56 protein-coding genes (2 of these 56 cut by a window edge) are annotated in these 55,520 nt (G+C 60.3%); 22 read left to right on the plus strand and 34 right to left on the minus strand.

The window, feature by feature from the left end; translation table 11 throughout:
* A protein-coding gene (locus ELQ88_RS10520; RefSeq protein WP_138964941.1) for a TatD family hydrolase crosses the window boundary here: on the minus strand, positions 1-559 show its 5' portion. Its footprint begins 248 nt before the window's first position; 559 of the gene's 807 nt are visible here — the first part of the coding sequence; its start codon is at positions 557-559; its stop codon lies beyond the left edge, outside the window.
* A 229-nt stretch (positions 560-788) separates the two neighbouring features.
* Between ELQ88_RS10520 and ELQ88_RS10525 the strand changes: the two genes are divergently transcribed.
* The 3 genes from ELQ88_RS10525 to ELQ88_RS10540 all read left to right on the plus strand — a co-directional run bounded on the left by ELQ88_RS10525 (position 789) and on the right by ELQ88_RS10540 (position 3,839).
* Entirely contained in the window at positions 789-2,210 is a 1,422-nt protein-coding gene (locus ELQ88_RS10525) for a transglycosylase SLT domain-containing protein (RefSeq protein ID WP_128871795.1), read from the plus strand.
* A 106-nt stretch (positions 2,211-2,316) separates the two neighbouring features.
* Entirely contained in the window at positions 2,317-2,751 is a 435-nt protein-coding gene (locus tag ELQ88_RS10530; protein ID WP_128871796.1) for a DoxX family protein, read from the plus strand.
* A 779-nt stretch (positions 2,752-3,530) separates the two neighbouring features.
* Positions 3,531-3,839 carry a class I SAM-dependent methyltransferase gene (locus ELQ88_RS10540; protein WP_128871797.1) on the plus strand — a complete coding sequence of 103 codons (309 nt, stop codon included), beginning with the start codon at positions 3,531-3,533 and terminating at the stop codon, positions 3,837-3,839.
* 18 nt (positions 3,840-3,857) lie between these two features.
* Here ELQ88_RS10540 and greB read toward each other — a convergent pair whose 3' ends face one another.
* The 3 genes from greB to ELQ88_RS10555 are packed head-to-tail and all read right to left on the minus strand — an operon-like array spanning position 3,858 to position 7,577.
* On the minus strand, positions 3,858-4,355 hold the full coding sequence (gene greB / locus ELQ88_RS10545; protein ID WP_064676581.1) for a transcription elongation factor GreB: 498 nt from the start codon (positions 4,353-4,355) through the stop codon (positions 3,858-3,860).
* 34 nt (positions 4,356-4,389) lie between these two features.
* Positions 4,390-6,894, minus strand: coding sequence for an ABC transporter permease (locus ELQ88_RS10550; protein WP_138964943.1), 2,505 nt, complete (start codon positions 6,892-6,894; stop codon positions 4,390-4,392).
* Entirely contained in the window at positions 6,894-7,577 is a 684-nt protein-coding gene (locus ELQ88_RS10555; protein ID WP_128871799.1) for an ABC transporter ATP-binding protein, read from the minus strand. The genes ELQ88_RS10550 and ELQ88_RS10555 overlap by 1 nt, the downstream gene beginning before the upstream one ends.
* 10 nt (positions 7,578-7,587) lie before the next feature.
* On the opposite strand from ELQ88_RS10555, the gene ELQ88_RS10560 reads away from it, so the two are divergent.
* The 3 genes from ELQ88_RS10560 (at position 7,588) to ELQ88_RS10570 (ending at position 9,757) form a co-directional block, all read left to right on the plus strand.
* Entirely contained in the window at positions 7,588-8,193 is a 606-nt protein-coding gene (locus ELQ88_RS10560) for an arylesterase (protein ID WP_138964945.1), read from the plus strand.
* A gap of 56 nt (positions 8,194-8,249) precedes the next feature.
* A complete protein-coding gene (locus ELQ88_RS10565) occupies positions 8,250-8,543 on the plus strand; it encodes a hypothetical protein (RefSeq protein WP_003226812.1) in 294 nt (97 codons plus the stop codon).
* 242 nt (positions 8,544-8,785) lie between these two features.
* Positions 8,786-9,757: a L,D-transpeptidase family protein gene (locus ELQ88_RS10570; RefSeq protein ID WP_128871801.1), complete on the plus strand. Its 972-nt coding sequence runs from the start codon at positions 8,786-8,788 to the stop codon at positions 9,755-9,757.
* 120 nt (positions 9,758-9,877) lie between these two features.
* Here ELQ88_RS10570 and oprI read toward each other — a convergent pair whose 3' ends face one another.
* Complete coding sequence (gene oprI / locus ELQ88_RS10575; RefSeq protein WP_003172710.1) at positions 9,878-10,129, minus strand: outer membrane lipoprotei OprI; 252 nt, start codon at positions 10,127-10,129, stop codon at positions 9,878-9,880.
* Between the two features lie 636 nt (positions 10,130-10,765).
* Here oprI and ELQ88_RS10580 point away from each other — a divergent pair.
* Entirely contained in the window at positions 10,766-11,053 is a 288-nt protein-coding gene (locus tag ELQ88_RS10580; RefSeq protein WP_008057026.1) for a GNAT family N-acetyltransferase, read from the plus strand.
* Positions 11,054-11,137: 84 nt separating this feature from the next.
* Here the strand turns inward: ELQ88_RS10580 and ELQ88_RS10585 are convergent, their stop codons facing one another.
* Together ELQ88_RS10585 and ELQ88_RS10590 are read right to left on the minus strand one after the other, a co-directional pair.
* Positions 11,138-12,214, minus strand: coding sequence for a 3-deoxy-7-phosphoheptulonate synthase (locus ELQ88_RS10585; protein ID WP_128871802.1), 1,077 nt, complete (start codon positions 12,212-12,214; stop codon positions 11,138-11,140).
* A gap of 169 nt (positions 12,215-12,383) precedes the next feature.
* A complete protein-coding gene (locus ELQ88_RS10590) occupies positions 12,384-12,827 on the minus strand; it encodes a PilZ domain-containing protein (protein WP_128871803.1) in 444 nt (147 codons plus the stop codon).
* Between ELQ88_RS10590 and ELQ88_RS10595 the strand changes: the two genes are divergently transcribed.
* From ELQ88_RS10595 to cysB, 4 genes are all read left to right on the plus strand, one after another.
* On the plus strand, positions 12,826-13,212 hold the full coding sequence (locus ELQ88_RS10595; RefSeq protein WP_128871804.1) for a thioredoxin family protein: 387 nt from the start codon (positions 12,826-12,828) through the stop codon (positions 13,210-13,212). The genes ELQ88_RS10590 and ELQ88_RS10595 overlap by 2 nt on opposite strands.
* A gap of 93 nt (positions 13,213-13,305) precedes the next feature.
* Complete coding sequence (locus ELQ88_RS10600; RefSeq protein WP_128871805.1) at positions 13,306-14,211, plus strand: 5'-nucleotidase; 906 nt, start codon at positions 13,306-13,308, stop codon at positions 14,209-14,211.
* A gap of 94 nt (positions 14,212-14,305) precedes the next feature.
* Positions 14,306-14,809, plus strand: a complete 504-nt coding sequence (locus ELQ88_RS10605) for a universal stress protein (protein WP_128871806.1) — start codon at positions 14,306-14,308, stop codon at positions 14,807-14,809.
* A 113-nt stretch (positions 14,810-14,922) separates the two neighbouring features.
* Positions 14,923-15,897 carry an HTH-type transcriptional regulator CysB gene (gene cysB, locus ELQ88_RS10610; protein WP_128871807.1) on the plus strand — a complete coding sequence of 325 codons (975 nt, stop codon included), beginning with the start codon at positions 14,923-14,925 and terminating at the stop codon, positions 15,895-15,897.
* A gap of 6 nt (positions 15,898-15,903) precedes the next feature.
* Here cysB and ELQ88_RS10615 read toward each other — a convergent pair whose 3' ends face one another.
* Both ELQ88_RS10615 and ELQ88_RS10620 read right to left on the minus strand, forming a co-directional pair.
* The gene (locus ELQ88_RS10615) at positions 15,904-16,386 is read right to left on the minus strand and encodes a GreA/GreB family elongation factor (RefSeq protein WP_128871808.1); all 483 of its coding nucleotides are present in this window, start codon (positions 16,384-16,386) and stop codon (positions 15,904-15,906) included.
* Positions 16,387-16,400: 14 nt separating this feature from the next.
* On the minus strand, positions 16,401-16,811 hold the full coding sequence (locus ELQ88_RS10620; protein ID WP_138964947.1) for a hypothetical protein: 411 nt from the start codon (positions 16,809-16,811) through the stop codon (positions 16,401-16,403).
* Between the two features lie 124 nt (positions 16,812-16,935).
* Between ELQ88_RS10620 and earP the strand changes: the two genes are divergently transcribed.
* On the plus strand, positions 16,936-18,078 hold the full coding sequence (earP, locus tag ELQ88_RS10625) for an elongation factor P maturation arginine rhamnosyltransferase EarP (protein ID WP_138964949.1): 1,143 nt from the start codon (positions 16,936-16,938) through the stop codon (positions 18,076-18,078).
* A gap of 48 nt (positions 18,079-18,126) precedes the next feature.
* Positions 18,127-18,696 carry an elongation factor P gene (locus ELQ88_RS10630; protein WP_007943632.1) on the plus strand — a complete coding sequence of 190 codons (570 nt, stop codon included), beginning with the start codon at positions 18,127-18,129 and terminating at the stop codon, positions 18,694-18,696.
* A gap of 105 nt (positions 18,697-18,801) precedes the next feature.
* On the opposite strand, the gene ELQ88_RS10635 is transcribed toward ELQ88_RS10630, so the two are convergent.
* Positions 18,802-19,758 carry a LysR family transcriptional regulator gene (locus tag ELQ88_RS10635; protein WP_138964951.1) on the minus strand — a complete coding sequence of 319 codons (957 nt, stop codon included), beginning with the start codon at positions 19,756-19,758 and terminating at the stop codon, positions 18,802-18,804.
* Positions 19,759-19,868: 110 nt separating this feature from the next.
* On the opposite strand from ELQ88_RS10635, the gene ELQ88_RS10640 reads away from it, so the two are divergent.
* Positions 19,869-20,618 carry a sulfite exporter TauE/SafE family protein gene (locus tag ELQ88_RS10640; RefSeq protein WP_128871812.1) on the plus strand — a complete coding sequence of 250 codons (750 nt, stop codon included), beginning with the start codon at positions 19,869-19,871 and terminating at the stop codon, positions 20,616-20,618.
* Here ELQ88_RS10640 and ELQ88_RS10645 read toward each other — a convergent pair.
* On the minus strand, positions 20,608-21,462 hold the full coding sequence (locus ELQ88_RS10645; protein WP_138964953.1) for a LysR substrate-binding domain-containing protein: 855 nt from the start codon (positions 21,460-21,462) through the stop codon (positions 20,608-20,610). The two genes, ELQ88_RS10640 and ELQ88_RS10645, sit on opposite strands and share 11 nt — an antisense overlap.
* A 95-nt stretch (positions 21,463-21,557) precedes the next feature.
* Here ELQ88_RS10645 and ELQ88_RS10650 point away from each other — a divergent pair, with 95 nt between their 5' ends.
* From ELQ88_RS10650 to ELQ88_RS10660, 3 genes are all read left to right on the plus strand, one after another.
* Positions 21,558-21,779, plus strand: a complete 222-nt coding sequence (locus ELQ88_RS10650) for a DUF1127 domain-containing protein (protein WP_128871814.1) — start codon at positions 21,558-21,560, stop codon at positions 21,777-21,779.
* 161 nt (positions 21,780-21,940) lie between these two features.
* Entirely contained in the window at positions 21,941-22,180 is a 240-nt protein-coding gene (locus ELQ88_RS10655; RefSeq protein ID WP_128871815.1) for a DUF1127 domain-containing protein, read from the plus strand.
* Positions 22,181-22,247: 67 nt separating this feature from the next.
* Positions 22,248-23,477: a winged helix-turn-helix domain-containing protein gene (locus ELQ88_RS10660; protein WP_138964955.1), complete on the plus strand. Its 1,230-nt coding sequence runs from the start codon at positions 22,248-22,250 to the stop codon at positions 23,475-23,477.
* Between the two features lie 172 nt (positions 23,478-23,649).
* On the opposite strand, the gene ELQ88_RS10665 is transcribed toward ELQ88_RS10660, so the two are convergent.
* Positions 23,650-24,996 carry a 3-deoxy-7-phosphoheptulonate synthase class II gene (locus ELQ88_RS10665; RefSeq protein ID WP_128871817.1) on the minus strand — a complete coding sequence of 449 codons (1,347 nt, stop codon included), beginning with the start codon at positions 24,994-24,996 and terminating at the stop codon, positions 23,650-23,652.
* Positions 24,997-25,144: 148 nt separating this feature from the next.
* Here ELQ88_RS10665 and ELQ88_RS10670 point away from each other — a divergent pair, with 148 nt between their 5' ends.
* Positions 25,145-25,900 carry a spermidine synthase gene (locus ELQ88_RS10670; RefSeq protein WP_128871818.1) on the plus strand — a complete coding sequence of 252 codons (756 nt, stop codon included), beginning with the start codon at positions 25,145-25,147 and terminating at the stop codon, positions 25,898-25,900.
* 136 nt (positions 25,901-26,036) lie between these two features.
* Here the strand turns inward: ELQ88_RS10670 and ELQ88_RS10675 are convergent, their stop codons facing one another.
* Positions 26,037-26,828 (minus strand): crotonase/enoyl-CoA hydratase family protein, encoded by a 792-nt coding sequence (locus ELQ88_RS10675; RefSeq protein WP_128871819.1) that lies wholly within the window; start codon positions 26,826-26,828, stop codon positions 26,037-26,039.
* A 422-nt stretch (positions 26,829-27,250) separates the two neighbouring features.
* Between ELQ88_RS10675 and ELQ88_RS10685 the strand changes: the two genes are divergently transcribed.
* Positions 27,251-28,924 (plus strand): DEAD/DEAH box helicase, encoded by a 1,674-nt coding sequence (locus tag ELQ88_RS10685; RefSeq protein ID WP_128871820.1) that lies wholly within the window; start codon positions 27,251-27,253, stop codon positions 28,922-28,924.
* Between the two features lie 76 nt (positions 28,925-29,000).
* On the opposite strand, the gene ELQ88_RS10690 is transcribed toward ELQ88_RS10685, so the two are convergent.
* The 8 genes from ELQ88_RS10690 to minC form a co-directional block, all read right to left on the minus strand.
* A complete protein-coding gene (locus tag ELQ88_RS10690; protein ID WP_138964957.1) occupies positions 29,001-30,338 on the minus strand; it encodes an amidohydrolase in 1,338 nt (445 codons plus the stop codon).
* 199 nt (positions 30,339-30,537) lie between these two features.
* Positions 30,538-32,694 (minus strand): mechanosensitive ion channel domain-containing protein, encoded by a 2,157-nt coding sequence (locus ELQ88_RS10695; protein ID WP_138964959.1) that lies wholly within the window; start codon positions 32,692-32,694, stop codon positions 30,538-30,540.
* A 77-nt stretch (positions 32,695-32,771) separates the two neighbouring features.
* The gene (locus ELQ88_RS34285; protein WP_178084680.1) at positions 32,772-32,948 is read right to left on the minus strand and encodes a hypothetical protein; all 177 of its coding nucleotides are present in this window, start codon (positions 32,946-32,948) and stop codon (positions 32,772-32,774) included.
* A gap of 180 nt (positions 32,949-33,128) precedes the next feature.
* Positions 33,129-34,418 (minus strand): M18 family aminopeptidase, encoded by a 1,290-nt coding sequence (locus ELQ88_RS10700; protein WP_128871823.1) that lies wholly within the window; start codon positions 34,416-34,418, stop codon positions 33,129-33,131.
* A gap of 197 nt (positions 34,419-34,615) precedes the next feature.
* Positions 34,616-35,251 (minus strand): RluA family pseudouridine synthase, encoded by a 636-nt coding sequence (locus tag ELQ88_RS10710; protein ID WP_128871824.1) that lies wholly within the window; start codon positions 35,249-35,251, stop codon positions 34,616-34,618.
* 178 nt (positions 35,252-35,429) lie between these two features.
* Positions 35,430-35,684 (minus strand): cell division topological specificity factor MinE, encoded by a 255-nt coding sequence (minE, locus tag ELQ88_RS10715; RefSeq protein WP_007944431.1) that lies wholly within the window; start codon positions 35,682-35,684, stop codon positions 35,430-35,432.
* Entirely contained in the window at positions 35,684-36,496 is an 813-nt protein-coding gene (gene minD, locus ELQ88_RS10720) for a septum site-determining protein MinD (protein ID WP_128871825.1), read from the minus strand. The genes minE and minD overlap by 1 nt, the downstream gene beginning before the upstream one ends.
* A 201-nt stretch (positions 36,497-36,697) precedes the next feature.
* Positions 36,698-37,435 carry a septum site-determining protein MinC gene (gene minC, locus ELQ88_RS10725; RefSeq protein ID WP_128871826.1) on the minus strand — a complete coding sequence of 246 codons (738 nt, stop codon included), beginning with the start codon at positions 37,433-37,435 and terminating at the stop codon, positions 36,698-36,700.
* A gap of 117 nt (positions 37,436-37,552) precedes the next feature.
* On the opposite strand from minC, the gene ELQ88_RS10730 reads away from it, so the two are divergent.
* Entirely contained in the window at positions 37,553-38,485 is a 933-nt protein-coding gene (locus ELQ88_RS10730) for a lipid A biosynthesis lauroyl acyltransferase (protein ID WP_128871827.1), read from the plus strand.
* Positions 38,486-38,644: 159 nt separating this feature from the next.
* Positions 38,645-39,817 carry a patatin-like phospholipase family protein gene (locus ELQ88_RS10735; protein WP_138964961.1) on the plus strand — a complete coding sequence of 391 codons (1,173 nt, stop codon included), beginning with the start codon at positions 38,645-38,647 and terminating at the stop codon, positions 39,815-39,817.
* 141 nt (positions 39,818-39,958) lie between these two features.
* On the opposite strand, the gene ELQ88_RS10740 is transcribed toward ELQ88_RS10735, so the two are convergent.
* From ELQ88_RS10740 to puuE, 9 genes are all read right to left on the minus strand, one after another.
* Positions 39,959-40,744: an outer membrane protein OmpK gene (locus ELQ88_RS10740; RefSeq protein ID WP_128871828.1), complete on the minus strand. Its 786-nt coding sequence runs from the start codon at positions 40,742-40,744 to the stop codon at positions 39,959-39,961.
* Positions 40,741-41,118: a hypothetical protein gene (locus ELQ88_RS10745; RefSeq protein WP_138964962.1), complete on the minus strand. Its 378-nt coding sequence runs from the start codon at positions 41,116-41,118 to the stop codon at positions 40,741-40,743. Before ELQ88_RS10745 ends, ELQ88_RS10740 begins: the two co-directional genes overlap by 4 nt.
* 1 nt (position 41,119) lies before the next feature.
* On the minus strand, positions 41,120-41,905 hold the full coding sequence (locus ELQ88_RS10750) for an outer membrane protein OmpK (protein WP_138964964.1): 786 nt from the start codon (positions 41,903-41,905) through the stop codon (positions 41,120-41,122).
* 178 nt (positions 41,906-42,083) lie between these two features.
* Positions 42,084-43,442, minus strand: a complete 1,359-nt coding sequence (locus ELQ88_RS10755; RefSeq protein ID WP_128871831.1) for a nucleobase:cation symporter-2 family protein — start codon at positions 43,440-43,442, stop codon at positions 42,084-42,086.
* 166 nt (positions 43,443-43,608) lie between these two features.
* Positions 43,609-44,913 carry a urate hydroxylase PuuD gene (locus tag ELQ88_RS10760; RefSeq protein ID WP_128871832.1) on the minus strand — a complete coding sequence of 435 codons (1,305 nt, stop codon included), beginning with the start codon at positions 44,911-44,913 and terminating at the stop codon, positions 43,609-43,611.
* 50 nt (positions 44,914-44,963) lie between these two features.
* A complete protein-coding gene (locus tag ELQ88_RS10765; RefSeq protein WP_128871833.1) occupies positions 44,964-45,467 on the minus strand; it encodes an ureidoglycolate lyase in 504 nt (167 codons plus the stop codon).
* Positions 45,468-45,599: 132 nt separating this feature from the next.
* On the minus strand, positions 45,600-46,595 hold the full coding sequence (gene alc / locus ELQ88_RS10775; protein ID WP_128871834.1) for an allantoicase: 996 nt from the start codon (positions 46,593-46,595) through the stop codon (positions 45,600-45,602).
* 88 nt (positions 46,596-46,683) lie between these two features.
* Positions 46,684-47,199 (minus strand): 2-oxo-4-hydroxy-4-carboxy-5-ureidoimidazoline decarboxylase, encoded by a 516-nt coding sequence (gene uraD, locus ELQ88_RS10780; protein WP_128871835.1) that lies wholly within the window; start codon positions 47,197-47,199, stop codon positions 46,684-46,686.
* Positions 47,196-48,122, minus strand: a complete 927-nt coding sequence (gene puuE / locus ELQ88_RS10785; RefSeq protein ID WP_128871836.1) for an allantoinase PuuE — start codon at positions 48,120-48,122, stop codon at positions 47,196-47,198. Before puuE ends, uraD begins: the two co-directional genes overlap by 4 nt.
* Before the next feature lie 430 nt (positions 48,123-48,552).
* Here puuE and uraH point away from each other — a divergent pair, with 430 nt between their 5' ends.
* Entirely contained in the window at positions 48,553-48,906 is a 354-nt protein-coding gene (gene uraH / locus ELQ88_RS10790) for a hydroxyisourate hydrolase (RefSeq protein ID WP_138964966.1), read from the plus strand.
* 243 nt (positions 48,907-49,149) lie between these two features.
* Here the strand turns inward: uraH and ELQ88_RS10795 are convergent, their stop codons facing one another.
* The 4 genes from ELQ88_RS10795 to ELQ88_RS10810 form a co-directional block, all read right to left on the minus strand.
* On the minus strand, positions 49,150-50,721 hold the full coding sequence (locus ELQ88_RS10795) for a hypothetical protein (protein WP_138964968.1): 1,572 nt from the start codon (positions 50,719-50,721) through the stop codon (positions 49,150-49,152).
* A gap of 162 nt (positions 50,722-50,883) precedes the next feature.
* Positions 50,884-53,202, minus strand: a complete 2,319-nt coding sequence (locus ELQ88_RS10800) for a hypothetical protein (protein WP_138964969.1) — start codon at positions 53,200-53,202, stop codon at positions 50,884-50,886.
* 372 nt (positions 53,203-53,574) lie between these two features.
* Positions 53,575-54,204: a LysE family translocator gene (locus ELQ88_RS10805; RefSeq protein ID WP_128871840.1), complete on the minus strand. Its 630-nt coding sequence runs from the start codon at positions 54,202-54,204 to the stop codon at positions 53,575-53,577.
* Between the two features lie 65 nt (positions 54,205-54,269).
* A protein-coding gene (locus ELQ88_RS10810) for an NCS2 family permease (protein WP_138964970.1) crosses the window boundary here: on the minus strand, positions 54,270-55,520 show its 3' portion. Its footprint extends 99 nt past the window's final position; only the last 1,251 of its 1,350 coding nucleotides appear in the window; the start codon falls outside the window, past its right edge — the gene reads right to left on this strand; its stop codon occupies positions 54,270-54,272.

Below are 55,520 nucleotides of genomic sequence, written 5' to 3' on the forward strand. Positions count from 1 at the left end.
GCTCGTCGCAAATCCAGCCGGTGATGCCGATGTGCAAATCCAGATCCAGGTAGCTGAACAGGGCCTTTTTTTCGCCGGTGAAGCAATGCACCACCGCGGCGGGCAACTGATCCCGGTAATCACGCAGGATCTCCAGCAAACGCTGACTGGCATCGCGCTCATGGAGGAATACCGGCATCTGTAGCTCGACCGCCATCGCCAAGTGCTCTTCGAGAACTTTTTCCTGCTGCGGACGCGGCGAGAAATCGCGATTGAAATCCAGTCCGCATTCACCCACGGCCACCACATTCGGCTCCTTGAGCAAGCTACGCAGTTGCCGGTCGCTGTCGGCATTCCAGTCACTGGCCGAGTGCGGATGAATACCGGCGGTGGCGAACAGGCGTTGTGCCGTGTCATCCAGCTGGCGACACAGCTCCAACGCCTGTTCGCTGCCCTCGACACTGGTCCCGGTGAGCACCAACTGGCAGACGCCGGCCGCGTAGGCACGGTCGAGTACCGCCTGGTGCTTGTCGGCAAAACTGGGGTTGGTCAGGTTGACGCCGATATCGATGAGTTGCATGGTGCTACCTCGGACCAAAGGCCGGAAAGCATATCAGAGCTGCAGATTTATAAGAAAAACCAAGAACTACAACGGGTTATTGCTGTCTCTTGAGGCCGAGAGACAGGTCCGGTTGGTCAATATGCCATCGCTGTGCCAGTTTTCGGCACCTTGTCAGCGCTCAGAGCGCTCTGTTTCTGTCGTTCGATCTCATGAAAACGATCGACCCGGTATTCTTTGCGGAGAGCGGATGATTCGTCCCTCGGTGTTGCTACTGCTGTGTTGTTCGTTGCTGCTGCCGATGCCCGCGGTTGCGCGCCTGGCCGGGCCGCTGCAAGCCGTGCCGGCAGCCAAGGTCCGCGATCTGGCGGACATCCGCAGCAGCCGGGTGCTGAGGGTGCTGGTCAATCAGAGCCGCAACAGCTCGGGCGAGGTCCAGGGCCAGTCCATTGGCGTCGAATACCATCGCCTGCGCGCCTTCGAGCAATACCTCAACGGTCACGCCCGAGACGGTCAGGAAATCACCCTCAAGATCATTCCCAAGGCCAAGGATCAATTGCTCGGTGCGCTGCAGCGCGGCGAGGGGGATCTGGTGGCGCCCGGGGAACTGCTCGATCTGCGGCCCGGCTTTGCGGTCAGCACCAGTGCTCCGGTGTCGAGCAACGTACCCTTGCTGCTGGTCGGTATCAAGGGCGAGCGACGCTACACCCGTCTTGAACAACTCTCGGGCAAAACCCTGGCGCTCCCCACCGGCAGTGCCGCTGGCGATGCGGTCAGTCAGATCAATCAGAAGCTGGCGCTGCGCAAGCTGGCGCCGGTGAAGATCGAGTGGGTCGACCCCAGCCTGGCGGTCGAGGATGTGCTGGAGATGGTCCAGGGCGGGATTTTCCACCTGACCATCGTCGAACAACCGATTGCCGAGCGCTGGGGCAAGATCCTGCCCAAGTTGCGTTTTGATCGGCAGGTGCTCATCAGCGAGCCGGGCGAGGAGTACTGGTTCGTGCGCCGCGATGCTTCGATGTTGCGCGCGAGCATCGATCGCTTCCTGACCGGGTACAAAAAACCATCGGATCAGGACGTCGCGTTCCTGCGGACCTATCGACGCTTGTATCGCGTGCACTATCCCTTGGCCAAGGCTGATCGACAGCGCCTGGAAAAACTGCGACCGGTGCTGCAGAAACACGCTGATGCCCAAGGCATGGACTGGCTGAACCTGGCGGCACTGGCGTTCAAGGAGTCGTCCCTGCAACCCAATGCCCGCAGCGGCAGCGGCCCCACCGGCCTGATGCAGATCACCCCCTCCGCGGCCCAGCGGGTGGGGGTCAACAATATCCAGAACCTCGATGCCAATGTGCAGGCGGGGGCCAAGTACCTGGCAATGATCCGTCGCAAATTCTTTTCCAGCCCCAAACTCAACGAACGCGAGCGCATGGCGTTTGTGCTGGCGGCCTACAACATGGGGCCGGAGCGGGTGCAAGGCATGCGTGCCGAGGCGCGTCGCCGGGGCTTGAATCCCAATCAGTGGTTCTTCCAGGTGGAACGCATCGCCATGGAGCAGGTGGGAATGGGCGCCGTCAGCTATGTTAATAGCGTGAACAAGTATTACCTGGCGTTCGATCGGGAGCGGGAGTCGTTGGAGCCCGGGGGGCAGAAGGTTGTCTCGCGTAAATGATCGAATAAACTGATTGTTATGGCGGATATATTGCGCTTTTAACATGATATTTACTGATTAATATAGCGGCCAACCGAAACCTTAACTCCAGAATGGATGACACAGCATGAGCACACTGATCAACAAGGTACTGTTTACCCGCGCCGGCTATGGCCTGACTGTCCTGCGGATTTTCGTCGGCATCATCTTCGCCGCCCACGGTTCGCAGAAACTGTTCGGTGCGTTTGGTGGTTATGGATTGGCAGGCACGGCGCAGTACATGGAGAGCATCGGTCTGACGCCAGGCTATGTGATGGCGACGCTGGCGGGCGGTACCGAGTTCTTTGGCGGCCTGGCATTGATCATCGGCCTGCTGGCGCGCCCGGCTGCCTTGGGTCTGACCTTTCTCTCGCTGGTGGCGATTTTCACGGTGCATATTGGCAATGGGCTGTTCATGGCCAATAACGGGTATGAGTTCGCTTTGGCCTTGTTGGGCGGCAGCATTGCGGTGTTGATTGAGGGGGCGGGCAAGCTGTCGGTTGATCGGGCCATCGCGGGGTGATGGAAGGCGGCCTTCGGGCCGACCTGTGTCTCGTTGAGTGAGTACATATCCGTTGCTGCGGTATTGGCCGCTGACGGCCCCTCGCTCCGGTATCCATCCGGGGACACTGCCCTCCGGTCTGCTTCGCGACGACCTACATGCAGCGTGTTCGACTGCGTCGAACGGCGCTACGCGCCACTCCCCGGATGAACACCTCCACTCAGCCTCCCGACGGGGCGGGTGGATCAAGATCAAGCGCTGCAGGCGAGCTAACGCTCGGCCTGATGAGTGGTGAAGGGCGCAGGTGTACGCCAATACAAATAATGAAATGGCTACCCCCGCCGCACAGCAGCGAAGGCGGCCTAATAGCCAACCTTATTCTGCGGATGTACCTGGACCCTGTAGGAGCTGGCTTGCCAGCGAAGGCGGCCTAATAGCCGACCTGTTTCTGCGGATGTACCCGATCCAACTGTGGGAGATAGCTTGCTCGCGAAGGCGGACTGACATTCGGCACCGATGTCGACTGATCCGCCGTCTTCGCTGCGGTGCGGCGATCCGACAAGCCAACAACTTTCCCCATTGCGCAGCCGTTTTTTGTTGCGCGTCATTCTTGACACCCTCCGGTCAGCTTCTCTAGGATGCTGCTCATGCGCCGATTTAAACAGCTACTTGCGGGGCGCCAGGTGACTCGATCAGTTGCCGACAGAAGCTTGAAACAGGCTTCGAAATACCGCTAAAGCGCTGGTTCGGTGTTGCCTCTCACCTGCCATGCAGACTTTTTGAGGCAGAGACATCACACGATGAATGCATTAAGCCCCGTTATACGCCCCGCGCCGATCACGGCCCATCTGACCCAGCGCAACCCAAAAATCCTGCTGGGCGGCAAACATCAGCCGACGCTCCTGCGCTATCTCGATGGCTGGCCACGTCGCACCGGCGGGCCTGCAGCCTTCCTGATCCAGTTTGTCGAAGACGGCGAGTCCCTGGCCCGATTTGCCAGCGACAGCTTTGATCTGGCGGTGATTCAATCACCCAGCATCGAAGACGCCCCCGAAGTGATCAGGCAACTGACCCGCGTTGCCCGACAAGGGCTGATTACCCGCCGCTGAGGTTCAGCGCACTGCGACTCAGGGATAGTCGATCGCCACGATATACACACACTGCTCGCCGGTAGGCGTCTGGACCCGCACTTCGGCGTCCAGGGCCTTGCCGATCAGCGCGCGGGCCAGCGGTGAGTCGATGCTGATCAGCCCCAACTTCAAATCAAGCTCGTCCGGCCCGACGATGCGATAGCGCGATTCTTTGCCAGCCTCGTCTTCAATGGTGACCCAGGCGCCAAAATAGACCTTGTTCGGGTCGCTCGGCTTCTCGCTGACCACCTTGAGCGCTTCCAGCCGTTTGGTGAGAAAGCGCACGCGGCTGTCGATTTCGCGCAGCATTTTCTTGCCGTAGGTGTACTCGGCGTTCTCCGAGCGATCGCCCTGGGCCGCGGCTTCGCTGACCGACTGCGTGACCTGCGGGCGGCGCACATGCCAGAGCTCATGGAACTCGGCCCGCATCCGCGCTTCACCCTCGGGGGTGATCAGCGCGGTGCCGGCAGTGCGGGGAGGGCGATAACGGCTCATGGCAACTTCTTGTGGTGGAGAAGGCTTGAGTCTATCAACCCTCGCGCAAGACTGTCAGGGGGCTGGCATTCAAGGCGCGACGAGTACCGAAGACACCGGCGCCACCGATCAGCACGGCGCCGATCAGCGGCAGCACCAGCAGCCACGGATGCGGGTGCCAGGGCAGGTCGAAGGCGTAGCGGTAAAGCACCAGGCTCACCAGTTCCGAGCCCAGCGCCGCCAACAAGCCGCTGACTGCGCCAAGCAGACCGAACTCGATGCGTCGGGCCTTGACCAGCAACTGCCGCTCGGCCCCCAGCGCCCGCAACAAGGCACCTTGGCGAATGCGCTCGTCCAGCGTCGCTTGCAGGCCGGAGAACAACACCGCCATGCCCGCCGCCAACACGAACAACAGCACGTACTCCACTGCCAGGGTGACTTGGGCGAGGATGCTGCGCAACTGCGCGAGCAAGGCTTCGACTTGCAGAATCGTCACCGCCGGGAAGGACCGGGACAGGTCGACGATCTGCTGATCATGACCGGCCGCCAGGTAGAAACTGGTCAGGTAGGTCGCCGGCAAGTCTTTGAGGGTGCCGGGCTGGAAGATCATGAAGAAGTTCGGCTGGAAGTTGTCCCAGTTGATGTCTCGCAGGCTGGTGACTTTCGCTTCGCGATTCATCCCGCCGACGCTAAACACCATGTGATCGCCGAGCTTGAGCTTGAGGCTTTCGGCGACCTTGCCTTCCACCGATACGCCGGGAATTTCATCCGGCGCTTGTCCGGCCCACCAGTTGCCGGCGGTGAGTGTGTTGCCCGTCGGCAGGTCCGCCGCCCAGGTCAGGCTCAGGTCGCGCTGGATCGCCCGGTCACCGGCCGAATCCTTGCTGACGATGTCCTGCACCGGCTCGCCATTGATGCTGATCAGTCGCCCCGGCACCACCGGGTACAAGGGTGCCGACTGTGCCGACAGTTCGATCAATCGATCGGTGAAGGCCTGCTTGTCCGCCGGCAGAATATTCAGCGCGAAATAGTTCGGCGCGTTTTTTGGCAACTGGTTCTGCCAGGTGTCCAGCAATTCGCCGCGCAACAGGGCGATCAATGCCATGGACAGCAGAATCAGACCGAAGGCCAGGGCTTGACCCGCGGCGGCCAGCGGATGGCGCAGCAACTGGCCCAACCCGAGGCGCCACGGCAAGGATGCACGCGCGAGCATACGGCGCAGGCTCTTGAGCAGCAGCAACAGCAAACCGCCCAGCACCAGCGCGGCGATCACGCCGCCGCCGAGCAGGGCAAAGGTCAGCAGCAGGTCCAGGCTCAGGCGCCACATGATCAGGCCAAGGGCGCCCAAGGCCGCGCCATAGACCATCCAGGTGCTGGTGGGAATCGGCAGCATGTCCCGCCGCAATACCCGCAAGGGTGGCACCCGACCCAGCGCCGCCAGCGGCGGCAAGGCAAAACCGGCCAGCGCCACCAGCCCGGTGCCGATCCCGGCGATGCCCGGAAACAGGCCGCCCGGCGGCACATCGGTCGGCACCAGGTCATGCAGCAAGGCGAACAGCCCGAGCTGCGCCAGCCAGCCGATAACGGCGCCGCTGAGACTGGCGAGCAGCCCGAGCACCGTCAGCTGCAAACTGAACAGCACCATGGTTTCCCGACGGGACAGCCCCAGGCAGCGCAACAAGGCGCTGGCATCGAATCGCCGCGTAGCGAAGCGCGTCGCCGACAACGCCACCGCCACCCCGGCCAGCAGCACCGCCACCAGGCTGGCCATGTTCAGGTAGCGTTCGGCCTTGCCCAGGGCGCCGCCGATCTGCCGGTTGCCGTCGCGGGCATCCTGTACGCGCTGGTTGGCGGCCAGCCCGGGCTTGATCAGTTGCCGATAGGTTTCCAGCGCCTCGGCGTTGCCGCGCCAGAGTTCGCGGTAGCTGACCCGGCTGCCGGGTTGCACCACGCCGGTCGCCGCGAGGTCGTCGAGGTTGATCAGCACCCGTGGCGTGAGGCTGTAGAAATTGCCGGCGCGGTCGGGTTCGTAGGTCAGTACGCGCGCCAGTTTCAGGGTTTTCATGCCGACGTCGATGCTGTCACCGATTTTCAGGTCCAGCGCGGTCAGCAGGCGTCCTTCGACCCAGGCTTCGCCGGGTTTCGGGCCGCCACCGGCTTCTTCCGCGGCAAAGGGCGCGGGGGTGCTTTTCAATTCGCCGCGCAGCGGGTAGACGGCGTCGGCGGCTTTGATGCTGGAGAGCTGGATGCCGTTGTCGGTGGCGATGACGCTGGAAAACTCCACCACCTGCGCGTGTTCCAGACCCAGCTCCACGCCGCTCCGGATCTGTTCGGGGCGCGCCGGCGAGCTGCCTTCGAGCAGCAGGTCGGCGCCGAGGAATTCGGTGGCGCGCAGCATCATGGCGCCATTCAGGCGGGCACCGAAATAGCCGATGGCGGTACTCGACGCCACTGCCACCAGCAGGGCGAAGAACAATACCCGCAGTTCACCGGCGCGGGCGTCGCGCAGCAGTTGGCGGAGGGCGAGGCTGAACAGGCGCAGCAGCGGCAGGCGTGCCATCAAGGCTCCAGAGGGGCGACCAGCAGGCCGGCTTCAAGGCGGATCAGGCGCCGGCAGCGATGTGCCAGGCGTTCGTCGTGGGTCACCAGCACCAGGGTCGTGCCCCTTTCCTGGTTGAGTTCGAACAGCAGGTCGCTGATGCGTTCGCCGGTGTGGCTGTCGAGATTGCCGGTGGGTTCGTCGGCGAACAACACATCCGGTTCTGCGGCGAAGGCGCGGGCGATGGCCACGCGCTGCTGTTCACCACCGGAGAGTTGGCGGGGCGAGTGGCTCAGGCGTTGGCCAAGGCCGACCCGTTGCAGCAGTTCGGTGGCGCGCTCTCGGGCGTCTTTGCGACCGTCGAGTTCCAGCGGCAGCATGACGTTTTCCAGGGCGTTGAGACTGTCGAGCAACTGGAAGGATTGAAAGACAAAACCGACATGTTCGGCACGGATGCGGGCGCGCTGGTCTTCATCGAGTTGGCTCAGGCCCTGCCCGGCCAGGGTGACTTCGCCGCTGCTCGGCAGGTCGAGGCCGGCCAGCAGGCCGAGGAGGGTGGATTTGCCTGAACCGGAGGCGCCGACGATGGCCAGGCTGTCGCCCTTGTTCAGTTCCAGGCTGAGTTCGTGCAGGATAGTCAGTTCACCTTCCGCGCTGGAAACCACTTTGCTGAGGTTCTTCGCGGTGAGAATGCTTGCGCCCATGGAGAATCCGATGCGAGTGTGGTTTTTGAGTGCTGGCCTGGCCTTGATGTGCATGGCCCAGAACGCAGCGGCGGGTACAGTCCTGATCGTTGGCGATAGTATCAGCGCCGGTTTCGGCCTGGATACCCGCTTGGGGTGGGTGTCGCTGCTCGAGCAACGGCTCAAGCGCGAAGGTTTCGACGATAAGGTGATCAACGCGTCCATCAGCGGCGACACCAGTGCCGGAGGCCAGGCGCGCCTGCCTGCGCTGCTTGCAGAGCATAAGCCGGAGCTGGTGGTCCTCGAGTTGGGTGGCAATGACGGGCTGCGCGGAATGCTGCCAACGCAATTGCAACAAAACCTTGCGGCGATGATCGACAGCTCCCGCGCCAGTGGTGCCAAGGTGCTGTTGCTCGGCATGCAATTGCCACCCAACTATGGCGAGCGTTACACCAAGGCCTTCGCCGAGGTTTACACCAAAGTGGCCGATGAGAAAAAAATCCCGCTGGTACCGTTTTTTCTCGACGGCGTGGGCGGTCATCCTGACTTGATGCAGGCCGACGGCTTGCACCCGGCCGCGGGGGCGCAGGACAAGTTGCTGGAAAATGTCTGGCCGGCACTGAAACCGCTGCTTTGACGCTTTTCTAGCGGTCGCGTTTCGGCTAAGGTGGCGCCCCCGATTTGGAGCCCCCGATGCCGCGTCCCGCCTGGTCACTTTTTGCCTATCAACTGATCGAGCCTGACGAACAGCTGGATCTGTTTGCCTGCCAGGAAGTGCGGGTGCATCTGGTGACCCGTCAACTGGAATTGGGCGGCTCGGCGGACCGCACCCTGTGCGGCAGCTTGCTGCCGGCGCAGCCCCGCTGGTCGAGCGTCGACCGCCGGGTGTTCCAGGACCAGCGCCTGTGCTCGCTGTGCCGGGCCATCCTGGAATCGCAGAAACGCGGCACCTCGCCGATCTGGCCTGAGCTGCGCTTCGAACTCTAGATCGCTTTCGCCGGCAAGCCGGTCTCGCTCTCATCCTCATCTTAGTTCCTGCGCAAGACACAAGCGGGCTTGCTCGCGAAGACGGCATTCCAGGCGCCATGGATGTTTGAGGCAGAACCTTTCACGAACAAGCCCGTCCCATGCCTTGCATCACCTGTAACAGTCGCGCCTCCCCGAAATAACGGGCGCCAGTGTACAATCCCGTTTTTATACCCTTGTCGATCATGCGAAGGATTTTCCGGATGTTGCCGCGTTTTCCTGCCGTCACCCGCAGCCTGACCCTTGCCGCCCTGTGCGTCGCGGGTCCGGTTGCCGCATTGGAGCTGCCCCTGCCACCGCCCGGTGAAGACATCGTCGGCCAGGTGCAAGTGATCAAGGCCAAGTACGAAGACACCTTCGCCGACCTTGGTACCACCTACGATCTGGGCTATTCGGAAATGGTCGCGGCCAACCCCGGGGTCGATCCATGGTTGCCGGGCGCCGGCACCGAGATCGTGCTGCCGACGCGCTTCATCCTGCCCCCGGGCCCGCGTGAAGGCATCGTCATCAACCTGGCCGAGTACCGCCTGTATTACTACCCGAAAGACCGGAATGTGGTCTACACCTTCCCGCTGGGTATCGGCCGTGAAGGCTGGGGGTCACCGATCGCCCACACCAGCATCATCGCCAAGACGCCGAACCCGACCTGGACACCGCCAGCGTCGATCAAGGCCGAGCATGCCGCCGACGGCGATCCCTTGCCGAACGTGGTGCCGGCAGGCCCGGACAATCCACTGGGGCCGTTCAAGTTCACCCTGGGTACACCGGGCTACCTGATCCATGGTTCGAACAAGAAGTTCGGCATCGGTATGCGGACCAGCCACGGTTGCTTCCGCATGTTCAACAACAACGTGCTGGAAATGGCCGGCATGGTGCCGGTCGGCACGTCGGTGCGCATCCTCAGCGATCCTTACAAGTTCGGCGTCAGTGGCGGCAAGGTGTATCTGGAAGCGCACACGCCGCTGGACGACGCGGGCAACCCGTCGGTGGTGGACAAGCACACTGCCGTGATCAACGCGATGCTCAAGCGTGAGGACATCACCAATAACCTGCGGATGAACTGGGATGTGGTCCGCGACGTGGTGGCTGCCGAAGATGGCCTGCCGGTGGAAATCGGCGTACCGGACGCCTCGGCGCCCATGGTGACGACTTCGCCGATCGATCCACTGCAGTAACGCTTGAAGACAACCCGCCGATGCTGACCGCGTCGGCGGTTTTTTTTGCCTGTACGAAACGGCGGGCAAAAAAAAGCCGACCCATGAATGAGTCGGCTTGATAACAATCCCGAAGGACTATTACTTGCGGCTAGCTTTTTCCAGCATGCGCAGAGCACGCTCGTTAGCTTCGTCAGCAGTCTGTTGTGCTTTTTGAGCAGCAGCCAGAGCTTCATCAGCTTTACGGTAAGCTTCGTCTGCACGAGCCTGGGAGCGAGCAGCTGCGTCTTCGGTAGCAGTCAGACGTGCTTCGGTTTCTTTCGATACACTGCTGCAACCGGTAGCCAGAACTGCGGCCAGCGCCAGAGCAGAGAATTTCAGAACGTTGTTCATCGTGTTCCCCTTCAAGGACTTTCTAGTAAGTAGCTGTCTCCTCAGAGTGAGGAAATGGCCGGCGTACATACTACCCATTACTTCTAGTAAGTAAACTGACGTGAAGCAAGAAGCAAAAAAAATTGTAGGCGTTGATTCTTTTTCGAGCAACTTTTAACTGCACTGTTTAAAAAATATCCAGCTGCGGAAGCCCGAGTTGAGCGAGCCCGGGGGAAAAAGTACCCCGTGCCCGCAGCTGTTTTACCGGTCTTGGCCAAAGTCTGTCTATATGGATTCGTCTACACTTTTGTTCAGCATGTGTGCGGCACCTCTCATATCTTTCTCCTAGTTGAGGTGACTTTAACGAGGGGCGTTCGTCTTAAGTCTCAATATCCGGCAATGTTCGGGCTCCGACCGGGTGAAAGACCCGGTCGAGCCGTCCCTGCGCGACCCGGAGCGGCACCTGCCAACCTGCACGATGACGAGCGTACCTTGAGCATTTTTGCCAATGGTGCCTACTATTTGTTCGTGCCCGGTTGCGCGAGATCGTGCAGCTTTTCTCGGTGTCCATTCAGGCACGGGGTGGCGTAGATGTTCCTTCGCCGGAAAAACATCGGTAAGGTAGGGGTCAGAATCCAAGACCCGCGAGGAGTAGTGATGAGCGAGGCGTTGTCCATCCACCATGACCAGGCTGGTCATCAGTTCGAGACCAATGTGGACGGTCATCGTGCCTACCTGACCTATATGGATCTGGGGAAACAGACCCTGGATATCTATCGCACCTTTGTGCCCAATGCATTGCGTGGTCGAGGCATTGCGGCCGCCTTGACCGAAAAGGCGCTGGAGTACGCCGAGGAGATGGGCTACACCGTCATTCCCTCGTGCTCGTACGTGGAGCGCTACATGGAACGTCATCAGCGGCATGCGGCCAAGCTGAGCCAGTAAAACCAACGCATAAAAAAAACGCCGGGCTCAGCCCGGCGTTTTTTTGTGGCGGTTTTTGTCTGGCGCTTTTTTCTGAAGCAGCGATCAGGTGCGATCGCGTTTGGGCAGCACATCCTTGAGCTTGGCATGCATGCTGCGCAAGGTGGTTTCGGTGGCGGTCCAGTCAATGCAGGCATCGGTGATCGACACGCCGTATTGCAGGTCGGCGAGGTCTTTAGGGATCGCCTGGCAGCCCCAGTTCAGATGACTCTCGACCATCAGCCCGATGATCGACTGGTTGCCTTCGAGGATCTGGTTGGCGACGTTCTCCATTACCAGCGGTTGCAGGGCCGGGTCCTTGTTGGAGTTGGCGTGGCTGCAGTCGACCATGATGTTGGGCTTGATCTTCGCCTTGTTCAGCGCTTGCTCGCACAGCGCGACACTGACCGAATCGTAGTTCGGCTTGCCGTTACCGCCACGCAGCACCACATGCCCGTAGGCATTGCCCTTGGTGGTGACGATCGACACGCCACCTTCCTGGTTGATGCCCAGGAAACGGTGCGGGCTGGAAACCGACTGCAGCGCGTTGATCGCGACCGTCAGCCCGCCATCGGTACCGTTCTTGAAACCGACCGCCGAAGACAGGCCGGATGCCATTTCACGGTGAGTCTGGGACTCGGTGGTGCGTGCGCCGATGGCGGACCAGCTGATCAGGTCCTGCAGGTACTGCGGGGAGATCGGGTCGAGGGCTTCGGTGGCGGTCGGCAGGCCCATTTCGGCCAGGTCCATCAGCAACTGCCGGCCGATGTGCAAGCCGTCCTGGATCTTGAAGGAGTCGTCCAGGTACGGATCGTTGATCAAGCCTTTCCAGCCGACGGTGGTGCGTGGCTTCTCGAAATACACGCGCATGACCAGATACAGGGTATCGGACACTTCCGCCGCGAGTGCCTTCAGGCGCTCGGCGTATTCGTGGGCCGCCTTGATGTCGTGGATCGAGCAGGGCCCGATGACGACAAACAGGCGATGGTCGGTGCCATCAAGAATGTTGCGAATGACTTCGCGACCCTTGGTGACGGTGCGCAGGGCAGAGTCGCTCAGAGGGATATCACGCTTGAGCTGATCAGGAGTGATCAGCGTCTCGTTGGAGGCGACGTTTAGGTCGTTGATCGGTAAATCAGCCATCGTTTACTCGTCAGGTCACAGGTGCCGGCCGCCAGCGAACCCGCGCGGCGGAGCACAGCAAATTAAGCGCGTCGGGGAGCGGAACCTTAGCGCGTTACACCGTGGCTCGACAATGGGCAGACGCCGGTTTGCGGCGACAATGCGGCAGGAAACCGAGCGAAAAGGCTGCCTAATCCAGCACCGGTTGCGAAAAAGCCCGGCGAACCGTGTCATGGGAGAACTCGTCGGCGTGCTCCTGGACCCATTCCAGCGCCAGCGCCTGGTTATCGTGCAAGTCGCTGTGGGTGTCATGCATGCGGCAATAACGTTCGATCTGGCACACCTGTTCGCCCATCCGCGCGGTGAACAGGGTCTGCTCGTCAACGAAGGCAATGCCCACCAGATAGCCACGCTTTCGTCGCAGGCACCAGGCCACATAACCCAGGTAGCGCAAGTCCGGGTTCACGGTCGGCATGCGCACTTGCAGCGCCGTCCCGTGGCGCCACGCACGGTGGTAATTGCAAGCCATGCCCCCGAGGCTGATAGAGTGCAGCTGTTGCCGCGAAATGCACTCGGGCGTGAGCAACGTCAACTCTACGGGTACATCGTCAGGATGAGGAAGAAAACGTCCCATGAGCACGGACTCCATGTGTCGGCCATCTGACATCGTTCCCACCAGTATAGTGGTCGAATCTGAACTGACGGATTTCGACGCCGACCAACGGCTGCTGGCGATGAGCGGTGTCTCGCTGCTGATTTTCACCAGTGTCGGTTGCGCCGGTTGCCGTTTTGCCCGTGAGCGGGTTCCGCAATTCGACCTGAATGTCGATCGGTTGTGCTGGATCGATGCCGGGAACAATGGCGGGCTGGTCGAGCGTTATCAGGTTTTTCATTTGCCGGCGCTGTTTGTCGTGCGCGACGGCGAGTTTTTCGGGGGCCTTGAATCGCGACTGACGGCTACCGAGCTGAATGAAGCGCTGGATCAGGCGCTGAGTCGAATTGCAGAGGAGTTGCCATGATGGAGGCAGTTGCCAGGCCGCTCGCCTTGTATCGCAGTTTGAGTTTTATCGATCGACGTAACGCTTGAGTCGATCAACCAAAGGGGAAGGGGCATGGCCAAGACTATCGATGACAAACTGGTGCTGGCGATTTCCTCGCGGGCGCTGTTCGACCTGAGCGAAAGCCACAAGATCTATCTGTCGAGCGGCGTTGAAGCCTATCGCCAGTATCAGATCGAACATGAAGACGAAATCCTCGAGCCGGGCGATGCATTCCCGTTGGTGCAAAAACTCCTCAACCTCAATACCCACCTGGGCCGCGCCCGGGTCGAGGTGATCCTGGTTTCGCGCAACAGTGCCGACACCGGCCTGCGGGTGTTCAATTCGATCCACCACTATGGCCTGGCGATTTCCCGGGCGGCATTTGTCGGCGGGCGCAGTCCTTATCCTTACCTCAAGGCCTTTGGCTGCGACCTGTTTCTCTCGACCCATGCCGAAGACGTGCGCAGTGCGCTGGAGGCCGGGTTCGCCGCGGCGACCATTTTGTCGGGCGGCGCCAGTCGTGCGGCCAGCGATGAATTGCGGATTGCCTTCGACGGTGACGCGGTGCTGTTTTCCGACGAATCGGAGCGCGTCTATCAGGCCGGTGGCCTGGAAGCCTTTCAGGCCAGCGAGCGTGAAGCGGCCCGCCAGCCTTTGCGCGGCGGCCCCTTCAAAGGCTTCCTGGCCGCCCTCAACCTGTTGCAGCGCGAGTTCCCCGACGACGCTTGTCCGATTCGTACGGCCCTGGTGACGGCGCGTTCGGCGCCGGCCCATGAACGGGTGATCCGCACCTTGCGCGAATGGGATATCCGTCTGGATGAGTCGTTGTTCCTCGGCGGCCTGACCAAGTCGGCGTTTCTCGAAGCCTTTGCCGCCGACGTGTTTTTCGACGATCAGGCCGGTCACTGCGAGTTGGCCCGGGAGGTGGTCGCCACCGGTCATGTGCCTCACGGCATAAGCAACGAACAAAAGGTTTAAGCCCGTGCTTCAAGGTGTTGCACGGCACGTCGTACTCGCCAAGGCACTGCTAAGCTGAATCAATCTGCGCCATGTTGGCACTCGAGGAGGTCATATGATTCATTCGATGCTATATGCCACTGACCTCGGCCTATACGCGCCTTTGGTGATGCAGCATGCCTTGGCGCTGGCGAAGACATTCAACGCCGACCTCTACGTGGTACACGCTGTGGAGCCGATGGGGTTGTTCGCCGAGTCGGTGCTCCAGAGCTACCTCGATGAACAGGCGCTGAACGAGTTTCACAGCCAGGGCTTGAATACGGTGATTGCCAATATCGAGCGGCGGGTGCTCGACAGCTTTCGTGAAGAACTGGGGGAAGACGGCGAGCAGGACCTGAAACGGATCAAGGCGGTGCGGGTGCTGCAGGGCGATCCGTCGCAGGTGATTCTCGACCAGGCGCAGAAACTCTCCGTGGATTTGTTGATCGTAGGTAGTCATAGCCATGGAGCTGGCGCGGAAACGCCTCTGGGCAGGACCGCGGCGCGGGTCCTGCAATTGTCTCGGGTACCGGTCTATCTGGTGCCCCGGGTGGAGCGTCGGCGCCAAGGGGATCGCTAGAACGCGAATAATGGCCATTTGACAAAAAAGTTCTAGATTTATTCTTCAAACCATTAATATAGTTATATACCGTCGCTGATGCCCGTGGCGTCTACCTGCTTTGAGGGATTGATATGAAGCTTCAACAACTGCGCTACATCTGGGAAGTGGCGCACCACGACCTCAACGTTTCCGCTACAGCCCAAAGTCTCTACACCTCGCAGCCGGGCATCAGCAAGCAGATCCGTCTATTGGAAGATGAGTTGGGCGTCGAGGTTTTCGCCCGCAGCGGCAAACACCTGACCCGCGTCACACCGGCCGGCGAGCGCATCATCACCACCGCTGGCGAGATCCTGCGCAAGGTAGAAAGCATCAAGCAGATCGCCCAGGAATTCTCCAACGAGAAGAAGGGCACCCTGTCGATCGCCACCACCCACACCCAGGCACGTTATGCATTGCCGCCGGTGATCAGCAATTTCATCAAGCAATACCCGGACGTGGCCCTGCACATGCACCAGGGTTCGCCGATGCAGATCGCCGAAATGGCCGCTGACGGCACCGTGGATTTTGCCATCGCCACCGAAGCGCTCGAGCTGTTCGGCGACCTGGTGATGATGCCGTGCTATCGCTGGAACCGCTGCGTGGTCGTGCCGCACGGTCACCCGCTGACCAAGCTGTCGAAGCTGACCCTCGAAGCGTTGGCCGAATACCCGATCGTGACTTACGTGTTCGGGTTCACCGGTCGATCCAAGCTCGACGAAGCCTTCAGCCATCGCGGCCTGACGCCGAAAGTGGTGTTCACCGCGGCCGACGCCGACGTGATCAAGACCTACGTGCGCCTGGGCCTGGGCGTGGGCATCGTGGCGAAAATGGCGGTCGATGCCAAACTCGACAGTGACCTGGTGGTGCTCGACGCCAGCGAACTGTTCGAATCCAGCGTCACCAAGATCGGTTTCCGTCGCGGCACCTTCCTGCGTGGCTTCATGTGCGACTTCATCGAGAAGTTCGCCCCGCACCTGACCCGCGAAGTCATGGCCAAGGCCATCCAGTGCCATAACAAGCAGGAACTGGAAGAACTGTTCGACGGGGTCGAACTGCCGGTCCATTGATGTCCTTCAGATCACCTCGGTGACAGTAAATTGTTGCCGGGTGCCCGCCACCAGAATCTCCACCTCGTCCCCGTCGAACTTGCCCAGCAGGCTTTTGCCCAGTGGCGAGCGCGGGGTGATGACGGTGATCGGCTGGCCCACCAGATCGATCTTCAAGCCGGCCGCGTCGGGGGCCAGGAACAGCCATTGCTCGCGACCCTTCTCGTCCTCCAGGCCGAGCAGGGCGCCGACTTCGATGCCGCGCTGGTTGTCGTACGGGCGCAGCATCAGGTTCTGACACAGCGTCAGTGACTGCCTGATTTCCTCTACCCGTTTAGCCTGTCCGGCCGCCAGGTAAGACGCCTCCAGGCCCAGGGTGTCGTACTTGTTTTCGGCGATGTTCTCTTCATGGGTCGCGGTTTCGTAAGCGGTTTGCGCGGCTCGCTCGGCAATGTCGAGATCGATTCGCAGCTTGTCGAGAATCAGTTGGTGGACGGTCGGCTTGTGCATGGAAAGATTCTTGGTCAGTCGCAAAATTGCATGACATTGGCCCGGCTTTTTTCGCTGGGTGCGGTGCGGTCCTGTTGCAGCCAGAACTGGCATTTCGGATTGGCCAGGTTGCGCTGGCTGCTGCGGGCCTGATCCAGTCGTTGCTGCTGCTCGTTTCGGCGCAGGTTCTCTTCGTATTGGTCGAACAGCGGACTCTGAGGTGGACTATCCGGCACCGGTTGCGCCACCACCGGCGGTGTGGCCAGGTGCTCGATCGCTGCCGCGACGGGCGCCAGTTGCTCGCTGAACAACAGGCGAGCGACGAGCCAGGCGGTAAGCGCGATGGCCATGAATCCCAGCCACAGGCCGAAGGCGATGCTGGCGCTCAGTTGCACGGCATTGAGCGGGGTCGGCAATGGCCGGCGCGGGTCGGGACGGTAGGGCATGGCGGCCTCCTGGCGGGTGATCGCGGGCAAGGGGCGATTGTCGCATGAAGATTAATCGCCGGCGGGTCTTCTGTACGGGGTAATTTATGCGGACAATCGGCGCCTTTGCCAACGGGAGCCTGGAATGCCTGAACTGAACGCCCGCTGGGATATCTTTTGCACCGTGGTCGACAACTTTGGCGACATCGGTGTGACCTGGCGCCTGGCCCGACAGCTGGTGGCCGAACATTCGGTGACGGTTCGTTTGTGGATTGACGATCTGCGGGCCTTCGAGCGCTTGTGTCCGGACATCGACATTAACGCTTCGCAGCAGTGGCAGCAGGGCGTCGAGGTGTGCCGGTGGGGGGCTGACTGGCAACCCACCGAAGCCGCCGATGTGGTGATTGCCGCGTTCGCCTGTCAGTTGCCGAGTGCTTACATGGACGCCATGGCCGAGCGGGAACAGCCGCCGCTCTGGATGAATCTCGACTACCTGAGTGCCGAGAGCTGGGTCGTCGGCTGCCATGGCCTGCCGTCGGTGAAGTACAAGCATGTGCAGAAGTACTTTTTCTTCCCCGGGTTCCAGTCGGGCACCGGTGGCTTGCTGCGTGAAAAAGGCTTGCTGGAGCGGCGGCGGCAGTTTCAGCAAAGTCCCCAGGCACAGCGGGAATTCCTGCAAGGCCTGGGGGTCGATCGTGCAGAAGGCGCGCTGCTGATCTCGCTGTTTGCCTATGAAAATAAAGGCCTGGCGAGCTGGCTCGAGACGCTGGCCAATGACTCGACACCCACGCATCTGCTGGTGCCCGAAGGGCGGATTCTCGCGGATCTCGAACGCTGGCTGGGTGTGGACGGGTTGTCGGCGGGCGCCGTGCAGGTGCGCGACGCCTTGACCGTGCAAGTCCTGCCGTTCGTCCGGCAGGACCAGTATGACCTGCTGCTGTGGAGTTGCGATTTCAACGCCGTGCGCGGCGAAGATTCCTTTGTCCGTGCCCAATGGGCTGCGCGGCCACTGCTCTGGCACATCTATCAGCAGGAAGAAGATGTCCACCTGGAGAAGCTCGAAGCTTTCCTTGAACGCTACGTGCAAGGCCTTTCGCCAGCCGCCAGCGAGGCGATCAGCGGTCTCTGGCGGGCGTGGAACGCCGGTGAGACAATGGGCGATCACTGGCAATCGACCCGCAAACACTGGCCCGAACTGCAAAAACATGCCGACGCGTGGTGTCTGGAACAGGCCTTGCAGGCTGATCTTGCCGCGGCGCTGGTACAGTTTTATGTAAATTGGATATGATACGCGGCCTAGATTTATGTAAATCCCATCCAAATTCGGATATTCGCAATGAAAACTGGTAAAGAACTGAAACCCGGTACCGTGATCCGTCTCGAAAACGATCCTTGGCTGGTTCAGAAAGCTGAATTCACCAAGTCCGGTCGTAACAGCGCGATCATGAAGACCAAGCTGAAAAACCTGCTGACCGGTTACAAGACCGAGATCGTTTACAGCGCTGACGACAAACTGGACGACGTAATCCTCGACCGCAAAGAAGCGACCCTGTCCTTCATCAGCGGCGACACCTACACGTTCATGGACACCACCGACTACACCATGTACGAGCTGAACGCTGAAGACATCGAAGCCGTTCTGCCTTTCGTTGAAGAAGGCATGACCGATGTTTGCGAAGCGATCTTCTTCGAAGAGCGCCTGGTTTCCGTAGAACTGCCGACCACCATCGTGCGTCAGGTCGACTACACCGAAGGCTCCGCTCGCGGCGACACTTCCGGCAAGGTGATGAAGCCTGCCAAACTGAAGAACGGTACCGAACTGTCGGTTGCCGACTTCATCGAAATCGGCGACATGATCGAGATCGATACCCGCGAAGGCGGTTCCTACAAAGGCCGTGCCAAATAAGCACCGCTTCAGGAATGAAAAAGCCCGACCATTGAGTCGGGCTTTTTTGTGCGCGTAGATTCAGGTCCAGCGATGAACCCCCTTGTGGAGCGAGACCGGCTTGCATCAGTGGCGGCTGAAGTTATTTTGCAGTGCCAGGTCCCACGGCGGCACCGGGCTGAAACGAGCCTTCAGGTATTCCAGCAACAAGCGACTGCGGGAGTTGGGTTGCTGCGCCAGGCGCAAGGCGTAAATGCCGGTCGTTTCCGGTTGGGGCAGGCCGCTTTCGCAGAACAGCGGCAGCAGTTCGCCACGCAACAGGTATTCGCTGGTCAGCCAGGTCGGCAAATGCGCGACACCCAGCCCGGCCAATGCGCCTTCGAGCAGCGCCTCGGCGTTATTGGCGCTCATGCGGATGCGCCCTGGGCGGTGCAGGTGCAGGTGCCCGTCGCGTGCGAAGCGCCAGGCAAAGAGCGGAGCCAGGCCATCCCAGTCGAGACCGTCATGTTCCGCCAGCTGCGCCGGATCGGTGGGTACGCCACGGCGCTGCAAATAGTCGGGGCTGGCGCAGGCGATCCGTACCATGCTCGCCAGCGGCGTGGCCACCAGCCGGGTATCGGCCATTTGCCCGGCGCGCAGCACCAGATCGACTTTGCCCAGGTTCAGGCCCTGCATGTCGACAAAACTTTCGATCAGATGAAGTTGCACATCGAGGCCGGGGTACAGCCGCAGAAAATCGGCAATCACCGGCGCCAAGTGCAGCCGGCCGAACGCTGCCGGCGCATCAATCCGGATCAGGCCTTCCGGCGCACTGCTCAGGGACACCGCTTCCGCCCGGGCCAACTGCAATTCCGCGACAATCCGCCGGGCGCGCTCGGCAAAGGCCAGTCCTGCCGGCGTTGCGCGCACCGCGTGGGTGCTGCGGATGAACAATTGGCTGCCGACCGCCTTTTCCAGGCTGTCGATCCGCCGCGCTACGGCTGAAGGGGTCAGCGGATGACGGCGGGACGCGGCGGAAAAACTGCCGGTTTCCAGAACGTCGAGAAACAGGCCCAACTGCCCGGTCAATTGATTGGGATTCATGCGTGGTCTGCGCTTGTGCGAATTTGGCATAGCCATTGTGCGTTGCTGTGCGTTTCCCTGCCAGAGGCGACTGCGTAGGATGAGCGTACTGACGTGAGGGGAATGGGCAAGTGATCGAGTTTTTGATGTACCTGGTGTTTGGCGCTGCCTTGGGGACCCTCGGTGGATTGTTCGGCATCGGCGGCGGTTTGATCGCGATTCCGCTGCTGGGCGTGCTGTTCGGCCTCGATCAGCAGATCGCCCAAGGCACCGCGCTGGTGATGGTCGTGCCGAATGTCATGCTGGCGCTGTGGCGTTATCACCAGCGCAATCGTATCGAGATGCGCCATGCCTTGCCGCTGGCCTCGATGGGCTTCTGTTTTGCCTGGATCGGTTCGATCTGGGCCGTGGGCATTGATGCGCAAACCATGCGTCTCGCTTTTGTCGCCTTTCTGGTCGCCCTGACGGTTTACAACCTGGTGCGAATGTTCACGACCCACTCGCCGCCTTCTGCGCAGATGAACCATTCGCCACGGTGGCTGGGTGTCCTCGGTGCCGCGTCGGGCAGCATGGGCGGGTTGTTTGGCGTGGGCGCGGCGGTGGTGGCGACGCCGGTGCTGACCAGCGTCTTCGGCACCAGCCAGGTGGTGGCGCAGGGGCTGTCACTGGCGCTGGCATTGCCCAGTACCAGCGTCACCCTGGTGACTTATGCGGTGCACCACGAAGTGGACTGGACGATCGGCGTGCCCTTGGCGATCGGCGGACTGATGAGCATCAGTTGGGGGGTTAAGGTCGCCCACGCGTTGCCGGAGCGGCTGTTGCGCGGGCTGTTCTGCGGGTTCCTGGTGCTGTGCGCGGTGATGCTCGCCTTTAAAGTTTGAAGCCTTCGACAATGTGCTCGGCCAGGCACTCGGTGATCGGCGACGGGTTGTGCAGGTTGCGCACCAGCATGATGCTCGCCTCCGGCAGGACCGGAAGGTCCTCGGTCTCCCCCAGGATGCGCATGTCGGGGGTGATCAGGCTTTCCAGTTGCGCGGTGATGGCCAGGCCGGCGCTGACCACTGCCATGATCGCCGACAGGCTGGAGCTGTTGTAGGCGACGCGGTAGTCGCGGCCCATGGCGTCCAGCGCATTGCAGGCCCACAGCCTGCAGAAACAGTCGCTGTTGAACATCGCCAGGGGCAACGGCGTCTGCTCGTGAACGCTGTAGCACTGCGCTTCGGCCCAGACGAAACGCTCCTTGCGCAACAACTGGCCGATCTCGTTGCCCGGTTCCCGGGTGACGATGGACAGGTCCAGGTCCTGGCGCAGCAGCAGTTGTTTTGATGGTTCGCAGTGCACTTCGATCTGGATCAGCGGATAGGACTGGGCAAATCGCCGCAGGATCCCCGGTAGAAACCGCATGACGTAATCGTCCGGCGTGCCGATGCGCACCATGCCGACCATGTGCGGCTCGCGCAAGGTATTGAACACCTCGCTGTGCAGCTTGAGGATGCGCCGGGCATAACCCAGCAGCACCTGGCCTTCAGCGGTCAGCCGCACCTGCCGTCCATCGCGCTGGAATAATTGGCGCTGCAACACGTCCTCTTCCAGTCGCTTCATCTGCATGCTCACGGCGGACTGGGTGCGGTTGACCTGTTCGCCGGCGCGGGTAAAGCCGCCCTGGTCGGCGATGGCGACAAAGGTGCGCAGCACTTCGGTATCGATACTCGGGTAGGCGGACATTCATCAATCTCCGAGATGTGTTGCATCAGAAACATTCGTTGGATTGATCTTAGCCCTGGCGCGACACTTGAGCCATCCAAACGGAGGGCAACACGATGAAAGGTCAAAAAGGTTTTATCACCGTTGAAAAACACTCCATCCACCTGGTGACCGACCTGCTGCACAAGATCAATCGCTGGTACGAACTGCACCGCGAGCGTGAAATGTTGGCGGGCATGAGCGATGAAGCGCTGAAGGATATCGGCCTGACCCGTGCAGATGTCGCGCAGGAAGCTGAACGGCACTTCTGGCAAGACCCCATGAGCAATGGAAAATAAGCTGAACGCTCTGCGGGAAATTCCCGGTCACAACCCCATGATTGCGGCGCAAGCGCATGAAATGGGGTTCGTGGCGACCTGAAACAGACGGTCATAGACATTCGCTGGAGCCTGCCCGACACCTGGCCAAGACTGCCGCCTCGACGCTGAGGAGCATCATCATGGAACGATCGTTTATTGCACGGAGCAACAGGTTACAGGCATTCAGCCACGGCTTGGCCAAGGTCGGCCTGCCGCTATCCAGGGCCACGGCGCAACTGATGCGCTGGCGACAACTGAGCAGGGATCGCGCCGTACTGGCGCGCTTGAGTGATGACTGTCTGCGCGATATCGGCTTGAGTCGGGCGGACGTCATGCTGGAGTCGTCCCGGCCGTTCTGGGACGATCCGCACAAGCGATGAAGCGGTGTCGCTGGCGTTTTATGCGCAGGTCGCTAAGGTGGGAAGAGACCTCGCCATGAGCCGTTGAATGTCCACTTCCTCGAGTTTTTCCTTGAAACAGGCCAGACGTCTGGCGCTGACCGCCCAAGGCTTCACCGGGCGTCAGCCGCCAGCGCCGGTCAAATCGGCCCGGATCAATCGATTGATCGAGCGCCTGGGGTCGGTGCAGATCGACTCGGTCAATGCGTTGGTGCGTTCGCACTACCTGCCCCTGTTCTCCCGTCTCGGCCATTACGCTCATGATTTGCTCGACCAGGCCGCCTGGGGTCGGGGCCGGCAACGCACGTTGTTCGAGTACTGGGGGCATGAAGCCTCCCTGCTGCCGTTGTCGATGTACCCGCTGATGCGCTGGCGCATGCTGCGCGCGAGCCGTGGCGAGGACATCTATCAGCAACTGGCGCGTTTCGGTCGTGAGCAGCAGGACACGGTACGCCGGGTGCTGGACTCGGTTCAGGCACTTGGCGCGCTGGGGGCAGGGAGCCTGTCGACCCGTCAGGAGCGGGCAGGACCCTGGTGGGACTGGAGCGCGGAAAAGCATGCACTGGAATGGTTGTTCGCCGCCGGTGAAGTGACCGTGGCCGGGCGGCGCGGGTTCGAGCGGCTGTACGATTTACCGGAGCGGGTGATTCCTTCGGCGATTCTCCAGCAGCCTCTGCTGTCGGAAGCCGAGGCGCAGCGGGGGTTGTTGCTGCACGCCGCCACCGCTTTGGGGGTCGGTACGGAAAAAGACCTGCGCGACTATTTTCGCCTGGGGCCGGCAGACAGTCGACCGCGGCTGGCGGAGTTGGTCGAGTCCGGTGCCTTGCTGACCTGTGAGGTTCAGGGTTGGCGACAGCCGGCGTACTGCCTGCCCGAGCCGAAGGTGCAGCGCAAGGTCGAGACCAGCGCGCTGCTGTCACCCTTCGACTCGCTGATCTGGGAGCGTAGCCGCACCGAGCGGTTGTTCGATTTTCGCTACCGACTGGAGATTTACACCCCTCAGAGCAAGCGGGTCTATGGCTATTACGTGTTGCCGTTCTTGCACAATGAGCGGATTGCCGCGCGGGTGGACCTGCGCGCCGAGCGAGCGCTGGGCAGGCTGGCGGTGCACGCCGTGCATGAGGAAGAGCCGGGGCTGGACGAGGAGGGGATGCTGGCGTTGGCGGTCAATCTGCGGCGGATGGCGCAGTGGCTGGGGTTGGAGCGGGTTCAATTGAATTGTCCGCGGGCGAGTGCGGCGCGGTTGCGAGTGGCATTGGCCAGCATTGGCAGTGATTAAGCTGGCGCCGAACTCAACCCCCCTGTAGGAGCTGGCTTGCCAGCGAAGGCGATCTAACAGACAACAATGATGTTGAATGTGAAGACCTCTTCGCTGGCAAGCCAGCTCCTATAGGGTTTTGCATCCAGCTTGCCCGCGATGGCGCCCTGTCAGGTGCGAATGACTTGCTGACTCAGCGCCGAACTTGCTTCAGGGTTTCAGCAATAAGGAACGCCAACTCCAGCGATTGATCGGCATTCATCCGCGGGTCGCAATGGGTGTGATACCGATCCGACAACCCATCTTCGGTAATCGGCCGAGCCCCACCGATGCACTCGGTCACATTCTGCCCGGTCATCTCGATGTGGATACCGCCGGCATAACTGCCTTGCGCTTCGTGAACCTGGAAGAACTGCTTCACTTCGCCGAGGATCTGCGCGAAATCTCGGGTCTTGTAGCCGCTGCTGGCCTTGATGGTATTGCCGTGCATCGGGTCGCAACTCCAGAGCACCTGCTTGCCTTCACGCTGCACCGCGCCGATCAACTGCGGCAAGTGATCGCCGACCTTGTTCGCGCCCATCCGCGCGATCAGGTTCAGGCGCCCCGGATCGTTGTCCGGGTTGAGCACGTCGATCAGGCGGATCAGGTCGTCGGGGTTCATGCTGGGGCCGACCTTGACCCCAATCGGATTGTTCACTCCGCGCAGGAATTCGACATGGGCGCCATCGAGCTGACGGGTGCGATCGCCGATCCACAGCATGTGCGCCGAGCAATCGTAGTAATCGTTGGTCAGGCTGTCGCGACGGACGAAGGCTTCTTCGTAGTTCAGCAGCAGCGCTTCGTGGGCCGTGAAGAAACTGGTTTCGCGCAATTGCGGCGAACTGTCCATGCCACAGGCACGCATGAATGCCAGGGTTTCATCGATGCGATCGGCCAGGTGACTGTACTTTTCAGCCAGTGCCGAGTTGGCGATGAAGTCCAGGTTCCACTTGTGCACCTGATGCAGGTCGGCAAAACCGCCCTGGGCAAAGGCGCGCAACAGGTTCAGGGTCGCGGTGGACTGGTGATAGGACTGCAGCAGGCGCTCCGGGTCCGGCACGCGGCTTTTTTCGTCGAAACCGATGCCGTTGACGATGTCGCCCCGATAGGCCGGCAGGGTCACGCCATCGATGGTTTCGTCATTGGCCGACCGCGGTTTGGCGAACTGCCCGGCCATGCGCCCGACCTTGACCACCGGGCAACCGGCAGCAAAGGTCATGACGATCGCCATTTGCAGCAGCACTTTAAAGGTGTCGCGGATTTTCGCGGCGGAGAACTCGGCGAAGCTTTCGGCGCAGTCGCCACCTTGCAACAGAAACGCGCGACCCTGGGTCACTTCGGCAAACTGACGGCGCAACTCCCGGGCTTCACCGGCAAAGACCAGCGGCGGATAGCTGGCCAGGGTCTGCTCGACGTGCTGCAAATGTGCGGCGTCGGGGTAACGGGGTTGTTGCTGGATCGGCAGGGCGCGCCAGCTGTCAGGACTCCAGGGTTGGCTCATCGCGGTCTCTAGTGTTTTACGCTCGGACTGTCATGTTATCAGCAATTAGTGCGTGACCTGTTCCCGTCGCTTCGCGGACAATCGCGCCTTTGCCGCGCCACGCCGCGGTTTCAATGTGTTGCCTGCCGGGCGACGACCAGGAGACAAGATGACTGAGGAGCGCGTCGAGCATCTGCTCGCCGAGGTACAGGATGAGTTCGGCGTGATTCGCGTGCTGGAAGTGGCCGATTACCGTTTTCTCGAGTTCGGTGATGCCATCGAGCAAAGCTGCGTGTTCACCGCGGACCCCAGCTGGCTCGAATACGATTACACCCGCGCGATGCTGATCGGCGCGCTGTGCCACGAACAGCCGGAAAACGCGCTGTTCCTCGGGCTGGGGGCCGGTACCTTGACCCAGGCTTGCCTCAAGTTCCTGCCGCTGGAAGACGTCGAAGCCATCGAACTGCGCCCCGACGTGCCGCGCCTGGCCATCGAATACCTTGGGCTGGATGACGATCCGCGCCTGTATATCCGTGTCGGCGATGCGCTGGAGCTGCTGGATACGGCGGAACCGGCGGACCTGATTTTCGTCGACCTCTACACCGATGTCGGCCCGGGTGTCGGGCATCTGGCGTGGAGCTTCCTGGAGAACTGTCAGAAACGCCTGAACCCGGGGGGCTGGCTGGTGATCAACCAGTGGGCGACCGATGACGGCAAGCCGTTGGGCGCAGCGTTGTTGCGCGGGCTTTATCACCGGCATTACTGGGAGCTGCCGGTGAAGGAGGGCAATGTGATTCTGCTGGTGCCTGCGGAGCTGGATCAGGAACTGGACATGGACGGCTTGATCGCCCGGGCCGAAGGGCTGGCGCCGCGGTTGGGGTATTCGTTGCAGTCGCTGATCAAGGCCATCCGCCCGGCAACCTAATGGGGGGGCTGTCAGGGCCTCTTCGCGGGCAAGCCTCGCTCCTGCAAATTGACGTCGTTCGCCGGAAATGTGAACGACACCAAACCTGCAGGAGCGAGGCTTGCCCGCGAAAGCAATATCCGCATCGCCACAAACCTCAAAGCCCTTTGAACACCCCAGGCCGCTTCTCGACCATCGACCGCACACCTTCCTTGGCATCCTCACTGGCCAGCAACTTCTTCACCAGCGCCGGCAACGCCTGGGCCGCCGCCGTTTCCCCTTCATAACGCGCCTGCCGGGCCGACATCAAGGTCGCCTGCACCCCAAGCGGCGCCTGCCGGGCGATCCGCTCCGCCAGCTCGAGCGCTCGCGGCAGCAAATCCTCACTGGCCATGACTTCCTGCACCAACCCCAGGTGCAAGGCGTCATGGGCGTCGAATTCATCGCCGGTCAGCAGCCAGCGCATGGCATTGCCCCAGCCCGCGACTTGATGCAGGCGCAACGTCGCGCCGCCGAACGGGAATATGCCGCGCTGCACTTCCTTCTGGGCGAAGCGAGTGTTGCTCGCGCACAGGTTGATATCAGCGGCCAGCATCAGCTCGATACCGATGGTCAGGCAATAGCCTTGCGCGGCGACGATCACCGGTTTGCTCACCCTGGGCCCGGCAAACACCCCCCACGGATCACAGCCGCCTGGCGGTGCCTGCCAGCCTTCGGCCAGGGCCGCGCTGGCGTTGATCAGATCGAGCCCGGCGGTGAAATGCTCGCCATGGCCAAACACCACCGCCACCCGCGCCTCGCTGTCGGCCTCGAATTCGCCATAGGCCAGGCTCAACTCATTGAGCAGGTCGAGATCGAAGGCATTGCGCTTGGCCACCCGATCCAGACCGAGCAACAGGACATGACCGCGACGTTCACGGGTTACACGACTGCGGCCGGGCTGATTCATGGGGCATTTCCTCGGGCGGGAAGGGATTGTCGGACTGGCGGCCTGGGCTGCCTCGATGAACCGTTTTAGCGCGATCGCCAGCAGGGCCGGGGCCTTTGAAAAATAGACCGTTGCACGATTATCCGCAAAGCCTGTGACATAACGGTGTATACGTCAGTTTTCCGACAAATAATGCTCCCTTTTTGGCCGATTTCCGGTATAGTGCGCGCCGGCCTTTAACCGGGCCGCGTTTAGGTAGCGCAATTCCCCGAAGCCAGCTTCGGCTGCACGTTCGCACAGCGAACTCTTCCTTGACGAATCTTTTTCATTCATTCGTTTTCGCAAATCCCCGCCGACAAAGCAGCCAGGGCGACTCTTGAGTCTTACACGGCATGCGCAGCTTTGGAGCATGGGTCTTTGCGGATGCACTTAGAGGCAGACCCATGACCCAGGAAACCGGCGGCTTCGCCGCTTTTAATCTTAATCCGAATATTCTTGCAGCCGTCATTGCGACTGGCTACGAAGAGCCTTCGGCTATTCAGCAGCAATCGATCCCGATCATCATGGCCGGCCACGACATGATTGGCCAGGCGCAAACCGGTACCGGTAAAACCGCCGCGTTCGCCCTGCCAATCCTGCATCGCATCGATCCTGCCAAGCGCGAGCCGCAAGCCCTGATCCTGGCGCCAACCCGTGAGTTGGCGCTGCAAGTAGCAACCGCTTTCGAAACCTACGCCAAGCAAATGCCGGGCGTTACCGTTGTGGCCGTTTACGGCGGCGCCCCTATGGGTCCACAACTGAAAGCAATCCGTAATGGCGCACAGATCGTTGTCGCCACGCCGGGCCGTCTGTGCGACCACCTGCGTCGCGACGAAAAAGTCCTGTCGACCGTGAACCACCTGGTTCTCGACGAAGCGGACGAAATGCTCAAACTGGGTTTCATGGACGACCTCGAAGTTATCTTCAAGTCTCTGCCGCCAACCCGTCAGACCGTATTGTTCTCGGCGACCCTGCCGCAGTCGATCCGTGCCATTGCCGAGCGTCACCTGCGTGATCCGCAGCACGTGAAGATCCAGACCAAGACTCAGACCGTTACCGCGATCGAACAGGCTCACCTGTTGGTTCACGCTGACCAGAAGACCTCGGCTGTATTGAGCCTGCTGGAAGTCGAAGACTTCGACGCCCTGATCATGTTCGTGCGCACCAAGCAAGCGACCCTGGACCTGGCCAGTGCCCTGGAAGCCAAAGGCTACAAAGCCGCCGCGCTGAACGGTGACATTGCCCAGAACCAACGTGAACGCGTGATCGAATCCCTCAAGGATGGCCGTCTGGACATCGTTGTGGCGACCGACGTTGCCGCCCGTGGCCTGGACGTTCCGCGCATCACTCACGTGTTCAACGTTGACATGCCGTACGACCCAGAGTCCTACGTGCACCGTATCGGCCGTACCGGCCGTGCCGGTCGCGAAGGTCGTGCACTGCTGCTGGTAACTCCGCGTGAGCGCCGCATGCTGCAAGTGATCGAGCGTGTAACCGGTCAGAAAGTGGCCGAAGTTCGCCTGCCGGACGCTCAAGCTGTTCTTGATGCCCGCATCAAGAAGTTGACTAACAGCCTGTCGCCGCTGGTGGCTGATGCCGAATCGACTCACGGTGAGTTGCTGGACCGCCTGACTGCCGACATCGGTTGCACCCCGCGTGCCCTGGCCGCTGCGCTGCTGCGCAAGGCCACCAACGCTCAGGCGCTGACCCTGGCTGCAATCGAGAAAGAACGCCCACTGGTGCCGAACAACGCACCGCGTGGCGATCGTCCTGAGCGTACCGGTGATCGTCCGGACCGTGGTGATCGCGAGCGTCGTGCTCCGGTTCCATTGGCCGAAGGTCGTGCCCGTTGCCGTACCGCGCTGGGCGCGCGTGACGGTATCGCGGCGAAGAACCTGCTGGGCGCTATCCTCAATGAGGGTGGTCTGGCTCGCGAAGCAATCGGTCGCATCCAGGTGCGTGACAGCTTCAGCCTCGTCGAGCTGCCGGAAGATGGTCTGGAGAAGCTGCTGAGCAAGCTGAAGGACACTCGCGTTGCCGGTAAGCAGTTGAAGCTGCGTCGCTATCGCGAAGATTGATCCGCTCTCGGGCTGATTGATCGAACATAAAAAATCCCCGACTGGTTCGGGGATTTTTTTATGCCCGGGTTTTGCCTCAGGGTTTGGCGTTGGCGTAGAGATAGTCCGTGGCCAATGACGCCAGCGTCCGCACGCCGACCACCAGCGCCGCCTCATCGACAAAGAACCCCGGATTATGATTCGGCGCCGCCTTGCTCATGTCCTGGTCTTTGGGCGTGACCCCCAGGAATACAAACAACCCCGGCGCTTCCTTGGCGTAGAAGGAAAAGTCTTCGGCGCCACCCACCAACGGCCCCTGCACCACATCGTCCTTGGCTGCCCAGCGCAAGGTCGGCAGCATTTTCTCGGTCAGCGCCGGGTTGTTGATCGTCGGGTCATACTTCTCGATGATCGTCACTTCAGCCTTGGCGCCGCCGCTTTCGGCGATTTTCTCCACGGTCTGGCGTACGTCGGCGTGCAGCTTCTGGCGGATGGCATAGTCGTAGGAGCGGATGGTGCCGCTCATGTCCACGGACTCGGGAATGATGTTGTAGCGGGTGCCGCCGTTGATCGTGCCAATGCTGACCACCGACGGATAGGACGAAATGTCGGTACGGCGGCTGACCACGGTTTGCAGGCCGACGATGGTTTGCGCACCGACGGTGATCGGGTCGATGCCGTCCCACGGGCGCCCGGCATGGGTCTGCTTGCCGAGAATCTTGATGCGCAGGTCATCGGAGCTGGCCAGGGTCGGGCCAGGGCGATAGGCGATCCGGCCGGCGGGGACACCCGCCCAGACGTGCAGGCCAAACACCGCGTCCGGTTTCGGCGATTCCATCACGCCTTCTTCAATCATCATTTTCGCGCCCCAGGTGTTTTTGCCGTCGGGGATAAAATCGCTCGGGCCTTCTTCTGCCGGCTGGAAATAGAACACTACCGTGCCGGGCAGGGTGTCGCGCATGCCGGTGAGGATTTTCGCCGTGCTCAGCAGGATGGCGGTGTGCGCGTCGTGGCCGCAAGCGTGCATCACGTCGACCTCTTTGCCGAGGTAGGTGCCTTTGGCTTTCGAGGCGAAAGGCAGGTCCGAGACTTCCTTGACCGGCAGCGCATCCATGTCGGCGCGCAACGCGACGGTCGGTCCGGGCAGGGCGCCTTTGAGGATGGCCACCACGCCGGTGCGGGCGACGCCGGTTTTCACCTCAAGGCCCATGGCCCGCAGTTGTTTGGCGACCAATTGCGAGGTGCGTTGTTCGGTGTTGCCCAGTTCCGGGTGGGCGTGGATATCGCGGCGGGTTTCCAGTAGCTCGGGCTCCAGGGCCTTGGCCTGTTCGGCAATGTGCGTGCGCGCGCCTTCGAGTGTGTCGGCGCTGGCGTGACCGGCCAGTGCGCCGAACAGGGTCAGCAAACAGGTTTGTGCGATGCGGGTCAGCTGCATTGGTAATCTCCATGATTGTTGTTTTTTTTGCTTCAGTGCCAACACGGTCCCCTGTAGGAGCTGGCTTGCCAGCGAAAGCGGTGTGTCAGTCGACACATGTATTAACTGACCCTCCGCCTTCGCTGGCAAGCCAGCTCCTACAAGGGTGGCGGTGTCGGGGGGGAATCGATGAAGGTCACCCGAGTGCTGGCGTTAAGTGCTATTCCTGAACCTGGCCGCCACCGGCCGTGATCACTTGCACACTCATGCGTGGCGTCGCCAGATCGAAGCCGGCCTCATCCAGATGGCGCTTGAGTGACAGGTTGAACGCCCGTGACACCTCCCACTGCTTGATCGGCGCGGTCTTGAAACGGGCGCGCAGGATCGCATTGCCCGACTCGAAACTCTCGACCCCCTGGATCTCCAGTGGCGACCAGATATTGCGCCGTTGCAGCGGATCGGTGCGGATCTTCTGCCCGACTTCGCGCATCAGTTTGATCGCGTTATCGATGTCCATGTTCGAAGGCACTGCCACCCGGAAGATGGCGTAGCCGAATTCCCGCGAGTAGTTCTTGATGCTTTTGATTTCGCTGAACGGAATGGTGTGGACGATGCCGTCGATGTCCCGCAGGCGCACGGTGCGGATGGTCAGGCCTTCGACGGTGCCCAGGTGGCCGCCGACGTCCACGTAGTCGTCGATGGCCAGGGAGTCTTCGATGATGATGAACAACCCGGTGATCAGGTCGGCGACCAGCGACTGGGCACCGAAACCGATGGCCAGGCCGATCACCCCGGCGCCGGCCAGCAGCGGCGTGACGTTCATGCCCATGTTGGCCAGGGCGACGATCAGCGCGATGATGAAAATGGCCACGAACAGCACGTTGCGGATCAGCGGCATCATCGTCTGCGCGCGGGCGTTGGCCAGGCCTTTGCGCGAGCGGGTGAGGGCGTGGTGCACGGCGGTGTCGCTGAGAATCCAGATCAGCCAGGCAAAAATCAGCGTGCCGCCGAGGCTGAACAGTTTGACGCTGATTTCATGGCCTTCGCCTTCAGTGAAGGCGATCAGCGACAGGCCCCAGACCCGCAGGCCGAGCTCGATGAATGCCAGCCACACCAGCAGATGGGCGAGGGTGTAGAAGAAGCTTTTCAGGCGATCGGAGTACAGCGCATGCCGCTTCACGCCTCGCTGCGGTTTGAGCGAGTGGCGGCGCACCAGCCCGTTGATGACCATGCACAGCACCAGCAGCACGGTGCAGATCAGCGACTGGCGCAGCGCCGTGCTGGTGTCGCCGGCTGAAACAAAAGTGGCGAACAGCGAAATACCCACCAGCACCAGGGCAGGTATGTACCAGAAGGTCCCGAGGATATCGATGGTGTCGCTGAGCGCGCGGCGGGTCAGGCGTCGGGACAGTGGCTGGTTGCGGATCAGGTGAGCGATAGGGCGCCGGAAGCGCAGAATGAACAGTCCGGTGGACAGCGCGGCCAGGACATTGGCAATCGTTGCCGCGGTGTGCGCCAGGTGCGTGCCGAGGCTTTCGACCAGGCGCGGATCACTCAAGGCTTCACCGAACGCGGCGAAGCTGCCGATCAGCCACAACGGCCGAAAGGCCTGGTGGCGCAGGATATACAGGGCGCGGTGGCGGTGCGGTCCGTCGAGTACGGAAAAAGCGATGACGCAGATCGCGGAGAAACAGGTACCGACCACCAGCGCATACGCCAATACCATGGCCAGGCTTTTACCCAATGACGAGGGCAGGGCGTAGCTCATGTAGACCGTCATCACCAGCGCAATCAGCCACGGCCCGAGTTTGCGCAAGGCGAAGCGCAGCATGTCCAGGGCGCTGGGATGTTGCGGCAACTCTTCGGTCAGGCCGAAGCGCATGCGCACACGGTGGCTGAGCCAGATAAGCACGGCGGCGAGCAAGCTCCAGACCATCAGAATCATGGCAAAGGCAAAGATGATCGGCAGCCATTCATTGGCCGGCACGATCAAGGCGTTCAGTTCGTCCTTGGCGAGATCGTACTCTTCGGACCAGCGCGTGAGCGGGCTGTCTGCACCGGAAAACTGCTTCTCCAGACTGGCAAGCGTTCCACCGATCAGCCCGAGCACACCCTGTTCGGTGGCGGGTTGGGCCTTTTTGGTGGCATCGCGCAGCTTTTTCAGGTCGGTCAGCAACTTGGATCGTTGCTGATCGTTCTCCAGCGACTTGATGACTTCGTCCAGGGACTGCCCCAGGGGTTCTTGCGCCTCTGGCTGGGACTTCGCCGAACCGCCGAGCATGCCCGGCAAGCCGACTGCCTGGGCAGGGGCCAACGGCAGCAGCGTCATGAGGCAGACGAGGAGGAGGGATGGCAGGGCAAAAAGACGAGCGAACACTAGGCGGTCAACCTCGGATGAGCGGATCGAGCGAGTGTACGAGCCTGTCAAAACCAATGCGAGCCGGGGTAGAGGATTTATTCGTTGAGTTTGGCGAGGATCTTGAACACCACGGTGGCGAGAATCGTCAGCATGCCGATCCACATCGCGAACACGCCCAGGTTCTTGTCGCGAAAATTGAAGCCGATCGCCAGTAAGATCATCCCGGCGAGGATCGGGATCAGCATGGCGTGGAACGAAGACATCGTGATCATGAGCGACTGCCTTGTCGAAGGGGATGATTGAAGTCTAGGTGGCTTTTGCGCAACCGGAGGTGATGTCTGTAGGAACGAGCTTGCTCGCGATGGGCTTGAACGATAACGCTTGAAACCTGACAGCCCGGGGCGCTCTCAGGTTCTTCGCGAGCAAGCTCGCTCCTACAGGGTAATGCGGGGCTACGGCAACTCGCGGCAGGCGTAGAACGCGCTCAGCACCTTGACCAGGTGCGCCAGGTCATGGCTGCCGCACAGCTCGCGGATCGAGTGCATGGCGAACGTCGGCAAGCCGATGTCGACGGTGCGCACGCCCAGGTGGCTGGCGGTGATCGGGCCGATGGTCGAGCCGCAGCCCATGTCGCTGCGCACCACGAAGCTCTGCACCGGGACTTCTTCGGCCATGCACAGATGGCGGAAGAACCCGGCGGTTTCGCTGTTGGTGGCGTAGCGCTGGTTGCTGTTGACCTTGATCACCGGGCCGGCATTGAGTTTCGGGCCGTGGTTGGCGTCGTGCTTGTCGGCGTAGTTGGGGTGCACGCCGTGGGCATTGTCGGCCGAGACCAGCAGGGATCGCTGAATGGTCCTTACGAATTCATCACCTTCAGGCAGCAGGCGGCGCAGGGTTTGCTCGAGCATCGGGCCATCGGCACCGCAGGCGGAGCTGGAGCCGACTTCTTCGTGGTCATTGCAGACCAGCACGCAGGTTTCGTCGGTCTCGGTCGTCAGCAAGGCTTGCAGGCCGGCGTAGCACGACAGCAGGTTGTCCAGGCGCGCACCGGCGATGAAGTCGCCATGCAGGCCAATGATCGCAGCGCTTTGGGTGTCGTAGAAGCTCAGCTCGTAATCCAGCACCACGTCGGCGTTCAGCCCATGCTCCAGGGCGAGCTGGTTGGTGAGCACGGCGCGGAAGTCGACCCGTTCGTCACCGGCAAATTGCGCGAGTATCGGTGGCAGCTCGGTCTGGGCGTTGATGGCCCAACCCATATTGGCTTCGCGATTGAGGTGAATGGCCAGGTTCGGGATCGTGGCGATCGGTGCCTTGAAGTCGACCAGCTGACTCTCGACCTTGCCGTCACGGCGGAAGGTCACGCGGCCGGCCAGCGACAGGTCACGATCGAACCACGGCGCCAGCAGCGCGCCGCCATAGACTTCCACGCCCAGTTGCCAGAAGCCCTGGCGTTGCAGTTCCGGCTGGGGCTTGACCCGCAGGCAGGGGCTGTCGGTGTGGGCGCCGACCAGGCGAATCCCGCCGTGCAGCGGCGAATGACGGCCCATCTTGATGGCGACGATCGAAGAGTCGTTACGGGTGACGTAGTAGCGACCATGGGTTTCGGTGGTCCATGGCTCGCGCTCGTCGAGGCGTTGATAGCCCGCCGCTTCCAGGCGCTGTACCAGGCTGGCGGTGGCATGAAACGGGGTAGGGGAGGCCTTGAGGAAGTCGATCAGGCCTTGGTTCAACTCTTCGCGCATAAGTAGCTCCAGACAGCAATGGCGCCAGTTTAACGTATTGGTCACAGAATTGGCGGTGGGCTGACGGTGTTGCGTCTGCAGGTGATCCCTGTGGGAGCGGGCTTGCCCGCGAAAGCTGACTCAAGTTCAACAATGATGTTGCCTGTGCCGCCGCCTTCGCGGGCAAGCCCGCTCCTGCAGGTTGGTGTGTGTTCCGCCTAGAACGGTGCCGGGCATTCGAATCGCAAGCGTTCGCCGGTTTGCGGATGGGTGAAGCTGAGCATGCTGGCGTGCAGGCACAGGCGCGGCCAGGCGGCCAGGGCCTGTTCGTGTGCATAGAGCCCGTCACCCAGCAGCGGATGACCGATGGACAGCATGTGCACGCGCAGTTGATGGGAGCGGCCGGTGATCGGCGTCAGCTCGACGCGGCACCAGTCGCTGCAACGTTCCAGCACGCGCCAGAAGGTCAGGGCATGCTTGCCGAATTCATGGTCCACCACGTGGCGTGGTTTGGTCGGCGGGTCGTAGCGCAGGGGGAGGTCGATGCTGCCACTGTCGAGTTCCGGTTGACCCCAGCACAGTGCGGTGTAGGCTTTTTCGGTTTCACGGTCGTGAAATTGCCGAGACAGCTCGCGATGGGTGTCCGGATCACGGGCCAGCAGAATGATGCCGGACGTTTCCCAATCCAGTCGATGGACGATTCGCGCTTCCGGGTAGCCGTTTTCTTGCAGGCGGGTAATCAGGCAGTCCTTGTTGTCGTCAGCCCGGCCGGGGACGGAGAGCAACAGGGTCGGCTTATCCACCACCAGTACGGCGGCGTCCTGATGGATGATGCGGATGTTGGACAACGGCATTAAAACAGCCTCGTAACAAACGCCAACGGCGGCTCAGGCCTCCAACGCCCTTTGTAGGAGCGAGCTTGCTCGCGAAGGTGTGTCAGCTACATTGATGTCGACTGATACACCATCGCGAGCAAGCTCGCTCCCACAAAGGCCCGAAGAGCCTGAGCCGCCGTGGCTCCTTTCTGATCGACTAGCGGTCAGGCAGGGTGATATTGAGTTCCAGAATCGAGCAGCTGCCCTGGTTTTCCAGAGCGACGTGCACGTCATCGGACCCGATATTGACGTACTTGCGGATCACTTCCACCAGTTCCTTCTGCAAGGCTGGCAAGTAGTCCGGCGTACTGCGCTGGCCGCGTTCATGCGCCACGATGATCTGTAGACGCTCTTTCGCTACCGAGGCGGTACTTGGCTTCTTGTTGGCACGAAAGAAGTCAAAAATGTTCATTACCTACCTCCAAACAGGCGCTCGAAGAATCCCTTCTTCGTGACATCGAGGAAGCGATGTTCCACGGTTTTACCCAACAGACGATCGACCGCATCGCTATACGCCTGGCCGGCGTCGCTCTGATCGTCGAGGATTACCGGCACGCCGGAGTTGGATGCCTTGAGAACCGCCTGGGATTCCGGAATGACACCCAGCAGGGTGACCGCCAGGATTTCCTTGACGTCTTCGACGCCGAGCATTTCGCCGTCACTGACCCGTTGTGGGTTGTAACGGGTCAGCAGCAAATGTTCCTTGATCGGATCTTCGCCCTTTTCAGCGCGGCGCGACTTGCTGGCCAGCAGGCCGAGCATGCGGTCCGAGTCACGTACCGAAGACACTTCCGGGTTGGTCACGATGATCGCTTCATCGGCGAAGTACATCGCCAGGTGAGCACCTTTCTCGATACCGGCCGGGGAGTCGCAGACAACGAATTCAAAGTCTGCCTTGAGCGCCATCAGGACTTTTTCCACGCCTTCGACAGTCAGCGCGTCTTTGTCGCGGGTCTGACTGGCGGCCAGTACGTAGAGGTTTTCCAGGCGTTTGTCTTTGATCAACGCTTGCTGCAGGTTGGCTTCGCCGTTCACGACATTGACGAAGTCATACACCACGCGACGTTCGCAACCCATGATCAGGTCGAGGTTACGCAAGCCGACGTCGAAGTCGACGATGACTGTTTTGTGACCACGCAGAGCGAGGCCGGTACCGATAGCGGCGCTGGTGGTGGTCTTACCCACACCACCCTTGCCGGATGTAACCACGAGAATCTTGGCCAAGGTGTTTCACCCCTAAGGAAAAAGGACTTTTAGCCCCTGAAAAACATCTCTTGAAAAACTACTGCAGTCGGACAGCCTTGGCTGGAATCCGGTTCAGAGCGGCACTTACTTACGGTAAACACTGCTTGTAGCCTTTTTCCTACTTCGTTTGAGCCGTTTTCGCTACGTTTTAGAGATGCTTGGAAAATGCGGCAGTATCCGTTAAAGCCGAATGATGTTCAACACATCGCCCGACAGGCTGACCTGCACGCCCGAGCCCCACAAAGGGTCGCGACGCAGGTCCTCCGACACCTTGTAATGGCCTGCAATGGAGACTAGTTCAGCGCTCATCTGCTGACAGAAAATCCTGGCTTTGGTGTCGCCTTTGACCCCGGCCAGCACACGACCGCGCATCGGGCCGTATACATGGATGTTCCCATCGGCGAGAAGTTCCGCCCCGGGACTGACCGACGAGACCACCACCAGATCGCAACCCTGGGCATAAATCTGCTGGCCACCGCGTACCGGCGACGTGATGATCTTGGTCGGCTTGATCGTCGGCTCCGGCGGTTTCTCCGGTTTTTTCTTCACCTCGCCTTCGTTTGGGTCCAGCGCGCGTTCCCGGGCGCCGGACGGTGGCAGCACCGGCAGGTCGACCGCGATGGCGGCGGCGATGTCCTCGATGCGGCTGGCACGGATCGCCAGGGTGCGCAGGCCGTGCTGGCGGCAAATGCGCATCAGGCCGGGCAGATCGACGGCGCCTTCGTGGGGCGGCAGTTTGTCCAGGGCCAGCACCAACGGCGCGTTGCTGAAGAAGTTAGGCGCCTGGGCCACCTTGGCGGCCAGTTGCCGATCGAGGTTCTCGAGGTCGTTACGGGCCAGTTCCAGCACCGTGATGGCAAGCATGCTGCCCTTCAACTGGAACACGGGATCTTGGTCTAGCGGATCGATTTTGCTCATGTCGGCATACAACGGCTTGTCACTAAAAGTGCCGAGACTTATAACGAGAACGCCCGCGGGCCGCAAGCCGGGTCGAACGATGTAGAATGCCCGGCCACTGTCTTGACGGAAGCTTTAATGGATCGCCCGCGTTTTCGAACAGCATTTATTTCTCCGCGTTTCTGGCCGCTGTGGTGCGGGCTGGGGCTGTTGTGGCTGATTATCCAGTTGCCGTATCCGGCATTGCTGAGTATCGGTCGCGCCCTGGGTGCATTGATGTATCGAGTGGCCGGCGACCGACGGCGCATAGCCAAGCGCAATCTCGAGCTGTGTTTCCCTGAAAAAACCGCTGCCGAGCGCAAGCGCCTGCTCAAGGAAAACTTCGCCTCCACCGGCATCGCCTTCTTCGAGATGGCCATGAGCTGGTGGTGGTCGCGCGAGCGCCTGGCGAAACTGGCGCATGTCGAAGGGCTGGAGCATTTGCAAAAGGCGCAACGCGAAGGCAAGGGCGTGATCCTGATGGCCGTGCATTTCACCACGCTGGAAATCGGCGCGGCGCTGCTCGGCCAGCAACACACCATCGATGGCATGTACCGCGAGCACAAGAATCCGTTGTTCGACTACATCCAGCGCCGCGGTCGCGAGCGGCACAACCTCGACTCGCTGGCGGTGGAGCGCGACGATGTGCGTGGCATGCTCAAGCTGCTGCGGGCCGGCCGGGCCATCTGGTACGCACCGGACCAGGACTACGGCGCCAAGCAAAGTATCTTCGTGCCGCTGTTCGGCATTCAGGCCGCGACCGTCACGGCCACCAGCAAGTTTGCCCGGCTGGGCAAGGCGCTGGTGGTGCCGTTCACCCAGCAGCGCCTGGCGGATGGCAGCGGGTATCGACTGGTGATCCATGCGCCGCTCGAAGGTTTCCCCGGCGAGTCCGAAGAGGCCGATTGCATTCGCATCAATCAGTGGGTCGAAGGCGTGTTGCGCGACTGTCCGCAGCAATACCTGTGGGCCCATCGCCGCTTCAAGAGCCGTCCGCCGGGCGAGCCCAAACTGTACGCAAAACGCGATTGATCGATCCCTGTAGGAGCTGGCTTGCCAGCGAAGTCGATTTTTCATCCAACATCTTCATTGGCTGATACACCGCTTTCGCTGGCAAGCCAGCTCCTACAGGTATTGTATTAGACAGGGTTGGAGCAATGACAATCCGATCCAGCAGCCTGGAGTGTTGCCATGAGTCCTGTTAAACCGGTCACAGGCTTGATTCTTTCCGGTGGCGGGGCCCGGGCGGCCTATCAGGTCGGTGTGCTGGCAGCGATTGCCGAACTGCTGCCGGTGGGGGCAAGCAATCCGTTTCCAGTGATCGTCGGCACGTCGGCCGGGGCGATCAACGCGGTCAGCCTGGCCAGTGGGGCGATGGATTTTCGCGGCGCCATCGAAGCGCTTACCGCGTTCTGGCAGGGCTTTCGCAGTCACCTGGTACTGCGCAGCGACTGGCCCGGGGTGATCCATCAGGCCAGCCGTTTTGTCAGTCACAACCTGATGGGCATCGGCGCCCAGGTTCCAGTGGCCCTGCTCAACAGTTCGCCGCTGCGCGGACTGCTCAACGACAAACTGCACATGACCGGGATTGACGAAGCCATCGCGCAGAAGCAGCTGCAGGCAGTGGCGGTGACCGCGTTCGGTTACGAGTCCGGCCAGGCAGTGACCTTTTATCAGGGCGGCGGCACCATCGACGCCTGGTTGCGCCATCGACGAATCGGCGTGCCGACTCAGTTGACGGTCGAACATTTGCTGGCGAGTTCCGCCATTCCCTTGCTCTTTGCCCCGGTGAAAATCGGCGAAGAATATTTCGGCGATGGCGCGGTACGCCAATCGGCACCGATCAGCCCGGCCCTGCACCTGGGCGCCAGCCGCGTCCTGGTGGTGGGTGTCAGCGGCAACCCCCGCGGCGTCGACCCGCAGCAGCCGCTGCAACGGGCCTACACCGGCCAGCAGCCGACCCTGGCGCAGATCGGCGGGCACATGCTCAACAGCACGTTCATTGACAGCCTGGAAAGCGACATCGAGTTGCTGCAGCGTCTGAATCAGTTCAGTCATCTGCTGCCCGACGGCACCCCGACCCGCGCGCTCGGCGTGGCGCCGGTAGAGGTGTTGGTGATATCGCCGAGCCAGCCGATCGACGAAATCGCCGCGCGCCACCGCCAGGAATTACCGGCGGCGCTGCGCCTGTTCCTGCGCGGGCCGGGGGCGACCAAGACCAGCGGGGCGGGGGTGTTGAGTTATCTGCTGTTCGAGGCGGGGTATTGCAGCGAGTTGATTGACCTGGGGCGGCGGGATGCGTTGGCCAAGCGGGGTGAGTTATCCCGGTTTCTCGGGTTGGCGGAGCCTGTGGTTACAGCTTGAGATCGGCGGCGTGGCCATCGCGGGCAAGCCACGCTCCCACAGGGTTTTTGTGTCGTCCACCTGACTGGCGTACGACACCAAACCCTGTGGGAGCGGGCTTGCCCGCGAAGGCGTCCTCACAGACGCCACGCCAGGCAATGATCAGAAGTGCAACTTCACCAGGAAGCTGGTAGTGCTCTGATCGGTCTTGAACACCTGGCTATCCTTGATCCCGTACTTATCCGACCAATAGTCGTACTCGACCCCAACATACAACTGCTTCTCACCAAAATTCAGCGCTTTACCCAGGTCATATTTAACCTGTGGGTTGAAGTGCAAGTTGGCGTGGTAATCGCCTTTGGCGTTGGAGTCGTTGTCCACCACCCAGTCCATGAAACCATCGATCAGGATGTTCGAGTTGCCCACGGGAATGGTGTAGGACCACACCGGCGTGATCTGCCAGACGTTGTCGCCCGCACGGCTGCCCTCGGTGTGGCGCTGATAGAAGTTCAGCTGGAAGTAGTCGAAACCCGGGATCGCCAGGTCGAAACCCGGGCCGATCAGGTAGGACTCGGTATCGCCTTCACCGAACTCGTAGGTCATGGCCAGCAGGACGTCTTTGATCGGGCCGAATTCGATTTTCTGGTCGAGGACCTTGCCCAGGGAAATACGCGGCTGGAACTCACCGTAATAGGTGTTCGGGCCGGCATTGAAGTCTTTTTCGCCGTTGTAGAAGATCTTGTCGACGAAGAAAAAGTTATCCCCATAGGTCCAGGCGTCGGCATGTTCGAAGGTGACGGTCTGCTGAATGCGCGGGTTGACCTGGAAGTCCTTGCCATACAGATAGGTCAGGCTGTTGTTCTGCCATTGCAGCAAGTCGCCGGCCATGGCCTGGCCACCGGCCAGCAAAGATCCCGCGAGCATCAGGCTAGTGCACGTACGTTTCATTCGGTTGCTCCCAAAAAGTTGGTGTTCCACGTTATTTTTCTAAGGTCGGCGCTCTGGTCTGGCACCTTTTTCTCAAGCTGTAAAAATTCGTCCAATCGGTCAGCTTTATCGCTGTTGGCAAGCGCTGCGCCAAGGCTTTCGCAACGCACAAAAACTCCCGCTCGGCTGCTCGAAAACAGTCGATTGAGAGGAGTTTTGGATGGCCTTGATACCGTCCAGAGCCGGGATAAGTTGGCTTTCTGGTCAGGAATTAAATCCGGGCTTTTTTTTAAAGCGGATTCGGGCGGCCGCGGAGAATACTGACTCCTTGGCCTGGTCTCAAGTGCCCCGCAACAGCGCACCGACCGCAGGCTGGGGGTACGGTTGCGGGCCATGTTAGAAATGCACCTTCACCAGCAGGCTGGCAGTGCTTTCATTAGTGTCCAGGTTCGAACTGTTTTCGACCCCGTACTTGTTTTTCCAGTAGCTGTATTCGGTGCCGACATAGAACTGCTTCTGGCCCCAACCCAGGGCTTTGCCGAGGTCATATTTGATCTGCGGGTTGATGTGCAGGTTGGCGTGGTAGGTGCCGCGCGAGTTCTGATCGTTGTCCACCACCCAGTCCAGATAACCATCGATCAACAGGTCCGATTTGCCCAGTGGAATGCTGTAGGACCAAGCGGGTGTGATCTGCCAGACACCGTCGCCGGGGCGCGGGCCTTCGGTCTGGCGGTGATAGAAATTGAGGGTGAAATAGTTGAAGCCCGGCACAGCGAGGTCGAAGCCGGGGCCGATCAGGTAGGCCTCGCTTTCGCCTTCGCCATACTCGTAAGTCATGGCCAGCAACACATCCTTGATCGGGCCGTATTCGAAGCGGCGGTCGAGGATCTTGCCCAAGGACAGACGCGGGCTGAACTCGCCGTAAAAGGCGTGGCGGCCTTTGCTGCGGTCTTGTTCGCCGTTGTAGAAGACCTTGTCGACGAACAGGAAGTTGTCGCCATATTTCCATCTGTCGGCATGTTCGAACGTCACCGTCTGCTGGATCGCCGGGTTGATCGCGAAGTGCTTGCCGTACAGGTAGCTCAGGCTGTTGGTCTGCCACAGCAGCAGATCGCCGGCCATGGCCTGGCTGGCGGCCAAAAGACCACCGCTCAACAGTACGCTTGTGTGTGTCCGGATCATCTGTTGCTCCCTCTTGTTGTTATTGTTCGAGGCACAGGCAGCCACTGACCTCTGGCTGGTGGGGCTGGCTTTTTTTGTAGGAGCTGGCTTGCCAGCGAAGAGGCCGGCAAATCCGCCATCAATGTCGTCTGACACACCGCTTTCGCCAGCAAGCCGGCTCCTACAGGGGGTTGTGGTGTCAGTGTGGGGGAGCGTGGCAGTCGTTGATGGCCGCGCGTTCGGCGCCACCGAGGATGTTGAACAGCAGGTTCAGCGACAGCGCACTCAGCGTGGCCATCGCAATGCCGCTGTGGGTGATCGGGCTCATCCACAGCGGCAGGTGGGCGAAAAATTCCGGACGCACCACCGGGATCAACCCCATGCCGATGCTGACGGCCACCAGCAACTGATTGCGACGGTCACCGATGTCGGCTTCCTGGAGAATCTTGATGCCGGTGGCGGCGACCATGCCGAACATGGCAATGGCCGCACCGCCCAATACCGCCGGTGGAATCGACGCCACCAGGAATGCCGCTTTCGGCAGCAGGCTCAGCACCACCAGCAAACCGCCGGCGACAATCGTCACCGAGCGGCAGCGCACGCCGGTCATCTGCACCAGGCCGATGTTCTGCGCGAACGAGGAGTGGGTGAAGGTGTTGAAGAACCCGGCGAAAAACGAGGCGCCGGCATCACAGAGCAGACCGCGACGCAGCATCCGCGGGCAGACTTCCTGGCCGGTGATCTTGCCCAGCGCGAGGAACATCCCGGTGGACTCGACAAAGATGATCACCACCACCAGGCACATCGAAAGGATCGGCGCGAGCTCAAACTTCGGCATGCCGAAATGCAACGGGGTGACGATTTGCAGCCACGGCGCCTGGGCCATGCCGCTGAGGTCGACCATGCCGATCAAGCCGCAGATCACGTAGCCCAGGCACATGCCGATCAGCACGGAAATGTTGACCCAGAAACCGCGCATGAAGCGATGAACCAGCAGAATGGTGGCCAGTACCAGGGCCGCGATGGCCAGGTAAATCGGCGAGCCGAATTGTGCGGCGCCAGCACCGCCACCGGCCCAGTTCACCGCCACGGGAAACAGCGACAAACCGATCGAGGTGATGACCGTGCCGGTGACCAGCGGCGGGAAGAAACGCACGACTTTGGACATGAACGGCGCGATGAGCATGCCGAAGAACCCGGCGGCGATGGTCGCGCCGAAGATTCCCTGCATGCCGATGCCCGGCATGCCGGCCATCGCCACCATGCTGCCGACTGCCGCGAAACTGGCGCCCATCATCACCGGCATGCGGATGCCCATCGGGCCGATGCCCAGCGATTGCACGATGGTGGCGATCCCGGCGACCAGCAGGTCGGCGTTGATCAGGAAGGCGATTTCTTCACGGCTCAGACCAGCGGCCTGACCGATGATCAGCGGCACGGCGATGGCTCCGCCGTACATCAGCAAAACGTGTTGCAGGCCGACCAGGATCAGTTGCAACAGGGGCAAACGTTGAATGGCGGGTGCGTCGGGGATGCGCGCTTCGGATAGCTCGGACATGCAACACCTCGGATCTTTTTTATTCTTGTGATTGACAGCCGCAGTGCTGCTGGCAGCTGTTTTTTGAATCAGGTGGACCGCAGCGCGGCCAATCGCCGGCAAGCCAGCTCCTACAGGGTTTTGCATGACCTGTAGGAGCTGGCTTGCCGGCGAAGCTTTTCAACGATTATTGGGTAGGAGCACCCTGCACAATCCACGCACCGATCAGGTCACGTTCCTGCTGGGTCATCTGGGTGATGTTGCCCAGTGGCATGATCTGGCTGGTGACGGCTTGCGCCTGGATCCGCGCGGCGTTCTGGCGGATCTGCTCGGGGGTGTCGAACATCACGCCAGCCGGTGCGGCGCTGAACAGCGGGCTGGTCGGCTTGGCCGAATGGCAGACCGTGCAGCGTTCCTGGATCACGTTATGCACCTTGTCAAAGCCAGGACCTGCGTTGGACGCTTGCGCCGGTGCGGCGGCAGGCGCTTCGGCCGGTTTTGCGTCAGCCGGTTTCAAACCACCGCCCACTGCTGTTTCCGGCAGAGGCTGGTATTCGATCTTCGCCGGGGCGTTGGCCACTTCAGGGGCGCTGGACATCGGCTTCGGACCGGACACGTAGGCCAGGCAAATCATGCCCACCGCTGCCACGGGCAGGGTCCAGGCATATTTGTGGCTGTCGTGACGGGTGTTGAAGTAGTGACGCACCAACACCGCCAGTACCGCGATCCCGGCCAGGATCAGCCAGTTGTACTGGCTACCGTAGGTGCTCGGGAAGTGGTTGCTGATCATGATGAACAGCACTGGCAAGGTGAAGTAGTTGTTGTGACGCGAACGCAGCAGGCCTTTGGCCGGCAGCGCCGGATCGGGCGTGCGGTTCTCGGCGATCGCCGCCACCAGTGCCCGTTGCGCGGGCATGATGATGCGGAACACGTTGCCGACCATGATGGTGCCGATGATCGCGCCGACGTGCAGGTACGCGCCACGACCGCTGAACACCTTGCTGAAGCCGTAGGCGGCGCCGATGATCAGCACGAACAGGATGAAACCCAGCAGGGCAGGGCGCTTGCCCAGGGCCGAGTCGCAGAGGAAGGAGTAGATGAACCAGCCGATGAACAACGAGCCAAGACCGATGGCCACGCCTTCGGGACCGCTCAGGGTGCTGCCCGGTGCCAGCAGGTACAGCGTCGGGTTGGAATAGAACACCACGCACAGCAGCGCGATCCCCGACAACCAGGTGAAGTAGGCTTCCCATTTGAACCAGTGCAGGTTGTCCGGCATGGTCGGTGGGGCCAGTTTGTATTTTTCCAGGTGATAGATGCCGCCGCCGTGGATCGCCCACAAGTCGCCGGCCAGGCCGTTTTTCGGGTTGACGCGGTTGAGGTTGTTCTCCAGCCAGACGAAATAGAACGACGCACCGATCCAGGCCACGCCAGTAATCATGTGAACCCAGCGCACGCTGAGGTTCAGCCATTCCAACAGATGTGCTTCCACAGTCCTTACCTCTCGCCCGTCACGCTTATGTCGCGTGATCGGACCTTCTCTTATTGGTGGGGGGCGAGGATCAAACGCTCATCCTCTTTGAAAAAATGCTCATCGCAGTTATTGCCTGTGCCACTGCGATCAACCACCAGGAAGTCATCCCGCTTTTCGATCGTCAGCACCGGATGGTGCCAAACGCCGCGATGGTAATTAATGCCCTGCCTGCCGTTGGTGAGGAAGGCGCGGACCAAGCCCGATACAGGTTCATCGCCAAGTGGCGCGACCACGATCAGAAAGGGGTTGCCGAGCAGCGGAATGAAAGCCTGGCTGCCCAGCGGGTGACGCTCCAGCATGCAGACGGTCAGCGGCATGTCCTGCGCGTCGGCGCGGAAGATGCTGATGATCGCGTTGTCCTCTGGCGTGGCGGTTTCCACCGTTGCCAGTTTATGGAAGCGCATCGTCGAACCGTTGTTGATCATGAAGTGATCGCTGCCGTCGGTTTCGATCACGTCACCGAAAGGGGCGAAAGCTTCTTTGGTCAGCGGTTCAATCGTCAGTGTGCGCATGCTGGTCTTCTTAATCTCAAATGTGTGGGGTGCTGCTTTTGTAGGAGCTGGCTTGCCAGCGAAGGCGGCCTTAAGCCTTGCACCGCCTATACAGACGCCTTCGCCGGCAAGCCGGCTCCTACAGGCTCAGCATTACTTCGCGACCTTGCCCAGAACCCGCAGGCGGCTCACACCACCATCCGGGAACACGTTCAGGCGGATGTGGGTAATCGGGCCCAGCGCCTTGATCTGCTCGGCGAAGGTGTGTTCGGCGTGCATTTCCAGTTTCTGCGCCGGCAGCAGTTCGCGCCAGAACAGCGATTGGGTTTCGATCTGGCTGTCGGTGCCGCCTTTGACGAACGCGCCCTGGATCGAGCACGTGTCCGGGTAGTTGCCCTTGAAGTGCAGGGTGTCGACGATGACTTTCTCGATCTCGCCGGCATGACCCAGCGCGACGATCACCCAGTCATTGCCTGGCGTACGACGACGTGCGGTTTCCCAGCCGTCGCCCATGTTGATGCCGCGACCCGGGTTGAGGATGTTGCTCATGCGCCCGAAGTGTTCGTCGGAGCAGGCGAGGGCGCGGCCACCGTTAAGGGCTGCGGCCAGGTCGATTTGCTCGTTGTCGCCGACAGCGGACCAGTCGCGGAATGGAATGCCGTACACGCGCAGACGGGCCACGCCGCCATCCGGGTAGATGTTGAAACGCAGGTGGCTGAACGCCTTGTCGTTGCTGATTTCGTGGTAGTGGTGGCTGTTGCCCTGCAGCTCGACGGCCGACAGCACTTCAGTCCACTGGGTGTTAGCGTCCGGCTCGCCCGAGGCCAGGAAGCACGCTTCCAGGGAGGCCGACGGCGGGAAGTTGCCGGTGAAGAATGAAGTGTCGATGTCCACGCCTTTGATCGAACCCGGTACGCCCAGGCGGATCACGGCGCTGTCGTAGCCTTCGAAGCGCTTGCGGCGCGATTCCCAGCCGTCCATCCACTTGCCGTTGTCATCGAACACGCCCTCCTTCCACACCGCCGGGGTCGGCTGGAACAGGCGGTTGGCATCAGCGAACCAATCATCGGTGACCGAGATGATTTTGGTGCCCAGGCGGGCGTCGGCCAGGTTGACGAACTTCTCGAAAGGTACGGCGTAAGCTTTCATTCTTCTAGTCTGCCTTTTATTAAGTTGGCTTGGGATGCTCGCAATGCCCCGGATGTCTTCGCGTTTTTAAACATTGGGGCAAGGCTCGCTATAGGGTCAATAATCGGAACAACGCAATCTTGTTGATCTCCGCCAGCGCGCATTTGAACTCGGTATCTTCCGGGTTGTGGATGCGCGTTTCGAACGCCGCGAGGATCTGATGCCGGTTGCTGCCTTTTACCGCCATGATGAAGGGAAACTTGAACTTGGCCTTGTAGGCGTCGTTCAGCTCGGTGAAGCGTTGAAACTCTTCGGCCGTGCATTGGTGAATACCGGCGCCAGCCTGTTCATTGGTGCTGGCTTCGGTCAGCTGGCCCTGGACGGCGGCTTTGCCGGCCAGGTCCGGGTGAGCGTTGATCAGTGCCAGCTGACTGGCGTGATCGGCGCTCAACAGGATGTCGCTCATGCGCTGGTGCAGGGTTTCGATCTCGTCGATCGAAGCGTCCTGGCCCAGGTCGAAGGCCTTTTCGGCCACCCATGGCGAATGTTCGTAGATGTCGGCGAAGGCGGCGACAAACGCATCGCGGCTCAGGGTCGAGGGTTTCAGGGTTTGAAACTGGCTCATTTCGCGGCCCCTTGGTACGGGTGGGTTTCATGCCAGTGGCGAGCGATGTCGACACGGCGGCTGAACCACACCTGTTCATGACTTTTAGCGTATTCGATAAAACGCTTGAGCGAGGCCAAGCGCGCCGGACGGCCGATCAGGCGGCAGTGCAGGCCGATCGACAGCATTTTCGGTGCTTCGGCACCTTCGGCATACAGCACATCGAATGCGTCTTTGAGGTATTCGAAGAAATCGTCGCCCTTGTTGAACCCCTGGACCTGGGTGAAGCGCATGTCGTTGGTGTCCAGGGTGTACGGGATCACCAGGTGCGGCTTGCCGGTCGGGTTGTTCGGTTCCCAGTAGGGCAGGTCGTCGTCGTAGGTGTCGCAGTCGTAGAGGAAACCGCCTTCTTCCATTACCAGGCGACGGGTGTTCGGGCCGGTGCGGCCGGTGTACCAGCCCAGTGGCCGCTCGCCGGTGATTTCGGTGAGCACGCGGATCGCTTCGAGCATGTGCTCGCGTTCCTGGGCTTCGTCCATGTACTGGTAGTCGATCCAGCGATAGCCGTGGCTGCAGATCTCGTGGCCGGCATCGACCATCGCGCGGATCACATCCGGATGGCGCTGGGCGGCCATGGCCACGGCGAAGACGGTCAGCGGGATATCGAATTCCTTGAACAGTTTCAGAATCCGCCAGACGCCGGCACGGCTGCCATACTCGTACAGGGATTCCATGCTCATGTTGCGCGCGCCTTGCAGCGGCTGCGCCGAGACCATTTCCGAGAGGAAGGCTTCGGATTCCTTGTCGCCGTGCAGGATATTGCGCTCGCCACCTTCCTCGTAGTTGAGGACGAAGGACAGGGCGATACGGGCGTTGCCCGGCCAGTGTGGGTGAGGAGGGTTACTGCCGTAACCGATCAGGTCGCGTGGATAGTCAGCGCTCACTGCAGTCTTCCTTCTTGTTCGTGTTGACAGGTTGTGTGACAGCCCTGGTTGGGGTGACAGGCCGGTGTCACAGCGATGGAATGATTGTATACAACTTTATATCGACATTGTAAGCCTGTTTTTTTACATTTTTCCCTAACGGTCATCCTGGCTTGCTCGAGCAAGAACCGAGCAAGAAACCTGCCTGATCGGTCAGCTAATGGGTAGAAGGTCCTTTTGTTGCATGGTGCGAAGGCGACTTCGTCAGGAACCGCCGAATAGCGGGATTTGGAGAAAAATGTCGTTTTTATTGTGTACAATTTTTTTTAAAAGTGTCTTAATCGATGCCTCGCCGCAGCGTTTCGAGCTCCGAAACGATGCGGTCTCCTTTTCAACTGACTTCGGGAGGCGCGAGGCCTGACTGCTCCACGCAGCCAGGCGCGCAGAATCAATGGGACGTTTGACTACTCACATCTTAGACGCCGCACACGGTTGCCCGGGCAGCTCGATCAAGGTCGAGCTGTACCGCGTTGAAGGCTCGCAGCTGGAGCTGGTCGCCAGCGCGATCACCAACAGCGATGGCCGTGTCGATACACCGCTGCTGCAAGGCGATGACTACCGCTCCGGGGTCTACCAGATTCAGTTTCATGCGGGCGATTACTACCGCGCCCGGGGCGTGCAGCTCCCGGAGCCGGCGTTTCTGGATGTGGTGGTGCTACGGTTTGGCATCTGCGCCGAGCAAGATCACTACCACGTGCCGTTGCTGATTTCCCCTTACAGCTATTCAACCTACCGAGGAAGCTGATCCCCCAGGCAACTGTCTCAACATCGAAGCGACTGCGCATATAGCTTCTTTGGTCTTTCGCCCGCTCACACTGCGGGCTTTTTTTCGCGCTTCCAATGGCTCTGGAAGACACTTCATGTTCAACCTGGCTGCGGTCCCCCTGTAGGAAGCTGGCTTGTCGGATCGTCGCAAGGCCGCGAAGGCGACCGTACAGCCGACCCTGCTCTGTCGGCTGTACACAACCTGAGTCCCTGAAGGACCTTTCTAGCGCCTTGGATCGTCGGTTCGTACGATAAAAACCGAATCCGGGTGATCGGCCAGGATCTGTCCGCCACCTTTGAGCCAGATCAGTTTGTTGGCGGCCTCGGCGTTTTGCACCGCGCGCATGGCCGCCGGGCCAATCAGTTCCGGTAGCCGCTCGGGGACATATCTGCGTTCGTCGGCGGGGGAGATCTGAACTTTACGGCCGTGAATGCGGTGCAGGCTCATGTAGAACACAAAGTCATGTCCGGTTCGTGTGAACACCACCGTTGGAAAGGTATGGGCGGGGCCCAGCTCGAACACGGTATATCCATTGCGAGTCAACAGGTCCTTCATGAATCGTTTGATGGCCCCGGCAGTCAGGGACGAGGAGAAATATCTCCACTCCCCCGAGAATTTTTGCGAATCAAACTGCAGTCGTTGCAGAGGCACCTGATCGGCGGGGTCAGGCAGCTCCACTATCCGGTGTGAGCCTTTGCCTGGAATCGTTTGTAATACCGAGAGCATGAGCAGCGGGTCGGCCAGCTCTGGCCGTGGCGTTACGCTTGAGGTCTTCCAGTCAGTGAAGACTTGCCGCAGGGTCGTCAACCCGGCGCCGGTGGCAATGTCGGAACCGTTGGCGAGGGAAAACTGTTTTCTCGCGACGTTCAGCAGCGATAGGTCTGACAGCTCGGGAAAGTAAGCGGCGACATAGTCGGTCAGCGTCCTGTCAAAAGGCAGTCTTGGATCGACTTCCCAGTGGTGAGTCGGCGGGACCTGGATCGCGCCACGGGGTTGTTGTTCGATGTGTTGCCGCAGGGTTGCCTGGAACAGATCGAAGTCGTAGATCAGGTGCGCCGGGTTTTTGATATAGGCAATCGGATGGTCCGATGCATCAACGCGCGGCACTGTCTTGTAGCGAACGCCCTCGATGCTGATGTCTCCGGGCGAAGCATGGTGGGCGGCGATCCCCCAGTTTTTCCAGGGCTCGGAGGATGCGCCGGTGTCGGGTATCCGTGGTCGCCTGGACGTCCCCGCTTCTAGCCCATCACCTGCCAGTGGGTGGCGGGTAATAATCAGTTCCGAATCCCCGGTGCCAATGCTGACGGCCCGAACCTGACGCCATGCGAGCGTGCCTTCCACCCGCTCAAGCCGCGGGCCGGACGGCTCCAGTTCCGAGAGTCGTTTGACGCGCAAATGGCCGTGCCTATCGGTCCCCAGCAGCACCGTCCCGCCATCGACGAGATCGACAAACTTGCGCCTGGAGCTAATTGATCGGAACCCGGTCAGCGGGTCGGGTGCGGGCAGCCGGTCAACCATTTTCGGTGGCAGGTAGTAATGGCTGATGGGGTGGTCGGTGGTGATTCGGCTGATGTGGGTGCTGGCAGGGAGATCGGTTATTTCAACTGCCGCAGGTTGGGCATCCGGCGCTGCCGAGTGCTCAGGGTAGAGGTGGGGCTGTGACAGATCGGGCTCATGACCAGGCAGAATGCCAGGGCGCCTGGGTAAGTGATCCGCGGTCGTGTCGCGTCGGCCGGGGGTACTGTCGTTTGTAGAACCCGGGGCTTTGGGTCGGCTGGGGTATTTTGGGCTCATGGAAATCCGTGCTCCGTTGAGATCGTATGAATGTTTGGTGTATCAGGCGGTTCTCGCCAGCTTCATGTAATGACTCCAGTCATAAGAGCGAACGCGTAGACAAGTGCGTCGGGTCCGTGCAGATCACTCAATCTGGAAGCCTTCAAATGTCTTACCAGACCCCTACAGGCTCTGGGCCGCCTGCATGGCGGTCCTGTTTATCGCTAATAAATAATCGCCTTTGGCTATGTTTGTGCTTGTGCCTGAACGGTTACTGTCCCTCGATTTTTTGAAAGTGTGGAATCCCAGGGTATTGAAAGCCGTCTCTTTCTGGGGAGAGTAAGCGTTGGTAATAATCACTTGCGCTCCGTTTTTACTCAGCGGTATTACGTGCTCTTCAATTTTTGTTATGAAGGCCTCCACGGATAGATGGGTGTCGCTGAAATGGCCGCTTAAAATGATTAAATCGTTTTTATTTTTGCTTTCGTCACGCAAACTATCCAATAGCGTCCACCCGTCCTCGTTCGCGACATGGGTGGGGTGCTTTGCGCTGGCATGAAGGTGGCTGATGTAATTGATGTGATCGTTGTTCGCCAGTCCGGCGGAAAATAATCTGACCGTCGGGCCGTCTGTCAACATCATGGAAACAGGGAAATGCAAGCTATGGTTTCCGGTGTTTAGCTTTTTTATTTCAACAATGCCGGTGTTGCGCTGGTTGTTGTTTTGAGTGATATAAAATACTGCAGCCAGAAAGGCTTTTTCGTTAGCAGTGGGCGGCGGGAGGCTGATAACGAGCTCATCGCCTTGTGATTGAGCGCCCACAGAAGCTCTTCGGGTGGGCGGGGTACTGATGACCAATTCTCCGTTTTTCAATTCAACGACAACGTCCACGACTTCGTTGAAGTAATTCTTTACCGCATCGCGAAAATTCTTGACGGGTTCAGTCTTGACGAATGCCTGGCTGTCTTGTTTGCTTTTAAATTTTATCGAGAGGTTAACAGGGTTGAACTCAAAGCCATATTGCTTGCCCAGCGCAACCAGATCCTCTTTAATGGAATCAATGTAGTACTTTACCCGGTCAGGCTGTTGGATGATTTCCTTTTGAGTCCATGAGATAAGTGGATTGATATCATTTATTATCATAGCTCCTTCGAACCCTACGGCCCTGGCGTAATTGGCATAAAAGCCTGAGCCCGCCATGGGTTCGATAATGCGTTGAATAGTGGCCTGTCCATTTGATCGTTGATTGACAAGGTCGGCGATCAGTCCGCCGTCGATGGTTTTTACTTCGGTGACCACTTGACCTGGTAACTTGAAAAAGGCTAGCGAATGGAGGTCGATTTTCATTCCCCACTGAGTAAACGTCTCTATTTTCAGTTTGATATTGTCAGCGCTGGTCGCTGCTTTCAATAACGCAGAACCCCGCTCAAGAAGCGCTTTGTAGTGGGGCCTGCGGCCTATCTCACTCGTGAACGGGTAAAAAGGATTCTGCGAAGTCCATGAGTTCTTTTCCAATCTGAATTTTGCTGCATGCCTGGAATGGTGTAAGGCGAACGGCTGAATGGTGCCTCCCTCATTCGGCTGCCACCTGCCATTCCAGACCGTATCCGGGTCTGAGGGGGCGGGTTGGATAGCGGTGTGCACAGTGTCGACGGGTTGCTCAAGGCGTGGGCGCTTGCCGGGTCCCGGGCTGGTTTCTTCGATCCGCCACTGCATCGTTGTTTCGATTCTTTCCAGTACGGGGCCGTCGGGGATCAGCACCCTGGCGGTCGTCGCCTGGTATCTCCCATCCCCTATTGGCACCACCATGACAGTCGTACCGTTCTCGAGATTGACATATAGCCTCTCGATAGTGTCCCGACGAGGCACTGTGTCTCGACGAATTCCGTTCGTGTCTGGCGCCGTCAGGGACCTGGCGTATGCTCTTGGAATGATCAACTCGTTGAGGCTTACAGGTTGTCCGAGTTCAGGTGAAGGTTCGTTTTCGCTTGTTTTGGTCGGATCAGAACCGGAGGTTTTCTTTCGCCATAGTGGTTTGCCTTCGATTTTCTCCAGCACCATAAGGTGCGCCGTTGCCGTCTTTATTTCGTATTGACCGTTCGGATTTATCCCAATAAGAACATCACCGATGTCTTCCAGATGAGCATACAGCGAACCGTCACGACCGCGTGAAATTCCGGAATTATCAATAAGAACCAGGTCGTCGCCGAGTGTTGGCCTGTAAATATGCATATCGTCGGGGAACTCTGGCGAAGAGCGTCCAAGAACCGGAAGATCCGTAATCATGATTGCGGGTTTTGAAGGTGGATCGATGTCTGGCGAATGTTCGCGGGACAGTACCTCGGGCGTTGTATCTCTTCCCGGCCAATGAAAATCAGGATGCCCGGAAGTCGGCCGGTTACCGGAGGGTTGAAGAGTCTGCGAAGGCGGGCTTGTCGTCGTCGAACTGCCGCCAGGTGAATCGGAATCGGGCGTTTTGATTTTTACCGGTGGCTTGGCCATTTGTTGTATTCCAATAGGTTGCGAGATAGTTGGCGTGCGCGTGAAGGGAGTCGTGATTCAAGAAAATATGATTAGGTACTTTCTGAATGCGGCTCGATATACCCGAATGTGGTCAACATTCAAGAATTCACTCGCTTTCTATCAGAATGGCGAAGTGTCAACCGATCGAAGTATAAATATATATGACGTTGTTTCTATGTGTTGCGGATTTTCGGGAAAGAACTGTAGTTTGCGGGGTCGTTGCGTCTGTAAAGTGTGGCGCGCAAGTAACAGGCTATGGATATAATACTCTATCCATGAGGCGGGGTAGCTATTGGCGGGGTTCTGCCCTCCTGAATGATATCGCGAATCAGGAGGGCAACAGGGAAGAGGTCAGTGACTGCTGAGCAAGGAAGCGGCCCCCGCACCGCCAAACAACCCGGCACTGATCCGGTTGAACCAACTTTGTCCCTTGCCGCTGCGCAGGTATCGCGCCGCACCATGCGCCCCCAGCCCATAGGCCAATTTGCACAGCAGGTCCAGCACCGTCCAGGTGGCGATCATTATCAGCAGTTGCGGCAGGAACGGCTGCTCGGCACTCAAGAATTGCGGCAGGAATGCAGCAAAAAACAGAATGTCCTTCGGATTGCTCGCACCCAGCACGAACGCGCGCCCGAACAGGGCACGGAAACGTGGCACCGGCGCAGCCTGGGGGACTTCGGCGCCCACCGAGGGTTGACGCGATTGCTGCCAGCTCTGCCAGGCGAGGTAGAACAGGTACAGCGCGCCGACGATCTTCAGGGCGCTGAACAACTGTTCCGAGGCGAGCAACAACGCGCCCAGCCCCAGCGCCGAAGCACTGAGCAGGCAGATTGAAGCAAACACGCCTCCCAGAAACGCCGGGTAGGAACGGCGCAGACCGTAATTCAGGCTGTTGCTGATCATCAGCAACGACAGTGGCCCCGGGATCAGGATCACCACCAGCGCAGCGCCGCTGAACAGCAGCCAGGTTTCCAGACTCATCACTTTCCTCCATTTGCACAAAAGCCTCACCCGACGGGGTGAGGCTGGTTTAATGCGTTTACGGCTTACAAGAAAACGAACTTGGCGATGAAGATCGCGCAGAGCACCCACAAACTGACGGAAATTTCCTTGTGCTTACCGGTACAGGCCTTGAGCACCACATAGGTGATAAAGCCCAGCGCGATGCCGTCGGCGACCGAAAAGGTCAAGGGCATCATGATCGCGGTAACGATCGCCGGAATGCTGTCGGTCGCCTCGTCCCATTCGATGTGTGCCATGCCGCACATCATCAACATTGCCACATAGATCAGTGCGCCGGCGGTGGCATACGCGGGGATCATGCCAGCCAACGGGGCGAAAAACATTGCTGCAATAAATAACACACCTACGGTCACAGCGGTAAGACCAGTCCGACCACCTGCAGCGACCCCGGCGGCACTTTCCACGTAGCTGGTGACGGGAGGCACACCCACCACAGCCCCGAATACGCTGGAAGCACTGTCGGCTTTAAGGGCGCGGGAAAGGTTTTCGATCTTGCCGTCGGCGTTCACCAGGCCGGCGCGCTGGGCCACGCCCATCAAGGTGCCGGCGGTGTCGAACATGTGCACGAAGAGGAACGCCAGCACCACACTGATCATGCTGACGTTGAACACGCCCGCGACGTCCATGGCCATCCAGGTCGGTGCCAGGCTCGGCGGGGCCGACATGATGCCCTCGTAGTGCACCAGCCCCAGGCCCCAACCGGCCAGGGTCACGGTGATGATGCTGATGAGGATCGCGCCGAACACCTTGTGGTAGCTGAGCACGGCAATCATCAGGAAGCAGATGGCCGCCAGCAATGGACCGGGTTCGCGCAGGGAGCCGAGCTTGATCAGGGTGGCCGGGCTATCGACGACGATGCCTGCGGTTTTCAGGCCGATCAGCCCCAGGAACAGGCCCACACCGGCGCCCATCGCGAAGCGCAGGCTCACCGGGATGCTGTTGAGCAGCCATTCGCGAATCCGCGAAAAGGTCAGGAACATGAACAACACGCCGGAAACGAACACCGCGCCCAGGGCCGTTTCCCAGTTGTAGCCCATGGTGCCGACCACGGTGTAGGTGAAGAAGGCGTTCAGGCCCATGCCCGGCGCGAGGCCGACCGGCCAGTTGGCGTACAGGCCCATCAACAGGCAGCCCAGCGCGGCGGCGATGCAGGTGGCGACGAACGCCGCCCCGTGATCGATCCCGGCGTCGGCCATGATGTTGGGGTTGACGAAGATGATGTAGGCCATGGTGATGAAGGTCGTCACACCGGCGATCAGCTCGGTTTTCACCGT

Origin of the sequence: Pseudomonas sp. MPC6, from assembly GCF_006094435.1 — a bacterium.
GTDB lineage: Bacteria > Pseudomonadota > Gammaproteobacteria > Pseudomonadales > Pseudomonadaceae > Aquipseudomonas.

Coding starts and splice junctions, on each gene's coding strand:
- cysB (WP_128871807.1), top strand. CDS start 14,923: ATGAAGCTTCAACAACTGCGCTACATCTGGGAAGTGGCGCACCACGAC.
- ELQ88_RS10600 (WP_128871805.1), top strand. CDS start 13,306: ATGGCCAAGACTATCGATGACAAACTGGTGCTGGCGATTTCCTCGCGG.
- minC (WP_128871826.1), bottom strand. CDS start 37,435: ATGAGCAAAATCGATCCGCTAGACCAAGATCCCGTGTTCCAGTTGAAG.
- ELQ88_RS10555 (WP_128871799.1), bottom strand. CDS start 7,577: ATGGGCGCAAGCATTCTCACCGCGAAGAACCTCAGCAAAGTGGTTTCC.
- ELQ88_RS10765 (WP_128871833.1), bottom strand. CDS start 45,467: ATGCGCACACTGACGATTGAACCGCTGACCAAAGAAGCTTTCGCCCCT.
- ELQ88_RS10670 (WP_128871818.1), top strand. CDS start 25,145: ATGACTGAGGAGCGCGTCGAGCATCTGCTCGCCGAGGTACAGGATGAG.
- ELQ88_RS10645 (WP_138964953.1), bottom strand. CDS start 21,462: ATGTCCGCCTACCCGAGTATCGATACCGAAGTGCTGCGCACCTTTGTC.
- minE (WP_007944431.1), bottom strand. CDS start 35,684: ATGAACATTTTTGACTTCTTTCGTGCCAACAAGAAGCCAAGTACCGCC.
- oprI (WP_003172710.1), bottom strand. CDS start 10,129: ATGAACAACGTTCTGAAATTCTCTGCTCTGGCGCTGGCCGCAGTTCTG.
- ELQ88_RS10735 (WP_138964961.1), top strand. CDS start 38,645: ATGAGTCCTGTTAAACCGGTCACAGGCTTGATTCTTTCCGGTGGCGGG.
- greB (WP_064676581.1), bottom strand. CDS start 4,355: ATGAGCCGTTATCGCCCTCCCCGCACTGCCGGCACCGCGCTGATCACC.
- ELQ88_RS10755 (WP_128871831.1), bottom strand. CDS start 43,442: ATGTCCGAGCTATCCGAAGCGCGCATCCCCGACGCACCCGCCATTCAA.
- ELQ88_RS10650 (WP_128871814.1), top strand. CDS start 21,558: ATGAAAGGTCAAAAAGGTTTTATCACCGTTGAAAAACACTCCATCCAC.
- ELQ88_RS10615 (WP_128871808.1), bottom strand. CDS start 16,386: ATGCACAAGCCGACCGTCCACCAACTGATTCTCGACAAGCTGCGAATC.
- uraD (WP_128871835.1), bottom strand. CDS start 47,199: ATGAGCCAGTTTCAAACCCTGAAACCCTCGACCCTGAGCCGCGATGCG.
- ELQ88_RS10635 (WP_138964951.1), bottom strand. CDS start 19,758: ATGAATCCCAATCAATTGACCGGGCAGTTGGGCCTGTTTCTCGACGTT.
- ELQ88_RS10800 (WP_138964969.1), bottom strand. CDS start 53,202: ATGGCCAAGCCACCGGTAAAAATCAAAACGCCCGATTCCGATTCACCT.
- uraH (WP_138964966.1), top strand. CDS start 48,553: ATGGGACGTTTGACTACTCACATCTTAGACGCCGCACACGGTTGCCCG.
- ELQ88_RS10730 (WP_128871827.1), top strand. CDS start 37,553: ATGGATCGCCCGCGTTTTCGAACAGCATTTATTTCTCCGCGTTTCTGG.
- ELQ88_RS10655 (WP_128871815.1), top strand. CDS start 21,941: ATGGAACGATCGTTTATTGCACGGAGCAACAGGTTACAGGCATTCAGC.
- ELQ88_RS10665 (WP_128871817.1), bottom strand. CDS start 24,996: ATGAGCCAACCCTGGAGTCCTGACAGCTGGCGCGCCCTGCCGATCCAG.
- ELQ88_RS10605 (WP_128871806.1), top strand. CDS start 14,306: ATGATTCATTCGATGCTATATGCCACTGACCTCGGCCTATACGCGCCT.
- ELQ88_RS10710 (WP_128871824.1), bottom strand. CDS start 35,251: ATGCCGTTGTCCAACATCCGCATCATCCATCAGGACGCCGCCGTACTG.
- ELQ88_RS10745 (WP_138964962.1), bottom strand. CDS start 41,118: ATGGCCCGCAACCGTACCCCCAGCCTGCGGTCGGTGCGCTGTTGCGGG.
- ELQ88_RS10595 (WP_128871804.1), top strand. CDS start 12,826: ATGAGCACGGACTCCATGTGTCGGCCATCTGACATCGTTCCCACCAGT.
- ELQ88_RS10550 (WP_138964943.1), bottom strand. CDS start 6,894: ATGGCACGCCTGCCGCTGCTGCGCCTGTTCAGCCTCGCCCTCCGCCAA.
- ELQ88_RS10700 (WP_128871823.1), bottom strand. CDS start 34,418: ATGCGCGAAGAGTTGAACCAAGGCCTGATCGACTTCCTCAAGGCCTCC.
- earP (WP_138964949.1), top strand. CDS start 16,936: ATGCCTGAACTGAACGCCCGCTGGGATATCTTTTGCACCGTGGTCGAC.
- ELQ88_RS10620 (WP_138964947.1), bottom strand. CDS start 16,811: ATGCCCTACCGTCCCGACCCGCGCCGGCCATTGCCGACCCCGCTCAAT.
- ELQ88_RS10560 (WP_138964945.1), top strand. CDS start 7,588: ATGCGAGTGTGGTTTTTGAGTGCTGGCCTGGCCTTGATGTGCATGGCC.
- ELQ88_RS10570 (WP_128871801.1), top strand. CDS start 8,786: ATGTTGCCGCGTTTTCCTGCCGTCACCCGCAGCCTGACCCTTGCCGCC.
- ELQ88_RS10530 (WP_128871796.1), top strand. CDS start 2,317: ATGAGCACACTGATCAACAAGGTACTGTTTACCCGCGCCGGCTATGGC.
- ELQ88_RS10585 (WP_128871802.1), bottom strand. CDS start 12,214: ATGGCTGATTTACCGATCAACGACCTAAACGTCGCCTCCAACGAGACG.
- ELQ88_RS34285 (WP_178084680.1), bottom strand. CDS start 32,948: ATGATCACGATGTCTTCGTTCCACGCCATGCTGATCCCGATCCTCGCC.
- ELQ88_RS10675 (WP_128871819.1), bottom strand. CDS start 26,828: ATGAATCAGCCCGGCCGCAGTCGTGTAACCCGTGAACGTCGCGGTCAT.
- ELQ88_RS10630 (WP_007943632.1), top strand. CDS start 18,127: ATGAAAACTGGTAAAGAACTGAAACCCGGTACCGTGATCCGTCTCGAA.
- ELQ88_RS10805 (WP_128871840.1), bottom strand. CDS start 54,204: ATGAGTCTGGAAACCTGGCTGCTGTTCAGCGGCGCTGCGCTGGTGGTG.
- ELQ88_RS10795 (WP_138964968.1), bottom strand. CDS start 50,721: ATGAGCCCAAAATACCCCAGCCGACCCAAAGCCCCGGGTTCTACAAAC.
- ELQ88_RS10580 (WP_008057026.1), top strand. CDS start 10,766: ATGAGCGAGGCGTTGTCCATCCACCATGACCAGGCTGGTCATCAGTTC.
- ELQ88_RS10660 (WP_138964955.1), top strand. CDS start 22,248: ATGTCCACTTCCTCGAGTTTTTCCTTGAAACAGGCCAGACGTCTGGCG.
- ELQ88_RS10690 (WP_138964957.1), bottom strand. CDS start 30,338: ATGCAGCTGACCCGCATCGCACAAACCTGTTTGCTGACCCTGTTCGGC.
- alc (WP_128871834.1), bottom strand. CDS start 46,595: ATGAAAGCTTACGCCGTACCTTTCGAGAAGTTCGTCAACCTGGCCGAC.
- ELQ88_RS10685 (WP_128871820.1), top strand. CDS start 27,251: ATGACCCAGGAAACCGGCGGCTTCGCCGCTTTTAATCTTAATCCGAAT.
- ELQ88_RS10565 (WP_003226812.1), top strand. CDS start 8,250: ATGCCGCGTCCCGCCTGGTCACTTTTTGCCTATCAACTGATCGAGCCT.
- ELQ88_RS10540 (WP_128871797.1), top strand. CDS start 3,531: ATGAATGCATTAAGCCCCGTTATACGCCCCGCGCCGATCACGGCCCAT.
- ELQ88_RS10525 (WP_128871795.1), top strand. CDS start 789: ATGATTCGTCCCTCGGTGTTGCTACTGCTGTGTTGTTCGTTGCTGCTG.
- ELQ88_RS10750 (WP_138964964.1), bottom strand. CDS start 41,905: ATGATCCGGACACACACAAGCGTACTGTTGAGCGGTGGTCTTTTGGCC.
- ELQ88_RS10740 (WP_128871828.1), bottom strand. CDS start 40,744: ATGAAACGTACGTGCACTAGCCTGATGCTCGCGGGATCTTTGCTGGCC.
- ELQ88_RS10590 (WP_128871803.1), bottom strand. CDS start 12,827: ATGGGACGTTTTCTTCCTCATCCTGACGATGTACCCGTAGAGTTGACG.